Origin of the sequence: Lentzea waywayandensis (assembly GCF_900115955.1) — a bacterium.
In the GTDB taxonomy this organism is placed as follows: domain Bacteria; phylum Actinomycetota; class Actinomycetes; order Mycobacteriales; family Pseudonocardiaceae; genus Lentzea; species Lentzea waywayandensis.
In genome coordinates this window covers 17,726-75,396 of sequence record NZ_FOYL01000020.1, presented here as the reverse complement: position 1 = coordinate 75,396, position 57,671 = coordinate 17,726, and the positions used below count along the sequence as shown (strand labels likewise).

46 protein-coding genes and 1 riboswitch (1 of these 47 cut by a window edge) are annotated in these 57,671 nt (G+C 69.2%); of the genes, 29 read left to right on the top strand and 17 right to left on the bottom strand.

Annotated elements, in window-relative coordinates; all coding sequences use genetic code 11:
• The 7 genes from BM417_RS43580 to BM417_RS43550 form a co-directional block, all read left to right on the top strand.
• Positions 1 to 333, top strand: partial view of a phytanoyl-CoA dioxygenase family protein gene (locus tag BM417_RS43580; RefSeq protein WP_143139072.1) — the final stretch only. 345 nt of this gene lie to the left of the window's left edge; 333 of the gene's 678 nt are visible here — the last part of the coding sequence; its start codon lies off the left edge, out of view; its stop codon occupies positions 331 to 333.
• 123 nt (positions 334 to 456) lie between these two features.
• The gene (locus tag BM417_RS43575) at positions 457 to 1,278 is read left to right on the top strand and encodes an ABC transporter permease (protein ID WP_093605985.1); all 822 of its coding nucleotides are present in this window, start codon (positions 457 to 459) and stop codon (positions 1,276 to 1,278) included.
• On the top strand, positions 1,275 to 2,282 hold the full coding sequence (locus BM417_RS43570) for an ABC transporter substrate-binding protein (protein WP_093605984.1): 1,008 nt from the start codon (positions 1,275 to 1,277) through the stop codon (positions 2,280 to 2,282). The genes BM417_RS43575 and BM417_RS43570 overlap by 4 nt, the downstream gene beginning before the upstream one ends.
• 11 nt (positions 2,283 to 2,293) lie before the next feature.
• A complete protein-coding gene (locus BM417_RS43565; RefSeq protein ID WP_093605983.1) occupies positions 2,294 to 3,088 on the top strand; it encodes an ABC transporter ATP-binding protein in 795 nt (264 codons plus the stop codon).
• A gap of 69 nt (positions 3,089 to 3,157) precedes the next feature.
• The gene (locus tag BM417_RS43560; protein ID WP_093605982.1) at positions 3,158 to 6,064 is read left to right on the top strand and encodes a PQQ-dependent sugar dehydrogenase; all 2,907 of its coding nucleotides are present in this window, start codon (positions 3,158 to 3,160) and stop codon (positions 6,062 to 6,064) included.
• Between the two features lie 126 nt (positions 6,065 to 6,190).
• A complete protein-coding gene (locus tag BM417_RS43555) occupies positions 6,191 to 8,227 on the top strand; it encodes a PQQ-dependent sugar dehydrogenase (protein WP_245822775.1) in 2,037 nt (678 codons plus the stop codon).
• Positions 8,224 to 9,153, top strand: coding sequence for a LamG domain-containing protein (locus BM417_RS43550; protein ID WP_093605980.1), 930 nt, complete (start codon positions 8,224 to 8,226; stop codon positions 9,151 to 9,153). The genes BM417_RS43555 and BM417_RS43550 overlap by 4 nt, the downstream gene beginning before the upstream one ends.
• Here the strand turns inward: BM417_RS43550 and BM417_RS43545 are convergent.
• Together BM417_RS43545 and BM417_RS43540 are read right to left on the bottom strand one after the other, a co-directional pair.
• Positions 9,150 to 9,713 carry a DUF4232 domain-containing protein gene (locus BM417_RS43545; RefSeq protein WP_093605979.1) on the bottom strand — a complete coding sequence of 188 codons (564 nt, stop codon included), beginning with the start codon at positions 9,711 to 9,713 and terminating at the stop codon, positions 9,150 to 9,152. The two genes, BM417_RS43550 and BM417_RS43545, sit on opposite strands and share 4 nt — an antisense overlap.
• An 85-nt stretch (positions 9,714 to 9,798) precedes the next feature.
• Entirely contained in the window at positions 9,799 to 10,974 is a 1,176-nt protein-coding gene (locus BM417_RS43540) for an SGNH/GDSL hydrolase family protein (RefSeq protein WP_093605978.1), read from the bottom strand.
• 116 nt (positions 10,975 to 11,090) lie between these two features.
• On the opposite strand from BM417_RS43540, the gene BM417_RS43535 reads away from it, so the two are divergent.
• Both BM417_RS43535 and BM417_RS43530 read left to right on the top strand, forming a co-directional pair.
• The gene (locus BM417_RS43535; RefSeq protein WP_245822773.1) at positions 11,091 to 11,621 is read left to right on the top strand and encodes a class I SAM-dependent methyltransferase; all 531 of its coding nucleotides are present in this window, start codon (positions 11,091 to 11,093) and stop codon (positions 11,619 to 11,621) included.
• A gap of 69 nt (positions 11,622 to 11,690) precedes the next feature.
• Positions 11,691 to 13,388, top strand: a complete 1,698-nt coding sequence (locus BM417_RS43530) for a hypothetical protein (protein WP_177320944.1) — start codon at positions 11,691 to 11,693, stop codon at positions 13,386 to 13,388.
• Here BM417_RS43530 and BM417_RS43525 read toward each other — a convergent pair.
• A complete protein-coding gene (locus tag BM417_RS43525) occupies positions 13,373 to 14,194 on the bottom strand; it encodes a LysR family transcriptional regulator (protein WP_093605976.1) in 822 nt (273 codons plus the stop codon). The two genes, BM417_RS43530 and BM417_RS43525, sit on opposite strands and share 16 nt — an antisense overlap.
• An 82-nt stretch (positions 14,195 to 14,276) precedes the next feature.
• On the opposite strand from BM417_RS43525, the gene BM417_RS43520 reads away from it, so the two are divergent.
• Positions 14,277 to 15,146, top strand: coding sequence for an MBL fold metallo-hydrolase (locus tag BM417_RS43520; RefSeq protein ID WP_093605975.1), 870 nt, complete (start codon positions 14,277 to 14,279; stop codon positions 15,144 to 15,146).
• 151 nt (positions 15,147 to 15,297) lie between these two features.
• Here the strand turns inward: BM417_RS43520 and BM417_RS43515 are convergent, their stop codons facing one another.
• Positions 15,298 to 15,648 (bottom strand): MmcQ/YjbR family DNA-binding protein, encoded by a 351-nt coding sequence (locus tag BM417_RS43515; protein WP_093606064.1) that lies wholly within the window; start codon positions 15,646 to 15,648, stop codon positions 15,298 to 15,300.
• Between the two features lie 314 nt (positions 15,649 to 15,962).
• Between BM417_RS43515 and BM417_RS43510 the strand changes: the two genes are divergently transcribed.
• The 3 genes from BM417_RS43510 to BM417_RS43500 all read left to right on the top strand — a co-directional run bounded on the left by BM417_RS43510 (position 15,963) and on the right by BM417_RS43500 (position 19,311).
• Entirely contained in the window at positions 15,963 to 16,697 is a 735-nt protein-coding gene (locus BM417_RS43510; protein ID WP_093605974.1) for a carbonic anhydrase family protein, read from the top strand.
• Between the two features lie 146 nt (positions 16,698 to 16,843).
• Positions 16,844 to 18,055: an MFS transporter gene (locus BM417_RS43505; RefSeq protein WP_093605973.1), complete on the top strand. Its 1,212-nt coding sequence runs from the start codon at positions 16,844 to 16,846 to the stop codon at positions 18,053 to 18,055.
• 29 nt (positions 18,056 to 18,084) lie between these two features.
• Positions 18,085 to 19,311 (top strand): MFS transporter, encoded by a 1,227-nt coding sequence (locus BM417_RS43500; protein ID WP_245822771.1) that lies wholly within the window; start codon positions 18,085 to 18,087, stop codon positions 19,309 to 19,311.
• On the opposite strand, the gene BM417_RS43495 is transcribed toward BM417_RS43500, so the two are convergent.
• Entirely contained in the window at positions 19,218 to 19,811 is a 594-nt protein-coding gene (locus tag BM417_RS43495; protein ID WP_093605971.1) for a DedA family protein, read from the bottom strand. The genes BM417_RS43500 and BM417_RS43495 overlap by 94 nt on opposite strands.
• Positions 19,812 to 19,995: 184 nt before the next feature.
• Here BM417_RS43495 and BM417_RS43490 point away from each other — a divergent pair, with 184 nt between their 5' ends.
• The 3 genes from BM417_RS43490 to BM417_RS43480 all read left to right on the top strand — a co-directional run bounded on the left by BM417_RS43490 (position 19,996) and on the right by BM417_RS43480 (position 23,430).
• The gene (locus BM417_RS43490; protein ID WP_093605970.1) at positions 19,996 to 20,760 is read left to right on the top strand and encodes a hypothetical protein; all 765 of its coding nucleotides are present in this window, start codon (positions 19,996 to 19,998) and stop codon (positions 20,758 to 20,760) included.
• A gap of 71 nt (positions 20,761 to 20,831) precedes the next feature.
• Positions 20,832 to 22,184 carry a gamma-glutamyltransferase gene (locus tag BM417_RS43485; protein ID WP_218164752.1) on the top strand — a complete coding sequence of 451 codons (1,353 nt, stop codon included), beginning with the start codon at positions 20,832 to 20,834 and terminating at the stop codon, positions 22,182 to 22,184.
• 64 nt (positions 22,185 to 22,248) lie between these two features.
• The gene (locus BM417_RS43480) at positions 22,249 to 23,430 is read left to right on the top strand and encodes a sugar efflux transporter (RefSeq protein ID WP_245822769.1); all 1,182 of its coding nucleotides are present in this window, start codon (positions 22,249 to 22,251) and stop codon (positions 23,428 to 23,430) included.
• Here the strand turns inward: BM417_RS43480 and BM417_RS43475 are convergent.
• Entirely contained in the window at positions 23,408 to 24,520 is a 1,113-nt protein-coding gene (locus BM417_RS43475) for a hypothetical protein (RefSeq protein ID WP_093606061.1), read from the bottom strand. The genes BM417_RS43480 and BM417_RS43475 overlap by 23 nt on opposite strands.
• Positions 24,521 to 25,064: 544 nt before the next feature.
• On the opposite strand from BM417_RS43475, the gene BM417_RS43470 reads away from it, so the two are divergent.
• Both BM417_RS43470 and BM417_RS43465 read left to right on the top strand, forming a co-directional pair.
• Positions 25,065 to 25,979 carry a hypothetical protein gene (locus tag BM417_RS43470; RefSeq protein ID WP_093605969.1) on the top strand — a complete coding sequence of 305 codons (915 nt, stop codon included), beginning with the start codon at positions 25,065 to 25,067 and terminating at the stop codon, positions 25,977 to 25,979.
• Positions 25,976 to 26,506, top strand: a complete 531-nt coding sequence (locus BM417_RS43465) for a histidine phosphatase family protein (protein WP_218164751.1) — start codon at positions 25,976 to 25,978, stop codon at positions 26,504 to 26,506. Before BM417_RS43470 ends, BM417_RS43465 begins: the two co-directional genes overlap by 4 nt.
• Here the strand turns inward: BM417_RS43465 and BM417_RS43460 are convergent.
• On the bottom strand, positions 26,493 to 27,647 hold the full coding sequence (locus BM417_RS43460) for a metallophosphoesterase (protein ID WP_093605968.1): 1,155 nt from the start codon (positions 27,645 to 27,647) through the stop codon (positions 26,493 to 26,495). The genes BM417_RS43465 and BM417_RS43460 overlap by 14 nt on opposite strands.
• 189 nt (positions 27,648 to 27,836) lie before the next feature.
• Between BM417_RS43460 and BM417_RS43455 the strand changes: the two genes are divergently transcribed.
• The 3 genes from BM417_RS43455 (at position 27,837) to BM417_RS43445 (ending at position 32,250) form a co-directional block, all read left to right on the top strand.
• Positions 27,837 to 28,226, top strand: a complete 390-nt coding sequence (locus BM417_RS43455; RefSeq protein ID WP_093605967.1) for a hypothetical protein — start codon at positions 27,837 to 27,839, stop codon at positions 28,224 to 28,226.
• Positions 28,227 to 28,231: 5 nt separating this feature from the next.
• Positions 28,232 to 28,969, top strand: a complete 738-nt coding sequence (locus tag BM417_RS43450; RefSeq protein ID WP_218164750.1) for a DUF4253 domain-containing protein — start codon at positions 28,232 to 28,234, stop codon at positions 28,967 to 28,969.
• Between the two features lie 266 nt (positions 28,970 to 29,235).
• Positions 29,236 to 32,250, top strand: a complete 3,015-nt coding sequence (locus BM417_RS43445) for an amidohydrolase family protein (RefSeq protein WP_093605966.1) — start codon at positions 29,236 to 29,238, stop codon at positions 32,248 to 32,250.
• A gap of 159 nt (positions 32,251 to 32,409) precedes the next feature.
• Here the strand turns inward: BM417_RS43445 and BM417_RS43440 are convergent, their stop codons facing one another.
• From BM417_RS43440 to BM417_RS43420, 5 genes are all read right to left on the bottom strand, one after another.
• Complete coding sequence (locus BM417_RS43440) at positions 32,410 to 33,294, bottom strand: dioxygenase family protein (protein WP_093605965.1); 885 nt, start codon at positions 33,292 to 33,294, stop codon at positions 32,410 to 32,412.
• Complete coding sequence (locus BM417_RS43435) at positions 33,291 to 34,298, bottom strand: maleylacetate reductase (protein ID WP_093605964.1); 1,008 nt, start codon at positions 34,296 to 34,298, stop codon at positions 33,291 to 33,293. The genes BM417_RS43440 and BM417_RS43435 overlap by 4 nt, the downstream gene beginning before the upstream one ends.
• Positions 34,295 to 36,097: an FAD-dependent oxidoreductase gene (locus BM417_RS43430; protein WP_093605963.1), complete on the bottom strand. Its 1,803-nt coding sequence runs from the start codon at positions 36,095 to 36,097 to the stop codon at positions 34,295 to 34,297. Before BM417_RS43430 ends, BM417_RS43435 begins: the two co-directional genes overlap by 4 nt.
• Before the next feature lie 70 nt (positions 36,098 to 36,167).
• Positions 36,168 to 37,055: a helix-turn-helix transcriptional regulator gene (locus BM417_RS43425; protein WP_177320943.1), complete on the bottom strand. Its 888-nt coding sequence runs from the start codon at positions 37,053 to 37,055 to the stop codon at positions 36,168 to 36,170.
• A 20-nt stretch (positions 37,056 to 37,075) separates the two neighbouring features.
• A complete protein-coding gene (locus BM417_RS43420; RefSeq protein ID WP_093605962.1) occupies positions 37,076 to 38,017 on the bottom strand; it encodes a ketopantoate reductase family protein in 942 nt (313 codons plus the stop codon).
• Positions 38,018 to 38,107: 90 nt separating this feature from the next.
• Between BM417_RS43420 and BM417_RS43415 the strand changes: the two genes are divergently transcribed.
• Positions 38,108 to 38,671 (top strand): TetR/AcrR family transcriptional regulator, encoded by a 564-nt coding sequence (locus BM417_RS43415; RefSeq protein ID WP_093605961.1) that lies wholly within the window; start codon positions 38,108 to 38,110, stop codon positions 38,669 to 38,671.
• On the opposite strand, the gene BM417_RS43410 is transcribed toward BM417_RS43415, so the two are convergent.
• Positions 38,640 to 39,107: an NUDIX hydrolase gene (locus BM417_RS43410; protein ID WP_093605960.1), complete on the bottom strand. Its 468-nt coding sequence runs from the start codon at positions 39,105 to 39,107 to the stop codon at positions 38,640 to 38,642. The genes BM417_RS43415 and BM417_RS43410 overlap by 32 nt on opposite strands.
• A 54-nt stretch (positions 39,108 to 39,161) precedes the next feature.
• Here BM417_RS43410 and BM417_RS43405 point away from each other — a divergent pair, with 54 nt between their 5' ends.
• Entirely contained in the window at positions 39,162 to 40,097 is a 936-nt protein-coding gene (locus BM417_RS43405) for a phosphotransferase (protein ID WP_093605959.1), read from the top strand.
• Here the strand turns inward: BM417_RS43405 and BM417_RS43400 are convergent.
• The 3 genes from BM417_RS43400 to metH all read right to left on the bottom strand — a co-directional run bounded on the left by BM417_RS43400 (position 40,088) and on the right by metH (position 46,738).
• Positions 40,088 to 42,010 (bottom strand): putative bifunctional diguanylate cyclase/phosphodiesterase, encoded by a 1,923-nt coding sequence (locus BM417_RS43400; protein WP_093605958.1) that lies wholly within the window; start codon positions 42,008 to 42,010, stop codon positions 40,088 to 40,090. The genes BM417_RS43405 and BM417_RS43400 overlap by 10 nt on opposite strands.
• Positions 42,007 to 43,041, bottom strand: a complete 1,035-nt coding sequence (locus BM417_RS43395) for a sugar ABC transporter substrate-binding protein (protein ID WP_093605957.1) — start codon at positions 43,039 to 43,041, stop codon at positions 42,007 to 42,009. Before BM417_RS43395 ends, BM417_RS43400 begins: the two co-directional genes overlap by 4 nt.
• Positions 43,042 to 43,165: 124 nt before the next feature.
• Positions 43,166 to 46,738 (bottom strand): methionine synthase, encoded by a 3,573-nt coding sequence (metH, locus tag BM417_RS43390; protein WP_093605956.1) that lies wholly within the window; start codon positions 46,736 to 46,738, stop codon positions 43,166 to 43,168.
• A 14-nt stretch (positions 46,739 to 46,752) separates the two neighbouring features.
• Positions 46,753 to 46,832, bottom strand: a riboswitch (S-adenosyl-L-homocysteine riboswitch).
• A 64-nt stretch (positions 46,833 to 46,896) separates the two neighbouring features.
• Here metH and BM417_RS43385 point away from each other — a divergent pair.
• From BM417_RS43385 to BM417_RS43370, 4 genes are all read left to right on the top strand, one after another.
• A complete protein-coding gene (locus tag BM417_RS43385; RefSeq protein ID WP_245822767.1) occupies positions 46,897 to 47,727 on the top strand; it encodes a patatin-like phospholipase family protein in 831 nt (276 codons plus the stop codon).
• 169 nt (positions 47,728 to 47,896) lie between these two features.
• Positions 47,897 to 49,537: a glycosyl hydrolase family 8 gene (locus BM417_RS43380; RefSeq protein WP_218164749.1), complete on the top strand. Its 1,641-nt coding sequence runs from the start codon at positions 47,897 to 47,899 to the stop codon at positions 49,535 to 49,537.
• A gap of 117 nt (positions 49,538 to 49,654) precedes the next feature.
• On the top strand, positions 49,655 to 51,346 hold the full coding sequence (locus BM417_RS43375; protein WP_218164748.1) for a glycosyl hydrolase family 8: 1,692 nt from the start codon (positions 49,655 to 49,657) through the stop codon (positions 51,344 to 51,346).
• Between the two features lie 23 nt (positions 51,347 to 51,369).
• Positions 51,370 to 53,016: a HEAT repeat domain-containing protein gene (locus BM417_RS43370; RefSeq protein WP_093605953.1), complete on the top strand. Its 1,647-nt coding sequence runs from the start codon at positions 51,370 to 51,372 to the stop codon at positions 53,014 to 53,016.
• Between the two features lie 26 nt (positions 53,017 to 53,042).
• Here the strand turns inward: BM417_RS43370 and BM417_RS43365 are convergent, their stop codons facing one another.
• Positions 53,043 to 54,107, bottom strand: a complete 1,065-nt coding sequence (locus BM417_RS43365) for a methyltransferase domain-containing protein (RefSeq protein WP_093605952.1) — start codon at positions 54,105 to 54,107, stop codon at positions 53,043 to 53,045.
• An 83-nt stretch (positions 54,108 to 54,190) separates the two neighbouring features.
• Here BM417_RS43365 and BM417_RS43360 point away from each other — a divergent pair, with 83 nt between their 5' ends.
• On the top strand, positions 54,191 to 55,051 hold the full coding sequence (locus tag BM417_RS43360; protein WP_093606056.1) for a DUF5829 family protein: 861 nt from the start codon (positions 54,191 to 54,193) through the stop codon (positions 55,049 to 55,051).
• Positions 55,052 to 55,096: 45 nt separating this feature from the next.
• The gene (locus tag BM417_RS43355) at positions 55,097 to 57,643 is read left to right on the top strand and encodes a helix-turn-helix transcriptional regulator (protein WP_093605951.1); all 2,547 of its coding nucleotides are present in this window, start codon (positions 55,097 to 55,099) and stop codon (positions 57,641 to 57,643) included.
• Positions 57,644 to 57,671: the final 28 nt, after the last annotated feature.

Genomic DNA, 57,671 nt, shown 5'->3' with positions numbered 1-57,671 from the left:
GCGATCGACCCGTCGACCGTCGAGAACGGCTGCCTGCGCGTCATTCCGGGCAGTCATCTCACCGCTGCCGAGCACACCGGCACCGCCGACTCGTTCTTCAACCAGGAAACGGCGGTGGACGAGTCACGCGCCGTCGATGTGGAACTGGAGCGCGGGGCGTGCAGCGTGCACTCGGCCATGCTGGTGCACGGCAGTCCGCCGAACCGCAGCACGTTGCGCCGTTGCGGCTACACCATGAGATACATGCCGACGACCGTCCGGTTCTTGAAGCCGGACAGCCACAAGATCTACCTCGCGCGCGGCCGCGACCACGCGGGCAACACCTACAGCTAATGCCTAATAGCCGGGAAAATCGATTCAGTCGTCACCGCGGCCGCTTCGTCGCTCCTGCTTCTTGACCGTTCAGTGGGTCGGACATAGCGTACGGGAAAGCGCTTTCCGACCCGAGGGAGCTTTGTGAACACGGTTCAGGCGGACCGCTGGCGCGGCGTCGTGGAACGGACCTGGCGTCCGGCCGCGTTGCTCGCCGCCTGCCTCGCGATCTGGCACCTCGTCACCGTCACCGGCCTGGTCGAGGCCTACCTCGTGCCGTCCCCGGCCAAGACCTTCGGCCTGCTGGTCGACAAGTGGTCCTACCTCTCGGGTCACACCTGGGTGACCACCTACGAGACGATCCTCGGCTTCGTCATCGCGGGCATCCTCGGCGTGCTCATGGCCGTCGCGATGGTCTACTCCAGGACCGTCGAGAGCACCGCCTACCCGATCCTGCTGTTCGCGCAGGTCATCCCGAAGATCGCCATCGCGCCGCTGTTCGTGGTGTGGCTCGGCTTCGGCTTCGAGCCCAAGGTGATCGTGGCCGTGCTGATGGCGTTCTTCCCCGTCGTGATCTCCACGGTCACCGGTCTCAAATCGGTCGACACCGAGATGCTCGAACTCGCGGCCACGATGGGCGGCGGCCCGGTCAAGACGTTCGTGAAGATCCGCTTCCCAGCCGCGCTGCCGCACCTGTTCGCGGGCCTGAAGGTCGCGGTCACGCTCGCCGTGACCGGTGCCGTGGTCGGTGAGTTCGTCGGCTCCAACGAAGGCCTCGGGTACGTGATCCTGCAGGCCAACGGCAACATGGACACCCCGATGCTGTTCGCGGGCCTGATCGTCATCTCGCTGGTCGGTGTCCTGCTCTTCCTCCTGCTCGACCTCGCCGAAAAGCTGATGCTGCCGTGGCACGCCAGCCGGCGCGGCGCCGCCGTCACAACCCTTCTCGCGAAAGGTGGGTCATGAGGAAACTGCTCGCAGGTCTTCTCCCCGCGTTGCTGGTGGTTGCCGCCTGCGGTGGGGGCGGCGGCACGACGTCCGAATCCGGCGGTGAGGTCAAAGAGGTCACGCTGACCCTCAACTGGTACCCGTACGGCGAGCACGCGCCGTTCTACTACGGGGTCAAGCAAGGCATCTACGAGAAGCACGGCATCAAGCTGAAGATCCAGGCGGGCCAGGGCTCCGGCAAGACCGTCACGGCGACCGGCGCCGGCCAGACGGACTTCGGCTGGGCCGACACGTCGGCGCTCGCCACGGCCGTCGAGCAGGGCGTGCCGGCCAAGAGCATCGGGGTGTTCCTGCAGACCACTCCGGCGTCCGTGCAGTTCTTCACCGACAAGAACATCAAGAAGCCCGAGGACCTCAAGGGCAAGTCCGTCGCCACGACCGCGGGGGACGCGCTGACGAAGACGTTCCCGGCTTTCCTGAAGCAGAACGGCATGCAGGAGTCGGACGTCTCGATCCAGAACATCGACCCGGCGGGCAAGATGGCCGCGGTCATCTCCAACCGCACCGACGTGCTGCTCGGGTTCGCGTCCGACCAGGGGCCGACGATCAAGGAGAAGTCCGGCAAGGACGTCGGCTACCTGCGGTTCTCCGAGTTCGGGCTGAACTACTTCAGCAACGGGCTGCTGACCTCGAAGACCATGCTGCAGAAGGACCCCGGCCTGGTGAAGAAGATGGTCGCGGCGACGCAGGAGGCGTGGACGGCGGCCGAGAAGGCGCCGGAGGCCGCGGCCGAGTCGATGAAGGGCGCCGCCGAGCAGTTGCCGTCGCCGACGGTGGTGCTGGAGCAGTTCAAGACGACGCTGACGTTGCTGCACACCGATGCCACGAAGGGCAAGGCGCCGGGCGTCAACACCTTGGACGACTGGAAGAAGACCATCGAGACCTTCCAGAAGACCGGCATCATCAAGGAGGCTTCCGAGCCGTCGGCCTACTGGGAAGAAAGCGTTGCCCCGAAGGGATGAGCACCGCAGGGATGAGCACTGATGTGACTGTCTCCACCTCCGCCGTCGCGATCAACGACGTCTCCGTGCGCTTCCAGTCGAAGCGCGCGGAGGTGACGGCGATCCAGCAGGTCTCGCTCGACGTCGCGCCGGGCGAGTTCGTGTCCATCGTCGGGCCGTCCGGCTGCGGCAAGTCGACGTTGCTGAAGCTGGTGTCCGGTTTGCTGGCGCCGTCGTCGGGCACGGTGACGCTGCTCGGCGAGCAGGTGCGCGGGCCGCGGCACGACATCGGGTTCGTGTTCCAGCGGGCCGCGTTGCTGGAGTGGCGGTCGGCGCGCAGGAACATCCTGCTTCAGGCCGAGATGCGCGGGATGAACTCGGCCGAGGCGGGCAAGCGGGCGGACGAGCTCATCGAGATGACCGGGTTGTCCGGGTTCGAGAACGCTCTGCCGCACGAGTTGTCCGGTGGCATGCAGCAGCGTGTTGCGTTGTGCCGGGCGTTGTTGCACCAGCCGCGCGTGTTGCTGATGGACGAGCCGTTCGGCGCCCTGGACGCGTTGACCCGCGAGCAGATGAACGTCGAGCTGCACCGGGTGTGGCGGGAGACCGGCACGACGGTGCTGCTCGTGACGCACTCGATCGCGGAGTCGGTGTACCTGGCGAACCGGGTGATCGTGCTGACGCGACGCCCGGCGGTGGTCAACGAGATCATCGAGGTCGACCTGCCCGCTGACAGGGACTACTCCGCGACGATGGCCCGTCCGGAGTTCGCCTCGGCGACCGCGCACATCCGAGACCTGCTGGGAGCCGTGACAGGGCACGACTGAGCGCGTAGAGTCTGGCTCGCCGCCGCGTGGTAAGCGCTTTCCCAAGCCGATTCCACGAGGTGGTGCGCGATGTTCAGATCGCTCTCAATCGTTGCCGCGCTGGCTGTCGCGGCGGCCACCCTGGTGCCACAGGCGGCCGCCCAGGCAGGTCCGGTCGCGGACCCGCTTCCCGCGCCCGCGCCGTCGGGCGTGGGCGTGCGACTGCAGGAGATCGCAAGGCTTCCGCAGTCGTCGACCACGCCCGCCGCCGGGGACAGCAGGCTCAAGCAGTACAACCGGGTCAACTACCTCGGCGAAATTCCGGACGGCTCCGGCAGGTTCTACGTGCCGGACATGAACGGCAAGATGTACACCCTGAACCGCGACGGCAGCGGGCAGCGGACGTACCTGGACGTCCGTTCGGCCATCGGCGCGAACTTCCACAACCACCAGGGACTCGGCAGCGGGTTCGGGTTCGTCGCGTTCCACCCGCAGTTCGCGAGCAACGGCAAGTTCTACACCGCGCACACCGAGGCCAAGGACGCGCTGAAGAACCGCACACCCGACCTGCCCTCACCGAACTCGGTGGTGCACGGCGTGATCACCGAATGGACCGCGTCCAATCCGAAAGCCGCGGCGTTCTCGGGCACTCGCCGAGAGCTGCTGCGCATCGGGTTCGCCATGTACCTGCACGGTTTCCAGGAGATCGGCTTCGGTCCGGACAACCTGCTGTACCTGGCGGTCGGTGACGGTGGCATCGGTTATCGCTCGGACGTGCCGCAGGACGTGAAGGTGCCGCAGGGGAAGATCCTGCGCATCGACCCCGCGGGAACCAACAGCGGCAACAAGAAGTACGGCATCCCGCCGTCGAACCCGTTCCTGGGCAGGCCGGGCGCGCTGGCCGAGCTGTACGCGATCGGCATGCGCGACCCGTACCGGTTCAGCTGGGACTCCGGTGGCACGCGCAAGATGCTGCTCGGCCACATCGGCGAGAAGGTCGTGGAGTCGGTCTACGAGGTCAAACCCGGCGCCAATCTCGGCTGGGGACAACGGGAAGGCCACCTGACCTACCGCCGCGACGACCCCAAGTGCCAGCTCTACCCGTTGCCCGCCGACGACGCGAAGTTCGGCTACACCTATCCGGTCGCGGGCTTCGACCACAACCGGCCGGGCGGTGGCTGCGGGGACAGCGGCAACGCGTTGATCGGCGGTTTCGTCTACCGCGGCACGGCGATTCCCTCCCTTCAGGGCAAGTACGTCTACGGCGAGGGCGTGAAGGGCCTGCTGTACTACGCCGAGGAGAAGGACATGCGGGCCGGCGCGCCGATCGCGAAGACGTTCGAGCTCGCGGTGTACGACTCGGCGGGCAAGCGCACGACCATGCAGTCGCTGGCCGGCAAGTCCCGCGTCGACCTGCGGTTCGGCACGGACGCGGCCGGTGAGCTCTACGTGCTGGCCAAGGCGAACGGCAAGATCTGGAAGGTCACCGGCACCGTCGCGACCCAGCAGGCCTGCGACTCCGGCAGTGACGTGGTCAGCGGGGTCACCGGTGCCGGCGACTGGAAGCCCGTCTCGCCGTCGCGCTGGCGGTTCCCCGGCAACGAGGTGGTGCTGTCCAAGGCCGGCGCCGCGCGGCCTGGTCCGAAGCGTCCCAACGAGTACGCGGTCGTCACCAAGGGGCCCGCGTTCGGCAACGTGACGGTGGACGCGCAGGTGCGGCTCGACACGCCGGTCTCGCAGAAGGACCGCGACGTCGTGATCGTGTTCGGCTACCAGTCCGACACCCGCTTCTACTACGCGCACCTGTCGTCGGACAACAAGATCTACCCGCACAACGGGATCTTCCTGGTGGACAACGCGGATCGCGTGCGCATCGACGACCAGTGGAACGGCTCGGTGGGCGCCGCACCCGCCGTGACGGACATGAAGTGGCACCGCGTCCGCATCTCGCACTGCGCGGACACCGGAGCGATCGCGGTGTACGTGGACGGCTCGTCGCAGCCGTTGATGACGGCGACGAACACCGTGCTGAAGTCCGGCAGGGTCGGGTTCGGCTCGTTCGACAACGTCGGCCGTGTCGCCGACCTCCGGATCACCGGCAAAGCCGCGTCCGTGCGGGCAGAGGCGTCGCCCGAGGTGTCTCCGGGCATCGCGTCCGCGGTCGTGCACCACTACGACTTCGAGCATCCCGCCACCGACCCGAAGAAGGAGGACGACCTCGGCCGCGCCGACTCCAGGACGCCGATCTCGCTGATCAACGGCGGTGCGGCCATGCGGGTCCAGGACGGTGCGTTCCCGGGCTCCAGGACGTCGATGCAGCTCAAACAGGTGCGGCCGAACAACAAGAGCAACGACGACTGGAAAGCGGGCGTCTACAGCTCGTCCGGCGTCTCGTCGATGAAGGCGTTCGGCAAGGCACGCGGCATGTCGATCATGACCTGGGTGAAGATCACCGGGGAGGCGCCCGCGCGGAACTCCAACTCGTCGGGGACCTCGGACTTCTACGGCGCCATCGGCATCGCGGGCGTGCTCTCGGGTGACTCCGACGGCCACGCCGCGCGGGCGTTGCTGGAGACGGAGAACCACGACGGTGCGATGCGGCTGATCGCGCTCGGTCGTCGTGTGGACGGCGGTGACAAGCAGTTCTTCGTGGCCAACGCCGACTGGAAGACGCTGCTGCCGTTGAACAAGTGGGTGTTCCTCGCCGGGACGTTCGACTTCGACAACGGCACGATCGGCCTCTACGTGGACGGCAAGGCCGTGGAGGGCACCTATGCGGTCAAGGGAGATCCGTGGAAGATCAACGGAGCACCCGAACCGGACGTCACCTCGGCGACGAACCCGCGGGGGATCAAGATCGGCGGCAGTCATCCGCAGAACAACCGCGAGACCAACGCCTGCAACTGCCGCCTCGACGGCCTCATGTTCCTGGACCGCGCTGTCAGCGCCGACGAGGTGCGCGGACAGTACGAGTGGGTGACCACAGGCCGCCGCTGAGGGGTTGTAACCACCTTATTAGCTAGGTAGATTCCGGGTGCCGCTGCATTGGAAAGCGCTTTCCGCTGCCGTGCTGGCACGGCCTGGCCCACAGGGTGGTGGGGGATGTACAGACGCTTGTCTCGGTTGGCTGTCACAACATTCGTGCTCTCGGCGTTGTTCGTGCCCATCGCGTCGGCGCAGTCGGATGCGCCGATCGCCGACCCGTTGCCGACACCGGGTGCGTCCGGTGTCGGCCTGGAACTGACGGAGGTCGCGCAGCTGCCGAAGTCGCAGCCCGTGCCGCCGCCGACCGACACCAGACTGGTGCGCTACAACAGGATCAACTACCTGGGCGAGGTGCCCGACGGCTCCGGCCGGATGTTCGTGCCCGACATGAACGGCAAGCTCTACCTCCTGGACAAGGGTGTGCAGCACGCGTTCCTCGACCTGGGCGTGGCGGTCGGCCCCGACTTCCACACCCACCGCGGCCTGGGTAGCGGCTTCGGGTTCGCCGCGTTCCACCCGGACTTCAGGCGCAACGGCAAGTTCTACACCGTGCACACCGAAACCGGTTCCGCGCTCACCACCAAGAAGCCGGACCTGCCGTCGCCCGCCGGCACCCAGGTGCACGGGGTGATCACCGAGTGGACCGCCTCCGACCCGAGCGCGGACGTCTTCTCCGGCACACGCCGCGAACTGCTGCGAGTCGGCTTCGCCTCGTTCATCCACGGCTTCCAGGAGATCGGGTTCAACCCGACGGCGCGCTGGTGGGACGAGGACTACAAGCTGCTCTACATCGCCTCCGGTGACGGCGGCATCGGCGTCTCGACGACCGTGCCGCAGGATCTGGCGCTGCCGCAGGGCAAGATCCTGCGCATCGACCCGGCCGGGCACAACGGCGTCAACGGCCAGTACGGCATCCCACGCGCGAACCCGTTCGTGCGCAACGCAGGCGCGCTGGGCGAGATCTACGCGTACGGCATGCGCGACCCGTACCGCTTCAGCTGGGACCCCAGCACGCACAGGATGTACATGGGCCACATCGGCGAGAAGGCCGTCGACGCGGTCTACGAGGTCCGCAAGGGCGCCAACCTGGGCTGGAGCGAACGCGAGGGCATCTGGCAGTACCGGCGCGGCGACCCGTCGTGCGGCGTGTTCCCGCTGCCCGCCGACGACGCCAAGTACGGCTACACCTACCCGGTGACGGCGTTCGACCACAACCGCCTCTCCACCCAACGTCCGTGCGCGGACAGCGGCAACGCGTTGATGGGCGGCTTTGTCTACCGCGGCTCGAAGATCCCTTCGTTGCGTGGCAAGTACATCTACGGCGAGGGCGTGAAGGGCCTGATCTACTACGCCGACGAACGCGAGATGCGCGCCGGTAAACCCATGGCCGTCTCGCGCGAGATGATGGTCTACGTCAACGGCGCGCTGACGACGATGAAGGCCCTCGTCAACGACCCGAACCGCGTCGACCTGCGCTTCGGTCAGGACGCCGACGGTGAGCTCTACGTGCTGGCCAAGGCGAACGGCAAGATCTGGAAGGTGACGGGTGCGCGCACCTTCGCCTCCTGCCGCTCCGGCCACGACTTCGTCTCCGGTGCCACGTCGGCGCGTTCGTGGCAGCCGGTGACCCCTGACCTCTGGCAGTTCCCGGGCCGCGAGGTCGTGCTGGCGCAACCCGGTGCCGCCCGGCCGGGTCCGCGCCGTCCGTTCGAGTACGCGGTGCTCCAGAAGGGACCCGCGTTCGGCTCGGTGCGGGTCGACGCCTCGGTGCGGTTGGACACGCCGGTCGCCGAGTCCAACCGGGACGTGATCATCGTGTTCGGCTACCGCTCCGACACCGAGTTCTACTACGCGCATCTCTCGTCGGACAACAAGATCTACCCGCACAACGGCATCTTCGTCGTGAACAACGCCGACCGGCTGCGCCTCGACCACCAGTGGGACGCCGTGCGTTCGGTCGGCGCGCCTCCGGCCGTCAGCGACACGGCCTGGCATCGCGTGCGGGTCAAGCATTGTGCCGACTCGGGGGAGATAGCTGTGTACGTGGACGGTTCGCCCTATCCGTTGATGACCGCCGTGGACAAGACGTTCTCCTCGGGCCGAGTCGGTTTCGGCTCGTTCGACAACATCGGCAGGCTCCGCGACCTGCGCGTGCAGGGCAGGGGAGTCCGGTGAAGCGTCTTCTGGTTCTCGGCCTGGTCGCGGCGTTCAGCGTGGGCCTGGCCGCACCGGCTCACGCCACGTTCGGCACGGTGCTGCCCACGTTGTCGCGCAACCTGGTGTCGTACTACGACTTCGAACACCCGGCGCGCGGCAACAAGGCCCTTGAGCAGGACAGCGGCCGTTCAGGCACGTCGTTGCAGCTGATCAACGGCGGCGCCGACATGCGCGTGCGCGACGGAGCGTTCCGGCGCAGCCGCAACTCGGTGCAGCTCAAGCAGATCAACCCGACGGTCGCCGGCAACGACGACTGGAAGGCGGGCCTGTACAGCGACACCGGCGTGCCCACCCTGAAGGCGTTCAACGGCACGCGCCAGGCGTCGATCATGGGCTGGGTGAAGATGACGGGCCAGAACCCGGCCCCGAACTCGAACTCGGCCAACCCCGACGACCTCTACGGCGCGATCGGCCTGGCCGGCGTCCTCAGCGGCGACTCCAACGGCCACGCGGTGCGCGCACTGCTGGAACTGATCCAGGTCGACGGCGAACTGAAGCTGGTCGCCCTGGCCCGCAGGATCGACGGCGGTGAGTCACAGACGTTCGCCGCTTCCCAGGGCTGGCAGGAACTGTTGCCGCAGAACGAATGGGTGTTCCTCGCGGCCACGTTCGACTTCGACACCGGCGCCATGGCGTTGTACCGCAACGGAAATCCGGTAGCGGGCAAGTACGTCGTCGCCGGTGACCCGTGGAAGCTCGAAGGCGAACCGGAACCCGACCTCGCGTCGGCGACCGACCCGCGCGGCTACAAGATCGGCGGCAGCTACCCGCAGAACACCCGCGAGGGCAACGCCTGCAACTGCCGGATGGACAGCCTGATGTTCCTCGACCGCGCTGCCCATCCGTGGGAGGTGTACCTGCAGTACCGCTGGATGAAGGGCTAGTCGAACACCGTGACGCCCTGGGCGGCCGGCTGCATCGTCCCGACCTTGGCCTCGCTGACCTTCAGCCTGGTCAGGTCGGCGATCGGCCGGCCGTCCGTCCCGATGAACGTCACCTTCGCCGGCGTCATCCCGGGCAGTTCGGCGGTCATCTCGTTGATGGCGAACGAGTTGGCGTCGTCGTCGACGTCGAGCAGCACCCCGGCGAACGCGGTCTGCCCGGGCTGCAACGTGATCGACGGCCCCTCGCCGGGCACCAGCTTCTGCTCCACGGGGATCGCGGCGGGCTGGTTCGCGGGGTTGGTGAAGGCGAGCTTCGGCCAGCCCTGGAACGTGATCGGCGCGGTGCCCTGGTTCGTCGCGGTCAGCAGGCCCAGGCCGGGCTTGCCCTGCATGGTCAGCTCGGCCTTCACCGCGGGCTTCTGCTTGTCGCTCACCGGAGCCGACGCGGACGTGGGCGCGGTCGAGGTCGTGGAGGCCGTCTGACCCTGGGGCGCCGGGGCCGGCGACCCGCAGGCCGTGGCGCCGGCCGCGAGCACGGCGGCGAGGATCGTGAGACGCATGCGTGGACCCCTTACCGGTGTGTGTTGATCTCCATCGAACAACCGGAGCAAGGGTCCCAGCAAACCCGAACCGCCCGATCGGGTGTCAGAGTGTGGCGATCTTCACCGCCTTCGCCATCGCCTCGAACCCCTTGTCGCCGGGGTGCAGGTGGTCGCCCTGGTCGTAGTCCGGCTTGATCCGCTGCGGGTCGGCGGGGTCGCGAATCACGCGATCGAAGTCCACGACCGCGTCGAAGTCGGGGCTGGTGCGGATGAACGCGTTCACGGTCTGGCGGACCTGCTCCAGTTCCTCGGTGTAGCTGTTCCAGCCCTTGAACGGCGTGATCGTCGCGCCGATCACCCGCAGACCGCGGTCGTGCGAACGCTGCGCGATCTGCTTCAGCGCGGCGATGATCTTGGCGGGGTCGGTCTGGTGCGGGGTCTGCTGGATGTCGTTGATGCCCTCGAACACGATCACCGAGCGCACGCCGGACTGGGTCAGCACGTCGCGGTTCAGCCTGGCCAGGGCGTTGGGGCCGGCCGAGCCGCCGTCGAGCAGGAGGCGGTTGCCGCTGATGCCCGCGTTCAGCACGCCCAGGCGGGTGTTCACGCGGTCGGCGAGCTGGTCGGGCCAGCGCAGGTTCGCACCCCAGGTCGAGTTCGCGCCGTCGGTGATCGAGTCGCCGAGCGCCACGACGCTGCCCTGCACGGTGGAGGTGCGCACGTCGACGCCGGAGACGTAGTGCCAGCTCCTGGTGCGTTCGCGGTAGGCGGCGGCGGACTCGTCGGCCGTGTGGTTGCCGTCGCGGGTGAAGTACGAGTTCTGCATCGTGAGCTGGTGGTGCGTGACCGGGCCGCCTGGCTCGGGCGTGTAGACGCTCACCAGCAGGTCCGAGTCGGCGGGGACGTTCAGCGCCACGCCGTCGCTGATCACGTCGGCGCCGGGCGGGGCCGTGATCGACTGGGAGCCGCCGAACGTCAGCGTGCGCATGGTCCCGGCCAACGCCAAGGGCGTGTCCGGACCGGCCGCGCGGGCCACCGTGACCTGGCCGAACACGATCGGGGTGCGGCCGTAGGCGTTGGAGAGCCGGACGCGGATCTCCTTGCCTCCCGCGCTGACGTGCACGATGTTGCGCAGCGAGAAGTTCGGATAGCCGTTCTCGGTGCCGGAGACCGCGGAGGACGGCGCGGTCGCCCACGTGCCGACCCATCGGAGAGGTGCGGCCTGTGCGGGGGAGGCCGCGGCCACGAGCAACGCCACTGCCAGCAGAAAGCGCGTCATGCCTTCGACCTTGGCAGCGCTCTCATCGAGACGGTATCCGCCGATCTTCGGGTCCTGGGCCGCGCCTGACCGTTCTCGTCGAACGGAACGGCCAGGCGCCGCCTAGGCTGCGTCTCGTGTGGAACGGGGCTGAGTACCAGCGCAGGTTCGACTCGCTCGCCGAGTCGGGGATGGACGTGCACGGCGAGGCGACCTTCGTGCGCGCGTTCGGGCCGGCCTCCGTGCTGGACGCCGGCTGCGGCACGGGACGGGTCGCGATCGAGCTGGCCAGGCACGGCATCGACGTGGTCGGAGCGGACCTGGACGAGTCGATGCTGGCCCACGCGCGCGAACTGGCACCGGACATCACCTGGGTGCGGTCCGACCTGGCCGAACTCGACCTGGGACGCACGTTCGACGTGGTCGTGATGGCGGGCAACGTGCCGCTGTTCACCGCGCCCGGCACGCAGGACGCGCTCGTCGCGGGCGTGGCGCGGCACGTGGGCCGGTTCCTGGTGGCCGGGTTCGGCCTGAACCGGGGCTACACCGTCGAGCAGTACGACGAGCACTGCGCCCAGGCCGGGCTGACGCTGGTCGAGCGGTTCGCCACCTGGGACCGGGAGGAGTTCCGCGGCGGCGACTACGCGGTATCGGTGCACATGTCTTGATTGGGCCAGAACTCTTCACTTGCGTCCGTCTCACGGTGTAGGTCTGGTGATCTACTACCAGGGGGATGCATGCGTTTAGTGGGAGCGATCGCCGTCACCGCGCTGGTGCTGAGCGGGCAGACCGCAGTGGCCGCGCCGGCGGTGGTGCAGCCGGACCCGTTGCTGGCCTTCCTGGCGGATCCGGGCGCGGTCGACCTGGCCAAGGCGGCCAAGGCGCGTGAGGCGAAGACCAGGGCACGGATCCTCACGGCAACAGCACCGGGCTACACCTACGCCGAACGTGAGCCGGCATCGGCGCGTGGGCGCAACGACAGTCCGTGGACCGCCGAGTCCACGGACTTCCGCCGGCACCGCGGCGCGCTGTTCACGGGCTCGCTGGCCCCGGACCCGACCATGCCGGTCGTCGCCGAGTTCGCCGAACCCAACGACAGCCGGCAGACCGCGAGCGACTCGGGCGTCGGCACGACCCATCGCGCGATCCGGACGACGGGCAAGATCACCGGCGCGGACCAGGACTTCTACCTTTTGCGCGGCAACGGTCACACGACCGTCGACACCCGTACCGAGGGCAGCGACCTCGACACCGTGCTGACGGTGTTCGACGCGTCCGGCAAGGAGATCGCGGCCAACGACACGGTCGGCGTCAGCACCGACGCCCGCCTGGAGGTCGACCTGGCCGCGGGCGCGGACTTCTTCGTCCGCGTCACCGGCGCCCTGAACACGTCCGGCGCGTACGAACTGACGCTCGGGGCAGGCGAAGGCAAGGGGGACAAGGACTTCTTCGCCGTCGACCTCAAGGCGGGCGACGTGATCGGCGCGTCCGTCGCCGGTGCCGCGCGCAAGGTCGCCGTGCACGACAGCAGGGGCCGCGAGGCGATGGGCTCCCGGCAGGACTTCTCCGGCGTCTACCCGAAGGAGAACCCGTTGCCCGGCGGCGGCAACGCGGCCGCCGACTTCCTGGCCCCGCGCGACGGCCGCTACTACGTCGGCGTCGAGGACGGCACCGGCCGGTACCAGCTGACGGTGCGGGCGTTCCGGCCCGGCAGCGAGAAAGCCGGACCGCAGACGATCTTCGTCGACTTCGACGGTGCTCTCGTCGACACGACGGTGTGGGGCCCGCCGGGGGAGAAGCAGCTGTCGCCGTTGTCGAAGTTCCTCGCGAACTGGGGCCTGAGCGCGGCCGACGAGAAGCGCGTCGTGTCCGTCGCGGTCGACACGATCCGCGAGAACCTGGCGTTGCACGGCAACTTCGGCGTCAAGCTGCTCAACAGCCGCGACCACGCCGACCCCTGGGGCCAGAAGAACGTCAGCAGGCTCGTCATCGGCGGCTCGATCGCCGAGTCCGGGGTGGGGACGGTGGCGATCGCGCAGTCCATCGACCCCGGCAACTTCGGGCACGAGGAGACCGCGATGGTCCAGCTCGACCTGCTGAGCGCTCCCGCGGGCCCGCCCGTCTCGCTCAACACCTACATCACGCCGCAGAGCGACAAGGCCCTGTTCGTCGGCCGCGTGCTGGGCAACATCGCGGCGCACGAGCTGGGCCACCTCTCCGGTTCGTGGCACCAGCACCAGTTCAACGAGCACGACACGCTCATGGACCAGGGCGGCAACCCGAAGGGGATGTTCGCCGTCGGCGCCGACGCGATCGGTGGCAACGCCGACGACACGGACATCGACTTTGGCGAGGACGTGTTCGTGCCGAACGAGGGCTTCACCGGCGTCGAGGACGCGGCGACGCGCACGAAGTGGGGCTACAGCCGGGGGTAGGCCTGAGATGCCGCCTCGACGAAGTCGAGCGTGAGCGGGTCGTCCTTGATCCACGCGATCACGACCGGGCTGGGCGGCATGTCGGTCAACGGCACCACGACGAGCTCGCCGAGGTCGTGGCCGAGCGGCGCCAGCCCCACGGAACCGTTCCACAGCACGGATTGCACGCACTCCTGGACGGCGCGGACCGTCGGGCCGCCGCGCGGTTCGCCGCCGTTCCAGTAGTTCCGCCAGATCTCGTCGGTGCCGTCCGGGAACTGGAACCAGTCCCGGTCCGCGAGGTCCGCGGTGGTGATCCGCTCGCGAGCAGCGAGCGGATCATCGGACCGCAGCACCGCGCCGACCGGATCCTGGCGCAGCACCAGGGTTTTCAGGCCGCTCTCGTCGAACGGGCCGCGCGTCAGGGCGACGTCGACCTGGCCGGTGCGCAGGCCGCAGGTCGGGTCGGTGAGGTCGGTCTCGCGCACGCGGATCTCGACGTTCGGGTGCTTGCGCCGGAACGCCTCGGCCATGCGGGTTCCGTGGTCGCCGAGCATGCCGACGGTGATCGTGGTCCGCGCGAGCTTGGCGCGGATGCGGCCGGCGTGGTCGAGCAGGACTCTCGCCTCGGCCAGCAGGATCTGGCCCGCGTCGGTCAGCGTCACGCCCGCGGGGGAGCGGTCCAGCAACGTGACGCCGAGGTCGTGCTCCAGGTGCTTGATCGCCCGGCTCAGCGGTGGCTGGCTCAGGTGGAGTCGCTGCGCGGCACGGCCGAAGTGCAGCTCCTCGGCGACCGCGACGAAGTACCGCAGGGTCCGCAGCTCCATGATCAGGCACGATACTCGCGCGGTATCGGGTGTGCGCAGATGGTCTTGGACGCGCGCCGCATCCCGCGGGTGGAGTGGAGGCATGAACCTTCCTGACCCCGCCGTCCACGTCTCCGGTGCCGCCGAGGTGGCCGCCGACGTGCTGGTGATCCCCAACGAGCACGTCGCACTGGTGCCCAACATCGGGATCATCGGCGGCACCGAGGCGATTCTCGTCGTGGACACCGGACTCGGCCTCGCCAACGCCACCGAGGTGCTCACGTTCGCGGACAAGGTCGCGAACGGACGGCGGATCCACCTGACGACGACGCACTTCCACCCGGAGCACGCGTTCGGCGCGTCCGTGTTCGAAAGCTCCTACCTGGTGAACCGGGCGCAGGCGGATGACCTGCGGCACAAGGGATCCGGCTACCTGGAGATGTTCCGCGGCTTCGGCGGGGCGATCGCGCGACGGCTGGCCGGCGTCGAGGTGCCGGTGCCGGACGAGGTGTTCGACGGCGTCCGCGCGCTCGACCTCGGCGGCCGGACGGTGCTGCTCAGGCCCACCGGCCGCGGACACACGCTGGGGGACCAGGTGATCGAGGTGCCGGACGCGGGCGTGCTGTTCACCGGCGACCTGGCCGAGACCGGGCAGTTCGCGATCTTCCCGTGGTTCCCGCCGCACGACACCGACGTCTCCGGCCTCGCGTGGATCGACGTGATGGACGGGCTGATCGCCGGTCAGCCGCGGATCGTCGTGCCTGGACACGGATCGGTGGGTGATGTTCAGGTGCTGCAAGGAGTTCGGGACTACCTGGGCGAGCTGCGGGACGAGACCTGGCGGCGCCGTGACTCTGCGATGACGCTCGACGAGATCGTCGCGGAGGTGCGCGCGCTGCTGATCGAGCGGCATCCGGAGTGGACGGGGCAGGAGTGGATCGAACGCGGGGTGGGCTGCCTCTGCGCTGAGTAGCCGCGGGCTGCTGTACGTCGCCGGCGCGGACGGCCTGGGACCCCGAGCGTGGCGCGCGAATCGGCCTGGTGCAAGGGTTCCGGCCCACCGCGCACCGTGACGGCACGTTCGCCTCCCTCAAAAATGGTGCGCGCGATAGCTTCAGTGTTGACTAAAGGAAGTCCTCGCCGAGGCGCGCGCGGATGACCTTCTTCGGCACGCACATCGTCCAAGCGCCGATGACGAGCTCCGTCATCTCCTCGACGTCCAGCTGGGCCATCGAGGCGTGCACCCACTGGAAGCGCATGTCGGACTGGCTCGGGAACGCGAACTTCACGGGGTCGCTCGCGACGAGCGCCTCCCGTTCCTCGCGTGGATAGCCGAAGCCCAGCACCGTCTCGTCGCGGGAGAGGGCCGCGTAGACGATCTGGCCCACGCGGAACTTCACGCGGTCGCGGATGAGGTGTTCGGTGGTGCGCGGCAGCGTCAGTGCCACGGCACGAATGTCGGCGACGGTGACCATCAGGTAATTCTGCCGCACACGGTCCGTTAATGGTGTCACTTCCGGCAAATTTGGCAAATCGGCGTAAATCGGACAATGGTGATCAAGAACGTGCTGGTTCTTCAATTCTTGCGACCGATTCGGCGCTGTCTCAATTCGAGGTTGCGACGTCAACGAAAAACGTGCCCTTGAGCCCGCTGACCAGCATATACGCACGTCCTGGCGCTGAATCAGTTCAGTCTGGTCCCGGGTGGAACGCCGGGAATTAATTCCGCCGCTGAGAGCGCGACCACACTCCCCTCCCCATTTCACCCGATCGGGTGAAAGGTGGCGTTATGAACCTGAAGCGGTCCCTTCCGGCTCTTCTTCCGCTCGTGCTCACCGCGACGTTCTTCGCGAGTGGCGCGGCAGAGTCGGCGACACCGAAGCAAAGCCCGGTGAACGTCACGCCCAACGCGATCCGGTTCGACCCGCACGCGCCCAAGCTCGACGTGTCCTACGGGCACTCCGCGCTGGAGCTGAAGTACATCCGCAAGGACGCGGCCAACCCTGCCGGTTGTACGACCCGCGACCACGAGGAGACAGAGGAGGCGGAGGTCGAGCCAGGGGCGGGCCACGTCACCGTCGCCGGCACCAGATACGACCTGGTGCAGTTCCACTTCCACACGCCGTCCGAGCACCAGTTCGCCGGCCGCAACACCCCGCTCGAGATGCACCTCGTGCACCGCAGCGCTGAAGGCAAGCTGCTCGTGGTCGGCGTTCCGCTGGTCGTCGGCTCGCACTCCGTCGTGGACGACGTGCTGGCCAAGCTCTCGCCCGAGTGCGGTGCGCCGGTCGACATCGAGTCCATCGACCTGAACCGGCTGCTGCCCTCGGGTCACCACACGCTGCACTACACCGGGTCGCTCACCACGGCGCCGTTCACCGAGGGTGTCGAGTGGTACCTGACCGGCGAGCAGCACGTGTCGGCCGCGACCATCGCGCGCTTCAAGGGCCTGTTCACGGCCGGCAACGCCCGTGCGCCGCAGCCGCTCAACGGCCGGACGTTCGTGGGTGTCCCGCGCATCTGAGCCGGATCTGAACGCGGAGGCCGGTCCCTGCTGGGGCCGGCCTTCTTTCGCGTGACGAGCTTCACCGATACAGGAGTCGCCTGCAATTGCCCGCGTATGCAACTATTGCTCGCGCGGACAACCTACGACTTCAAGGACTGTGTGACATGCCTGTCGCCCTGCTCGCCCTCGCGATCAGCGCCTTCGCCATCGGCACGACCGAGTTCGTGATCATGGGACTGCTGCCCGAGGTGGCCACTGACCTCGGCGTTTCCATTCCGAGCGCGGGGCTGCTGATCTCCGGTTACGCACTCGGTGTCGTGATCGGCGCGCCGTTGCTGACCGTTCTCGGCGGACGCCTGCCGCGCAAGAAGATGCTGCTCGGGCTGATGGTGCTGTTCATCGCGGGCAACCTGGTTTCCGCGCTCGCGGACACCTATGGCGTGCTGATGAGCGGGCGCGTGATCGCGGCGCTGGCGCACGGCGCGTTCTTCGGCGTCGGCTCGGTCGTCGCCGCTGACCTCGTCGCGCCGCAACGCCGGGCGAGCGCCATCGCGTTGATGTTCACCGGTCTGACCGTGGCGAACGTTCTGGGCGTGCCGATGGGCACGGCGCTCGGCCAGGAGCTGGGCTGGCGTTCGACGTTCTGGGCGGTGACCGTGCTCGGCGTGATCGGGTTGCTCGGCATCGTGTTCCTCGTGCCGCGGCAACAGGCCCAGGGCGGCAACCTCCGCAGCGAACTCGCCGTGTTCCGCAACCCGCAGGTGTGGCTCGCACTGCTGATGACCGCGTTCGGCTTCGCGGGTGTCTTCGCGTCGTTCACCTACATCGCGCCGATGATGACCGAGGTCGCGGGCTTCTCGTCAGGTGCCGTGACGTGGCTGCTGGTGCTGTTCGGTGTCGGTCTGTTCGCGGGCAACCTGCTGGGCGGCAAGGCGGCGGACCGGTCGGTCATGAAGAGCACCATCATCATCTTGATCGCGCTGGCCGCGATCCTCACCGCGTTCGTGTTCACCGCGCACTCGCCCGTCCTCGCCGCGATCACCATCGTGCTGTTCGGTGCGGCCGGGTTCGCCACGGTGCCGCCGTTGCAGATGCGGGTCATGCAGACCGCGGAAGGCGCGCCGGCCCTCGCCAGTGCGGCGAACATCGCGGCGTTCAACCTCGGCAACGCCGGTGGAGCGTGGCTCGGCGGTCTCGCGATCGAGCGCGGCCTCGGCTACACCGCGCCGAACTGGATCGGAGCCCTGCTCGCGGTCGGCGGTCTCGCGGTCGCGATCGTCTCGGTACTCCTCGATCGACGTGTGAGGAGCGGCACCGGTCCGGAGTCTTTTGAAGCGCTTCAGAAGACCCGTAAAATCGATGCGGTAGCTAACTAAGTCCGCTGCTCACGAGCCATGGGGAAGCCTTGAACACCACCCGCGCCATGACCGCTCTCGCGCTCGGCGGGTTCGGCATCGGTACGACCGAGTTCGCGACCATGGGACTGCTGCCGCAGATCGCGGAGACGTTCGGCATCCCCGACTACGAGGCCGGCCACGCGATCAGCCTCTACGCCGCCGGAGTCGTCGTCGGCGCGCCGCTGATCGCGGTGCTCGGCGCCAAGCTCCCGCGCAAGGGCATGCTGATCGGCCTGATGCTCGCGGTCGCCCTGGGCAACGGGTTGTCGGCCGCCGCGCAGGACAAGACGCTTCTGCTCGTCGCGCGGTTCGTCGCCGGACTGCCGCACGGCGCGTTCTTCGGCATCGCGGCCGTTGTCGCCGCCACGCTCGTTGCTCCTGAACGGCGCGGCACGGCCGTAGCGCGCGTGATGGTCGGACTGACCGTGGCGAACCTCGTGGGCGTACCGCTCGCAACGGCGGCGGGGCAGCAGATCGGCTGGCGCACCGCCTACCTGGCGGTCTCGGTGATCGCGCTGATCACGGCGGCGGCGATCGCGACGTGGGTGCCGCTGGTGCCCAAGGTCGAGGGCGCGTCGATGAAGGGCGAGGTCCGGGCGTTCGGCCGCCCGACGGTGTGGTTCGCGATCTTCACCGGCATGATCGGCTTCGGTGGCATGTTCGCCGTCTACTCCTACGTCGCCCCGCTGACGACCGAGGTCGCCGGGCTGCCGGGCGGTGCCGTTCCGTGGATCCTCGCGCTGTTCGGGCTCGGCATGACGCTCGGTGCGACGTTCGGCGGCCGGTTCGTCGACCGGTCGGTGACGGGGTCGGTGTTCGGCGGGCTGGTCGCGGTCTGCGTGATCCTGGTGTTGTTCGGGCTCACGGCGAGCATCCCGGTGTTCCTGTTCTTCTTCCTGTTCCTGCTGGGCTTCGTCGTGCAGATCCTGGCGGCCGCCCTCCAGATCAGGCTGATGGACGCCTCGCCGGACGCTCCGTCGCTCGCGGCCTCGTCCAACCACTCCTCGCTCAACGTCGCGAACGGCGCGGGCGCGTGGCTCGGTGGCCTGGCCATCGCGGCGGGCTGGGGCTACACCTCGACGGCGTGGGTCGGCGTGGCGCTGTCGGTGGCGGGCCTGGCGATCGCGGTGGCGTCGGTGCTCTACGAACGGCGTGCCTTCGAGCGCGAGACCACGAACCAGACGATGGCGATGGCCAGCGCGGCCAGCACCACCGTCGAGCCCCAGCCCAGGTAGCGGTCGACGAGCTCGTAGTTGTCGCCGAGCGCGTACCCGGCGAGGATCAGCGCGGTGTTCCACACCAGGCTGCCGGCCGCGGTGTAGAGCGTGAACTTCACGATCGGCATCCCGGACACGCCGGCGGGGATGGAGATCAGGCTCCGCACGACCGGCACCATCCGGCCGAAGAACACAGCCTTGTTGCCGTGCTCGTCGAACCACGCGTCGGCCTTGTCCACATCGGACGCCGTGACGAACGGGATCTTGTCCGCGACCCTGCGCAGCCGATCGAGTCCGAGCCACGCGCCCAGGCCGTACAGCACGAGAGCACCGACGACCGATCCCGCCGTCGTCCACAGGATCGCGGCGACCAGCGAGATCCTGCCCTGGCCGGCGGTGAACCCGGCCAGCGGCAGGATCACCTCGCTCGGCACCGGCGGGAAGACGTTCTCCAGCGCGACCGCGATGCCCGCGCCGGGCGAGCCCAACGCCTCCATCAACCGGGTGATCCACTCCATGCTTGTCGAACTACCCGCTTTGCCCGGCTGTTCAACCTGTTCGTCAAGACCGCCCGCACTCGCGCGCCGACGCCGCCCCAAGCTCCGATGAATCTTGTCATCCAGAGGCAATTCTAGTCATATTCGTTGACAACGCAGGTCGAGACCTCCTACCTTCGGTGCTGCCGCCAGGAAGGAAAGCTCGATGAAAATCGCACTGACGGCCGCCGCACTGATGCTGGTCACCGTCTCTCCCGCCCACGCGGCACCCGCGTGGAGCCCGAACCCCGCGACCGACGGTCTCAAGGCGTTCGAGGGCATCGAGGTCGACCGGGGCAACAAGTTCCCGGAGCGCAAAGGCAAGTACATCGTCGTCCAGGGCGACGCCTACCGGTTCAACATCTGGAAGAACGACCGCGACACCACCGGTGGCGGCGACCGTCAACGCACCGAGTCCAAGGGCATGGTGTCGGGCGGCAACGCGCTCAAGATGAAGAACGGCGAGACGTGGGTCATCTCGTACGAGATGTACATGCCGTCATCGCTGCACGGCACAAGCAAGTTCACGCACATCTTCCAAACCAAGACGCCCAGCACCAACGGCGGCCCGTGGACGACGCTGTCCCTGAGCCGAAGCGGTAGCACCGAGACGATCCGGGCACGCGCGTTCAGCACGTCCGGCGCCCCGGACATCGCCGCCACGAACCTGGCCCCGCTGCGCGACAAGTGGGTCACGGTCGAGTGGACGATCACGCCCGGTTCCAGCGGCACGGTCGGTTTCGTGCTGCGCAACGGCACGGGGGCGAACGCGCCGATCGCGGTGCAGGGCAAGCGTTCCGGCGTGAAGATCCCGGACGAGGGCGACTACGTGCGGCCGAAGTGGGGCATCTACCGCTCGGTCGAGAGCGCGTCGTCGGACATCCTCGACACCTACATCAACTTCCGGAACTACTCGGCGACCAAGAAGTAGGACGTAGTCCGGGTGGCCCGCCGCTCGCGCACAGGTCTACCGTTGATTGCCTTCACTTCTGGAGGTCGACGGTGCGAGGCGCGATCGCGGCGGGCCACCCGCTCACCGCACAGGCGGGCGCGGCGATGCTGCGCGCCGGTGGGAACGCCGTGGACGCGGCCGTCGCGGCGATGCTCACGTCGTGCGTCACCGAGCCGTTGCTGACCGGGCTCGGTTCCGCCGGGTACATGATGATCGCCCCGGCCGGGGAAACCCCTGTGCTGCTGGACTTCTCGGCCGTGGCGCCGGGACGTGGACGGACCGGCGAACGCGCTCCGCTCACTCCCATCACCGTCCACTTCGGTGACGCGCAGCAGGAATTCCACGTGGGACCGTCCTCGGTCGCCGCCTACGGGATGCCCGCCGGTGCCGCGAAAGCCGCCACCTACGGCCGCGCGCCGTTGCACGAACTCGTGGCCACGGCGGCGATGCACGCCCGTGAAGGTCACCGGGTCAACCGGTACCAGGCGTACGTGACGTCGTTGCTGCTGCCGCTCGCTCACAGCGCGGGCCTCAACGCGTTCGAGGAAGGCGAGCTCCTCGTCCAGCCCGAACTCGCCGAAGCCCTCGACCGGCTCGGCAGCGACGGCGCGGCGCCGTTCTACACCGGCGACATCGCGGGCGCGGTCGCCGACTGGATCACCTCGCACGGCGGTGACCTCGGCAAGGCGGACCTCAAGGCGTACGAAGCCGTACGGCGCGAGCCGTTGCACGTAGAGCATCGCGGCCGTGACATCCACACGAACCCACCACCCGCCGCGGGCGGTGCGTTGCTCACGCAGATGCTGGAAGCGTTGCCGGACAACCCGTCGCAGCAGGACCTCATCCGCGCGCTGGCCACCCCGAAGACGCACCTGAACCGCCTCGGCTCCACCACGCACATCTCCGTGCTCGACGCGGACGGCACGGCCTGCTCGGTCACGACGACGAACGGCGCGGGCTCCGGCATCTCGATCGCCGGCGTGCACCTGAACAACATGATGGGGGAGGAGGACCTGTCGCCGGACGGGTTCTTCAGCCACGCGCCCGGCGACCGGCTGCCGTCGATGATGGCGCCGACCGTGGTCACCCGGCACGGCCAGGCCGAGCTCGTGCTCGGCAGCGCGGGCTCGAGCCGGATCTGCGGCGCGATCCTCCAGGTGCTCGTCAACGTCCTGGACCGCGGCATGCCCGCCCAGGACGCGGTCGACGCGCCCCGGATGCACCTGAGCGGAGACCACCTCCACGTCGAGCCGGGAATTCGACCGGAAAGTGAGCTCCCGGTCACCCGGTTCCGCGCTCCGAACATGTTCTTCGGCGGTTGTCAGGTGGTCGAAATGACCGGATCCGGCCTGCTCAGGGGTGGTGCAGATCACCGCAGGGACGGCGCGATCGTCGTTGTGTGAGACATTGCCCGCATCATGGGATATCTAGTTTCCTGATTGACCGCTCAACGAGCACGATTACGGGGTGACGGCACTACGCGAGAGAACATCCTCGCCGCTCCTGTCCCGTACGTTCCTCCAACTCTCCGTCATCAGCGTCGTGTCGGGCGTGTCGATGGCGTTCGCGCTGCCGTTCGGCTCGCTGTTCCTGACGAGCGAGATCAAGGTCTCGCCGTTCCAGCTCGGCTTCTTCCTGATCGTGAGCCCGCTCGCGTCGGTGGTCGCCAGCACGATCATGGGCAGGCTGTCCGACGGCCGGGTGCAGCGCCGGTACATGCTCGCCGTGGGCGGCATCGCCGGTGCGGTCGGCTACGGCCTGTTCGCCGTGTTGCGCGACTACTGGTTCCTGCTCGGCACGTCCGTGGTGTTCATCGCGATCACATCGTCGTTGCTGCCACAGCTCTTCGCGTACGGCCGTCAGGTCTCACAGGGACCGTCGATGGTCGTCAGCGTGCTGCGCACGTTGCTCTCGGTCGCGTGGGTCGCCGGACCGCCGGTGGCCGCGCTGCTCGTCGCGAAGACCGGGTGGATCGGTCTGTTCGCCTCCACCGCCGTGCTGCAACTCGGCGTCGCGGTGCTCGCGCTCACGCTTCCGGTGCCGCCCGCTCAGACCGAGGAGCAGGCCGAGGAAGAAGAGGCGGCAGGCCCGGCGCGCGGCAACATGATGGTCGTGTCCGCCGCTTTCCTGTTCCTGCAGGGAGCCGTGGCGCTCGCGGTGAGCGGCCTGCCGTTGTTCGTCACGACCGAGCTCGGGGGAACGGCCGGTGACGCCGGGCTCGCGATGGGGCTGTGCGCGGCGCTGGAGATCCCGATGATGCTGTGGTTCGGCTCACTGGCGAACCGCATGTCGCAGCACAGGCTCGTGCTCATCGGCGCGGTGATCGCGTTGAGCTATCACGGCCTGATGGTGTTCACCGACTCGATCTGGCAGGTGATGGCCGCGCAGCTGCTGCACGCCACCGTCATCTCGTTGATCATGGGCGTCGGCATCACGTACTTCCAGAGCCTCGACCCAGGCCGCCCCGGTCACGCCACGACGATGTTCAGCAACACCCAGATCGTCGGCGGCATGGTCGCGGGCGCGTTGCTCGGTGTCTCCCAGCAGCTGGGTTTCCGCTGGGTCTACGGCTTCAGCCTCGCGATGTCCGTCCTCGGCCTCGCGCTGCTGCTGGCCGCGGGCAGGCTCACTGCACCGTCGAGGCGGTGACCTTCGGCTTCTCCCCGACGCCGAGGTAGAAGATGCCCTTGACGGTCTCGAAACCGAGGCTCGGGTTGCGGCGCAACGTGGAGCCCTCGACCGACATCGAGCCCGACTTGTCGTTGCTGACGAAGAACACCGCGCCACCGCCCTCGTTGGCCTGGTTGTCCTCGATCAGCGTGCCGGCGAGGCGCAGCGTGAACGTGTTGCCGTCGTTGTAGATCGCGCCACCGCTGCCGCCACCCGGCGTGCCACCGCGGGCCGGGTTGGCGCCGCGGCCGATGGCCTTGTTGTTCTTCATGAGGCTGTTGAGCACCACGAACGACGCGCCGATGCTGCTCAGCGCACCACCGTTGGAGCACACACCGCCCTCGAACGTGCTGTTCACGACGTAGACCGGCACCTTCTGGGCCCAGTCGGTCACGCGGATCGCGGCACCGCCGAGGTCGGGACCGTTGGCGTCGCACTTGTTGTTCGCGAAGCGGGAGTTCACGACCTTGAGCTGACCGCCGAGCACCATGATCGCGCCGCCGCCACCGCCCTCGGTCTTGTCGCCGGTCGAGTTGCCGTCGGCGAGGGTGATGTTCTGGACCACCAGCCTCGGCCCGTTCTGGTCGAGCAGCCGGCGCTGTCCCTGGCCGCTCAACGTGATCCTGCCGCCGCCGTCGAGCACGGTCTTCGCCCGGACCTTCGCGGTCGCGGCCATCGGGATGACGTGCGGCTGCGGGCCGCAGTCGAAGGTGACGACCCCGCCGGCGGCGACCGCGTCGACCACGGCCTGCGACGTGCAGGAGGCGGGCGTGCCGGTGCCGATCACGCGGGTGGGCTTCGAGGTGTCCTCGGCGGCGGCTTCGGCCGGTACGGCGGCGGTGCCGGCCGGGTTGCCGAACTTCGCGACGGGAGGAGGCGGAGGCGGAGGAGCAGGCGGGGGAACGGCGCTGCTGCTGCTCGAAGGTGGCGTCGTCGTCACGACGGTGACGGTCTGCGACGTCGATGTCTGAGGTAACTGCGGTCCTGCGACGGGGGAACCGGGGATCGCCGTGCCGCAACCCGCCACGAGGGCGGCAAGCAGCACGACGGCCTGTCTACCTGAGGGCATGGCGGGCACCCTAAACGGGCTGGGGAAGCTTGGCTACTACCGCTTTCGCCGGCAAGATCGCTCCGGGGCACAGCGTGGCGGAACCCTTGTCCGCCAATGCGACCAACACGACCTCGAACCGCTTTCCTGAACCGGCCGCGGTCAGGGCCGGCTGTCACGCGAGCGAGTGCCGGGACCGGTCCGCGAGCCGGCCGGGAACGCGTTGATCGACGCCCTGTCCTGAACCTGGCCGCCTTGACCGGTTCCGTTGCCCTGAAACGCGACGAGATCAAGGCGTTCTTCAGGTGTTTCCGTTCCGTGACACGAAAACCGGGACAAGATCCGGTTTTTCGGGGGCGGCGCGGCGGTTGTGCGCAGGTGCGGGACGGTGCTTAGCCTGACTCACGAGTCAGGAATGAGGGTCCGCTTGGACCAGTGTTCGTGACGGTGTGTAGACGAAACGGGCTAACGGTCGACACAGCGTGCGGTCTATTGAGCTCAAACAACCTGTTCGTGAAACAACCACACGTTCAGGTGGCCCTGTGTCCCTGGCACACTGCGCTCCGTGCCGACCCAGTTCCCCGACGAACCACCGACCGAGCGTCATCTGGCGCCCGACCCTGCGTTGATGGAGGCCGCGCGCGCCAGGGGAGCCGCCCGCTGGGCCGCGGCCGGTGACTTTCCGGAGCAGGAGCAGAAGCCGCCGGGCCGTCCGCTCAAGCCACGCGCCGCCGCGATCGCCGCCATCGCCGCGCTCCTCGTTCTGGGCGGGATCGCGATCGTGACGTTCAACGGTGGCTCCGGCGGCGGCGCCACGGACATCGCGCAGCCCTCGCACAGCTACATCCCCGGCCTGATCACCCCGCCGGAGGAACTGCCGGAGGAGTCGACGTCGAACGGCATGAACCCGACGCTGGCCTCGTCCGCGCTGGGCCTGATCCCGACGACCACGCAGAACGTCGCCCCGCCGCCCGCCGGGGACACGGGCCGGGCTCCCAGTGGCGCCAAGTCGTTCACGACCGGCCCCGGTTGCGGCGGCTACAGCAACGTCGGCTCGTACCGCGACGGCCGCAAGGGCTGGGTCGACCACGGCGACGGCAAGTGCGGCTCGGCGTTCGTGTCGATCCCGATGTCCGGTGACGCCCGCCGGGACGACAGCTCCGCGTACGGGCAGTGGACGTTCGCGGTGACCGGCACGTGCGACGTCTCCGTGCACGTCCCGAACGGCAGCCTGGAGGAGGTCGGGGGTAACCCGACCGTGTACTACGTCTTCGACCGGGCGGGCGTCGGCGGCACTCCGCTGGCCTCGTTCGCGATCAAGCAGGTCGACAAGCGCGGCCAGTGGGTCGGCGTCGGGAAGTTCAAGGCCAGCGGAAACCTGACCGTGCAGCTGCTCACCCGAGGTCAGGACTGGAACAGCTCCGGACCGACCTACGCCCATCACGCCGCCAGTGCCATCAAGGCAGACTGCACGGCGTGACGAGAGATCTGCACCTGGTCCGGCACGGCGAGGCGACGAAGGACGAGTCCCGGCTGACGGCACGGGGCCGCAAGCAGGCCGAGGCACTCGCGGAACGGTTGCGGGGCACGGGTTTCGCGGCCGTGCACCACGGTCCGTTGCCTCGTGCCACCGAGACCGCGTCGATCATTGCCGAAGTGCTGCGCGTGCCGTGCCGCGTCGAAGCGGCGGCGGACGACTACGTGCCGCACTTCGTTCCCGACCACGACGAGTTCTTCGACCAGTTCCCCGAGTCGGAACGCACGCGAGGGCCTGCTTTGGCGCACGAGGCCGAGACGCGGTTCGCCCGGCCCGGCGACGGCCCGGTGCTGGTCGTGACGCACTCGTTCCTGATCAGCTGGCTCGTGCGGGACGCGCTCGACGCCCCGCCCGAGCGGTGGCTGACGCTGAACCACGACAACGCGGCTCTGACGGTCATCCGCTACACGACCGGCGAGTCACCCCGTCTGATCAGGTTCAACGACAGCGGGCACCTCAGCTCGCTTTGAGCGTGAGCAGCGTGATCTCGCTGGGCGCGAACACGCGCATCGGCGGGCCCCAGAAACCGGCGCCACGGCTGGTGTAGAGCTGCGTGCGGTCGCTGTGCCTGCTCAGGCCGGCGACCACCGGCTGCTGCAACCGCACCAGGTAGTGGAACGGCCAGATCTGCCCGCCGTGCGTGTGCCCGGACAACTGGAGGTCCACGCCCGCGTCCACGGCCTTCTTGATCTCCGACGGCTGGTGCGCGAGCAGCACGACCGGCGCGGTGGAGTCGGCGTCGCGCAACGCGCGCGTCAGGTCGGCGGCGTGGCCGGGTTCGCCGGAGTGGTCGGCTGTGACGTCGTCGATGCCCGCGAACACCAGCTTGGCGTCGCCGCGCTCGAGCGCCACGTGCTCGTTGCGCAGCGCCTTCCAGCCCAGCCTGGTCATGAGGTCGATCCAGCCCTGCGCGTTCGAGTAGTACTCGTGGTTGCCGGTGATGTAGAAGCGGTGCCGCGTGTTCACGTCGCCGAGCGGGGTGGCCTGCTCCAGGCGCTGGTCGGCGGTGCCGTCCGCGATGTCGCCGACGTGCACCGCGACGTCCGCGTCGAGCCTGTTGACCGCGTCGACCATGCCCCGCGACCACTTCGCGCGGTTGATGGCGCCGTAGTGGGTGTCGGTGATGACGGCGACCGTCAGCCCGTCGAACGCGGGGTCGAGCCGGGGAATCGTCACGTCTTGCCGCTTGATCCGAGGCACGCGCATCGCCTCATACACGCCGTACACCGTCACGGTGACGATGAGGACCGCGAGCAGCACGGCGATGAAACGGGAGCGGAACGGGTTCTCGACGCCGGCCATCGCCATGCCGAGCCTGACGACGTCGGAGATCAGCGTCCACACGAACGCGATCCACACGAAGCCGAGCAGGAACTGGGAGATCCGCGCGGCGCGGTCACTGTTTCGCTGGGTGAACAGCACGATCATCGCGACGGCACTCGCGATGAACACGATGGCGGCGATCGGCCGGACCGGATCGGGCCACTCGGCGCTGGCCGCGAACAGCCCCTCGAACGGCACCCAGAACAGCAGCGTCGTCACGGTGAAGAGGACGAGCGTGAACACCACCCGCCGAACCGTGATGCGGGGCCGGGCAGCGGTGGTCGTCATGCGCGAGTCCTCCTGGGGTGAGCTTTCTCAAACCATGTCAACGCGCGGACCGGTCAGTTTGTTCGCGTCGCGGCCGATAGACGTCCGTCACAGGCGTTTTCGCAGCTCGGAAGCAACCGCCAGGCCGGCCGAGCATCCTCATATCAGGACCGGAACAGCCGCCTGACCCGACGACCTAGAGTGGGCCACATGATCTTCTACACCGACGAGGAGAGCCGCACGCTGCGCACCGCCGTGTACGGCGCGATGCTGCTGGTTTCCCACGCCGACCCCGGCCCCGTGCTGGAGGAGCGCTTCGCCGGCCTGCGCGCGCTCGCGAACCTGTCGCCCGACCTGCGCGGCGTCCTGGGCGCAGCCCGCCCGTCCGTGCCCGCCGGCACCGACGAGGAGATCGAGCCGGTCATCCTGGAGGCCCTGCGTTCCTCGATGAAGACCCTCACGGCGAAGTCGCCCGAGGACGCCGCGGACTTCCCGCGCGCCGTGCTGGCGATCTGCCGCGAGGTCGCCGAGGCCGACGGCGTGGTCGTCGACGCCGAGGACGCGATGGTGGCCCGCATCGAGGGCGCGCTCGCTCTCTGAGTCCGTTGAGTCTCGAAGATCGTCTGGCCGGGCTGGCTCTGCCGCCCGGCCACGTCGTGCACGGGGACGGCGCGTCGGCGTTGTGGGTGAGCCACGGCCCGGCGACGCCCGGCCTGTGGTCGTCGATCGCCGGGCAGAAGCCGGGCCTGTGGCCGTTGGTGCTGGGGCAGGACGGCCCGTGGGACAGCGGCGAGCTCATCTCGGCGGCGTCGGGGGAGCACGATCCCGCGATCCTGCTGCCGAAGTGGTGGTACGAGTACGTCGACGAGGACGAGGACGACGACGTCACCGCGCCGTTCGGGCGGGACTGGCCGGGGTTCGCGCCCGCGTTGCCCGACGGCGGTGATCCGGGCGGGGCCGCGTTCGGGCTCGTGGCGAGTCTGCTGGGCGGGGATCCGCGGATGCGGCTCGGGCTCGTGGCGGCGGATCGGGGTGCGGACGCTCTGGGGGAGATGGGGTGGTCCGGGCCCGCGAACTACGTCGGCGACATGGGTGAGGTCGTCGCCGTCATCCGGGACTGGGAGGAACGGTTCGGGGCGCGCGTGGTCGGGTTGCGCGGGCACGACACGGTGCATCTGAGCGTGGCCTCGCCGCCGCGCACCAAACAAGACGCTCTGCTGGTGGCAGCCGAGCACTTCGCCTTGTGCCCGGACAACATCTGGTCGCGTTCGGACGCACCGACTCTGGACTCCTACGCGTCTCGCCTGGTGGGGCTGGACTCGTGGGAGTTCTGGTGGGACTAGGCCGTGTGCTGTAGGTCCGTTCGATGAGAGTCACGGGCGAGAGACCCGGAGGCGGTGCCGCCGGAACGCCCTCATACCGGGCGTATTCGGGCGTTTCGGCGGTGCCGTCTCCGGGGCCCTCGGCCGCGACTATCGCGGACGAGACCTACAGGACACGGACTAGCGTTCCAGCTGGTGGACGCTGGGCCGAATGGCCGATGGCGCAAGGCTTTCGCGGTGCCAGGGTGGATCTCCTAGGGGATCGACACTGGGGAGTGTGTGCCGCCATGGAACTGTCCCGCCGCGAACTGCTGACCCGCACCGGCCAGGCCGCCGCCGTCGCCACCGCCGCGTCCACGCTCACGATCGGGACCGCGCGGGCGGAACCGGGCGAACGCGTGAAACTGACGCAGGGCACCAACATCTCGGTGTCGCGGTCGCGTGACGGCAAGTGGCTCGCCATCGACCTCGTCACCGCCATCTGGGTTCTGCCTTCTGGCGGCGGAGAAGCGCGCAAGCTGACCGACGAGTTGCAGGACGCCACGCTGCCGTCGTTCGGGCCGGGCAACCAGATCGCCTTTCAGTCCTATCGGGACGGGAACTTCCACCTCTACCTGATCGGCCTCGACGGGCGTGGCCTGAAGCAGCTCACACAGGGCCGCTACGACCACCGGGAGCCCGCGTTCTCGCCGGACGGCAAGCACCTCGCGTTCGTCAGCGACCGGGCCGGAAGCTATGGCGTGCACGTGCTCGACCTGGCCACGAACGCCATCACGCAGCTGACCGGCGTGCCGGACGAAGCCGCGGCACCGCAGTGGTCCGCGGACGGCAAGCGGATCATCTTCACCGTCGGCAACGCGGCCGTGGACACGGTGACCTTGGACGGCAAGCGCGAGCGGCTCGTCACGGCGCCGGCGGGCACGCAGTTGTTCGGTGCCGCGTTCGGGCCCGGTGACCAGCCCAGCTACACGCGGATGCGGCCCGGCCAGGCCGATCTGATCCTCGGTACGACGGCGATCACGTCCAAGGAGGACGTGTTCGGGTTCGCGCCGATCTGGAACGGCGACGGCGTCCTGTACACCTCGGACGGCAAGCTCAGGTCGCGCAGCGGCGATGCTGTCAAGGACATTCCTTTCGAGGCAACGGTTCCGGTGCGCACGAACCGGCGTCAGCACCGCACCAAGAACCTCACCGGCGGTGCCGTGAAGGGCATCGCGAGCCCTGTCGTGTCGCCGGACGGCACGAAGATCGCGTTCCGCGCACTCAACGCCCTGTACGTGCTGAGCGGCGGAAAAGCGACGAAGCTGACCGACAACAGGTACTTCGACTCCGACCCGGACTTCTCGCCGGACGGCACGAAACTGCTCTACACCAGCGACCGCGACGGCATCCCGCAGTTGCGGGTCCGCGACCTGAAAACCGGTGACGACAAGGCGTTCGCGCCCGCCCCGCACGCGCAGATGACGCCGAGGTTCTCGCCGGACGGCACGAAGGTCGCCTACCTGGACCACGACGGCCAGGTCTGGATCGCCGAACCCGCCGGGCTTCGCCAGGTCACGCCGACGTTGTTCCAGCCGGGCCGGCCGACCTGGTCGAAGGACGGCAACACGGTCGCACTCGCCGCTGTGAAGCCGTTCTCGCGCCGGTTCCGTGAAGGCACCAGCCAGTTGCTGTTCGTCGACCTCGTCGGCGGCACGCTCACCTACACCGAGCCGCTGCCGTTCCGGTCGATCGCGACGCGCGGCGACGACGGCCCGGTGTGGTCGCCGGACGGCAGGAACATCACGTTCGTCGTGGAGAGCGTCGCCTGGGTCGTCCCGGTCGACGTCCAGGGCAGGTTCCTCGCCGAACCGCGTCAGGTCACCCGCGAGGTCACCGACTCGCTGGCCTGGAGCGGCACCGACTCGCTGGTGTACCTGAACAACGGCCGCCTCCGGAGGTCCACACTGGACGGCAGGGTCACGACGATCCGGCACGACCTCACGTGGCGCAGGCCGAAGGCCCCCGAGCGCAAGGTGATCCGCGTCGGCGCCTACTGGGACGGCGAAGCGCACGCGCTCAAGCGGAACGTCGACATCGTCGTCGAAGACGGCAAGGTCAAGGAGATCCGGCCACAGCACGGCAAGGCAGACGTCGACGCCGGCACCCTGACCGCCATCCCCGGCCTGATCGACGCGCACAACCACTGGCACCTGCGTGGCCGCCAGTGGGGCGCGAGGCAGGGCCTGACGTGGCTCGCGTACGGCATCACGACGGTTCGCTCGCCCGGTGACCCGGTCTACCAGATGGTCGAGACCCGCGAGGCGCTGGCCGCCGGAACCCTGGTCGGGCCACGGTTCTACGCGACCGGCGAGGCGGTGGACGGCTCGCGCGTCTACTACAACTTCATGCGCCCGACCCTGAGCAGGGCCCAGCTCGACCTGGAGCTCCGCCGCGCCCACGAGCTCGGCTACGACCTGATCAAGACCTACGTCCGTCTGCCCGTCGAGCTGCAACGCGCCGCCGTGCAACGATCCCGGGTCCCGCTCTCCAGCCACTACCTCTACCCGGCCGCCAACCTCGGCATGGACGGCATGGAGCACGTCGGCGCCACCAACCGCCTCGGCTACTCCCACACCGTCACCCGCCAGGGCCGGGCCTACCAGGATGTGATCGCGCTCTTCACGGCGTCCGGCATGTCGATCACGCCCACGCTCTTCCAGTCACGCGCGTTGTACGCCAAGGACAAGTCGATCGTCACCGACGAACGCACCCGCGTGCTGTACCCGCCGTGGGAGTACGAGCGGTTCGTCGCCGACGCCAACAACCAGGGCACCCCGGCGGGCACGTCGTCGCTGAACGTCCTGCGCGGCTGGGTCGAGTTCGCCCTGAAGGTCCACCGGGGCGGCGGCTTCGTCATCACCGGCACCGACGCGCCGCTCGACAGCCCCGCCACCGCAACCCACACGAACCTCCGCGCGCTGGTCGAGTTCGGCTTCACACCACGGGAAGCGCTCATCACCGCGACCCGCAACCCGGCGAGGTGGCTCGGCCTGCCGCTCGGCGCGATCAAGCCGGGAGCGCCGGCCGACATCGCGTTCGTGGAGGGCGACCCGCTGGCCGACATCAAGGCGGCCGCGAACGTCAAGCTGGTCGCGGTCGGCGGGCAGGTCCACGACATCCCGGAACTGCTCGCGCCTTACCGGAACCAGCAGACGCTCGCCGCCCACACCGCCGAGCTGCCGGCGTTGCCGTCAGCGGAGAACAAGCACTGGTGGCACGAACCGGAGTGGGCCGAGCGGGTCTGCTGCGATCACAGCTAGTGGCGTGGCCCAGAACGTCGCCGGGCGAGTTCGCGGTCAGACGGGTGCATCGTCGTACCGCCCCCACGTCCTCGTACTGGTTGTACGTGGGCGTGGGGGCGGTACGACGAGGTGCCCTGCTGAGCGTGAATTACCCAGTCAACGTTCTGGGTCGCGCCACTAGGCCTTGTTCTGGCCAGGGGCCAGCACGATGTCGAACCGGGAGCGCGCCCAGGGCTTGTCGCCCAGCGCCCTCCCGTCCGGCGTCGGCGCACCGGCCGGCTGCTCGTCGAACCGCTTGATCAGCGACTCCTTGACCCCGAACACCGAGTCGCCGATCTCCAGCTGCGGATCGCCCTCGACGAAGATGTGCGTGACGAGCGTGCGGAAGTCCTGCGCCGACACCATGAAGTGCAGGTGGGCGGCGCGCACGGGGGAGCGGTCCACGGCGTCCAGCAGGGCGCCCACCGGGCCGTCGTGCGGGATCGGATACGGGGTCGGCGTCGTGCACCAGAACGCGAAACCGCCGTCCTCGCCGGAGAACAGGTGGCCTCGGCCCGCCACCCGTGAGTCGGTGTACTGCACGTCGTAGAAGCCGTCCTCGTCGGCCTCCCACACTTCGATCCGCGCGCCCGGCACCGGGTTGCCCAAGGCGTCGCGCACGGTTCCCTCGACCCAGCACGGAGTTCCGGCGGCGCCCCCTGCGATGTCCCCTCCGACGCCGACCAGCGGCGACTCCTCCACGAAGAACGGGCCGAAGACCGTTGCCTCCGTGGCGTTCTCGTAGGCCTCGTTGTTCACCGCGATGGTCTGCATCGAGGCACCCAGCACGTCGGACAGCAGGATGAACTCCTGCCGCTTGTCGTCGGTGATGTGCCCGGCGGCGGTCAGGAACTCGATGCCCCGCGTCCATTCCTCTTCGGTGAGGCGGGTTTCGCGGATGAACGCGTGCAGGTGCCGGGTGAGCGCCTCCATCAGCACCTTGAGTCGCGGGTCCGGTGTGCGCGCGAACGACGCGATGACCTCGTCGGTGAGCTGTTCCTCGATGCGGTGCTGGGCGGTCATGCGTCGAGCCCCTTCTGGGCAGCGGCGAGCAGGGAGATCAGGTCGTCCTCGGTGACGGGGCGAGGGTTCGACTCGGGCACGGACGGCAACACGAGACGCGCGGCCTCGCGAACGTCAGGCACGCCATGAAGCTCATGTGAGGCACCGATTTCGTCGTACAGGTCGAGGAGCCCGCCACCGAGTGCCTCCGTGATCCTGGCGGCTGCCTCGGGGACCGCGGGGGCGTTGAAAGCCAGCACGTGCGGCAGGATCGCCGTGTGCGTCTGGGCGTGCGGGAGGTTGTAGGCGCCGCCGAGCACGTGGCAGATCTTGTGGTGCAGGCCGGAACCCGCCGACGCGAACGCCACGGCGGCCAGGTAGGCGCCGTGGAGCATCAACTCGCGACCCTCGGCGTCGCTGACCAGGCGAAGCCCGCGGCTCAACGCCCGAACGCCTTCCAGCGCCAGCGCCTGGTTGATCGGATCGGCGCGCGGGGCCCACATCGAGTCCACGCAGTGCGCCAGCGCGTTGCACCCGGAGGCGATCGACAGGTCCAGCGGCAGCGACGCCGTGAGGGCCGCGTCGTAGACGACGGTCACCGGCAGGACCCGGTCGTCGACCCCGGTGGTCTTGCGCGCGGCCTCGGTGAGGCCCCACACGTTGGTCGCCTCCGAGCCCGCGTAGGTGGTCGGCACGGCGACGATCGGCAGGCCGGTAGTTAGCGCGACCGCCTTGGCGAGGCCGGTCGTGGAGCCGCCGCCGACGCTCACCAGCAGGTCCGCCCCGGACTCCAAGGCCAGCGCGCGGGCGCGTTCGGCGTTCTCCACCGGGACGTGTGGCGCCACGTCCGTGCAATGTGCGGCCACGTCGATCTTCGCCGTCACCTCGGGAACAGGCTTGGAGGAGATCAGCAGCACCCGCCGGGAGCCAAGGCGGGCGACCTCCGCGGCGACGTCGTCCGCCGCCGTGCCGGTGCCGAACCGCACCCGCTGGCCGAGCGTGACGTGCTCGAACTGCCAGGTCACGCGCTCTCCTCCCGGCTCAGGATCGTGGTCAGGACGGACATCAGCTCCGCTTCCGGGTCCGCGGGCAACGACGTGCCGCGCCACGCGACGTGCTTGTCCGGCCGCACCAGCACCGCGCCGTCTTCGTCCACACCGGACAGTCGCGACCAGTCGAAGTAGAGGTCCGTGACCGCGCGTCCTGGACCGATGACCACGGTCCGCAGCGGCACGCCGAGCCGGTCGGCCGCCTTCTGCGCCGCGTCGGCCCACGCCTCGCCGGTGATCCCCGTCAGCAGCGTGAACTGCCCGTACGGCACCAGGTCGTGGGTGGAGAGCTTGCTCCTGCTGTCGCCGACCCAGGCGTGCGGCAGCCGCGCTCCGGGCCAGGTCGACGGTTCGTAGTACAGCTCCGGATCCCGTGACGGTTCGGGCCGCTCACCGCCGTCGGCCACAACCGCGCTGGAGACGTACGACTGACCCATCTCCACGCCGTGCGCGTTGAACTCGTAGTTCTTCAGCTCCATGGCCTCCCGGACGGCGGCACGCTTGGCGGCACCCGCGAGGCTGCTGTCCTTGCGCTCCTCGATGCGCGCGTCCATCTCGTCGGCGGACTGAGAAGCGTCGAGCCCGAGGGCGTCGAAGAGCGCACCGAACTCGCGAGCGGACTTGTTGGCCCGCGTCACGATCTGCCGCGCCACGGGAGCACGTTCGGCGGAGTAGGTCTCCAGCAACGAAGAGCCGGCCTGGCCGTTGAGGACCAGAGCGAGCTTCCACGCCAGGTTGTAGGAGTCCTGGATCGAGGTGTTGGAACCGAGCCCGTTGCTCGGCGGATGCTTGTGCACGGCGTCCCCGGCGCAGAACACCCGGCCGCGCTGCAACCGCGTGGCGTACTGCTCGTTGTTGCCCCACAACGAGATCCCGGTGATCTCCGCGTCGAGCGCCGGATCGCCGACGAGGTTGCGCACGATCTGCAACGCGTCGTCGTCGGTCACCTCGGGCACGCCCTGCGCGAGGTCGAAGCCCCAGACGATCAGCCACTCGTTCCACGGCCGGACCATCCGCACGAGCCCGGCGCCGATCCCGCCGACGTTCGCGCCGGGCTGGATCACCCAGTACAGCACCGAAGGCCGGTGCCGGCAGAGTTCGGAGAGGTCGGCCTTGAAGGTGATGTTCATGGACCCGGCGACGTCCATCTGGCCCTCGTAGGGCAGGTCCAGGTCGGCGGCCACGGCGGACCGAGCGCCGTCCGCGCCGATCAGGTACTTGGCCCGGATCGAGTACTCGGTTCCGGTCAGCCGGTTGAGCACCCGCACGGTCACGCCGTCGGAGTCCTGCGTGTGCCCCAGGTATTCGGTGCTGAACTGGGTCTGCGTGCCGCGTGCCGTGGCGTTGCGGACGAGGATCGGCTCCAGGTAGGTCTGCGGGATGTCGCAGTTGAGCGACGGCGAGGCGAGCACGTGGTCGGCGTGCCGGGCGGGGTGGTTGCCCCACGTGAGGATGCGGCCGATCTCCTCGCCGGTGATCGCGGTGCAGAACACCGTGTCGCCGATCAGGTGGTGCGGTGTGGCGTCGGCGAGCACCTGGTCCTCGATGCCGACGTCGCGGAAGATCTCCATCGTGCGCTGGTTGGTGATGTGCGCGCGAGGGGTGTTCGCGGTCCACCGGTACTTCGTGATCATGATGTTCGGAACGCCCAGAGTGGACAGGAACAGCGCTGCGGAGGCCCCGGCCGGACCCGATCCCACGATCAGCACATCGGTCTCGACCACTGTGCTCGCCGGCGGGGACGTGTCGGTGAGACCGTCGTGGAAAGTCACCATGACGGAACGGTGACAGTCGTGTGTCGCCACGAGGGCCGTGCGCCCGCACGTGGCGGAAACAGGCAAAAACTCAGGACCGCAGCGCCGCCCGGTCCTGCCGGGGCGTCACCCCGAACCGCGCCCGGTAGGTGCGGGAGAAGTGCGCCTGTGACACGAAACCGTGCCGCGCGGCGACCTCGGCCAGCGAGATCGGCTCGGCCAGCACCAGCCGGGCCGCGTCGAGCCGCGCGTTCAGGATCGCCTGCGGCACGCTCTGGCCGGACTTCGCGAACAACCGCGAGAGATGACGTTCGGAGTATCCGATCGCGGCGGCGATCCGGAGCGCGCACAACTCCGGCTCGTGCAGATGAGCGGCGATGAAAGCGTGGGCGGCGGCCAGGTCCGCGGTCGGGGTGCGGGCGCCGAGCAGCGTGTCGAGCAGGTCTGTGGCTGTGTGCTCCAGCCCGTCCCAGTCGGCGGGGCCGCGCAACGCACCCGACAGCGCGCTCACCAACGCGTGCGCGTGCGCGTTGTCCCGGAAGCTGAACACCTGAGGCCGCACGGGTCCACGACGCGGCGCCTTCAGCACGAGTTCGGTGAGGCCGTCCGAGAACTCGCGCCGGAACGGCTGGTCGCCGTCCAGCACGAGTGCCTGACCGGGGACGACCAGTTCACGGCCGCCCCGGTGCTCGAAGCGACTTTCCCCGGCAATCGAGAAGTAGACGACCACACCGTCGGCCGGGTGCTCGGCGATCTGCCGGACGTCCCGTTCGACGGCGTGCGGCGACCCGCTCACCCGCGCCACCTGCAGCCGGGGCAGCGTCAGGTTCACCTCGGTGCCGTTGAACGGGCGGTCGGTCGTGACGCGCAGCCCCACCAGGGCACGGGCGTTGTGCTCCTCCCACCCGGTCAGCCTGCGCGAGCCGGGCAGGTCGTGCGTCCGGAACCTCGTCAGGCCGGGCGGGTGCACGAGTGCCATCCGTCCACGGTAACCCGAGTTCAGGCCTGGGCCGCGAAGTACGGTTCCGCCGCGGCCAGCCGGGGTGCGGGGACGCCCAGCCGGCGCGCTTCCGCCAGGGTGTCCCGGCAGATCTCCCGGGGCTCCACGGCATGGGGGTCGGAGTGCGCCGTGAAGCTCAAGCGGGCCGGTGGGAAACGAGCGGTCAGCAAGGCGAACACGGACGCCGTCAGCCAGGCCGGCGCGCGGAGGAACAGTGTGCCGCGGCGCAGGTCGACACCGCGTGCCTCCAAGAGAGGCAGAAGTTCGCGGCCGGCCAGAATCGCCTCGCGCAGGTCGTGCCGGCGTCCCGCCAGGTCGGCCAGCGAGCCCAGCCTCAGGCCCTGCGAGTGAATGCCCGCGTCCGACACGAAGTGGATCAGCAGCCAGTCGCGGAGACGGGGCACCTCCTTGATCCGGAACCCGGCCTCGCGAAACACCTGACGCACGGCCTGTTCCCGGTCCGTCAGCCCGCCGATCGTGCCGAAGACGATCAGCGGCATCAGCATTCCGCGCAGCACGCCGTCCTCGCCGAAACCGCCGCCTGCCATCGGAAAGCCCCAGGCGACCTGGGCGAGCGGGAGGGCGCCGACCGCGTCCGCCGGTTCGGTCCAGACGTTGCCGGAGACCAGCACCGTCGCCTTGCCGACGCGCGGTGCCAGGAAGGCCGCTGCCTCCGCCAGACGGTGGTGCCCCACGCTCAGCACGATCAGGTCGAAGTCGTGGTCCGGCGCCAGTTCCTCGCGGAAGCGCACCGGCCACTCCTCGCGGACAGGCCGTCCCCGCAACCGCCGCCGCAGGTCGATCAGGTCGAGGTCGACCGTCGGCCCGTACTCCGCCGCGCGACCGGGCCGGACGTAGAACTCGACGTCGTGCCCGGCCCGTTCCAGAGCCCATCCGTACACGGTGGCGATCACGCCTCGGCCGAACATCAGGATCTTCACACGGCACCTCGTGGGCTACGATGAAACGGAGGCTGTCTCCACTTCCGAAAATATGGAGATGGTCTCCGTTTGTCAACCACGAGGGAGCGCATGAACGCCGCCAAGCCGCTACGCGCCGACGCCCTGCGCAACCGGGAGGCCCTGCTGGCCAAGGCACGGGAGGTCTTCGACGCCGGGGAGTTCTTCGACCTGCGCTTCGACGACTTCGCCCGCCTGGCGGGCGTGGGCACCGGCACGCTGTACCGCCACTTCCCCACGAGGGAGGCACTCGCCGAGGCGGTCTACCACGACCAGGTCGCCGCGCTGTGCGAGCGCGCCCGCCGGTTGCAGGCCACGTTGCCCGCGGGGGAGGCACTGGCAGCCTTTCTCCGTGCGATGGTCGACTACCTGCACACCCACCGGGGCCTCGCCCGGACGCTGGCCACGCTCATGGGGGCGGGTTCGGACACGCTCGCCGAGGGCAGCCGGGCGCTGGAACAGGCCGTCACCGACCTCGTGGCCACCGCCGTGCAGGCCGGTGCCGTCCGCGACGACGTGGGGGCCGGTGCCGTCATGATGGCGCTGCACGGCATCGGTGCGGCCCACGACCGGCCTGACTGGAGGGCCGAGGCCGACGGTGTCATCACCCTCGTCCTGGACGGGTTGCGCCGGTGAGGTCCCACCCGAGCACGCTGAACGCCTCGCCCGCGAGATAGCCGGCGATGCCGGCGGCGGGATACGCGATGATGTCGCCGGGCAGCGCGTCGAGCCCGAACCACCGCACCTCCGAACACTTCTCGGGCTCGCGGTTCTCCGGCTCGCCGCTCCAGCGCCGGACCTCGAAGTACAGGCCGAGCCGCGGTTCCACACCGAACCCGTTGGCGTGCGACGTGTGCACGTGCCGCAGGTCGCCGGGATCGATCCGCACCCCGACCTCCTCCGAAGCCTCGCGCACGGCGGCGGCGAGCACGGACTCGCCCGCGTCGAGCTTGCCGGACGGCAGGTGCCAGAGGCCGTCGAAACGAGGGTCGGGGTCGCGGCGCCGGGTGAGCAGCACCTCGCCGTCGCGGACGAGCAGGACGTGGGCGTCGATCAGGTGGCGGTCGACCATGAGCCCACCGTAAATGATCTGCGTTCGGCCCAGGGGTCGTGGCACGATCGTGCCATGACAGCCTTCGCGACCCCCGAGGACATCGCCAATCGCACTGCCGCGGCCACCGAAGCCGCCGTCGCCGCCGGTCGCGAACTCGGCCTGGAGATCACCGAGGGCAAGGTCCTCTACGAACTGTTCTCCGTAGTCGTGCACCTCGCGCCGTCGCCGGTCGTGGCCCGCATCCCGACCGTCCTGCCGCACACCACGACGCTCGAAAGCCTGGCCAGGCGCCAGCAACAGGAGCTCGACGTGGCCCAGTGGCTGCACGAGCAGGGCACCCCGGTCATCCCGCCGAGCCCACTCGTCGAGCGCAAACCCGTGCAGCGCGACGGTTTCTCCATCACGTTCTGGCCGTTCACCGACGAGGACAAGTCCCAGGAACCGGACTACGTCAAGAACTCCGAGCTCACCGCCGACCTGCACAAGGCCCTCGAGGACTATCCCGGCGAGCTCGGCTTCCTGTCGTCAGCGGAACCGCAGTTCGTCCGGGAAGGCCTGGAAAGGCTTGAGGGCCTGGACATCGTCACCGCGGAGGACCTGCGGAGGGCACGGGCCGAATGGGAGGTACTGGAGCCGCTCGTCAGCTCCCAGGACGCGTTCCAAGCGAAGTTCCCCGGCATCGAACTTCAGCCCATCCACGGCGACTCGCCGCCCGCGAACATCTTCGCGAGCACCGGCGGCCCGTTGTTCTCCGACTTCGAGCTGATCACGTACGGCCCGGTCGAATGGGACCTGGGCGGCCTCGGCCTGGAGCTCGAAGCCGCCTACGACCGGGGCGCCACCAAGAACGGCCTGCGCCCGCTCGACAAGGAGGTGCTCAGGTTCGTCAACGCCGTCGGCGCGATCCGGGTCATCGCCTACCTGTCGGTCGCGGACCAGTTGCCCGCCATGGTCGACTTCATGCAGCCGTTCATCAACCAATGGCGGGACACCGATTTTTACGCGTGAGCGGCCGCCCGATCTCCTAGCCAGGCAACGATTTCCTCGGCGGGCAACGGCTCGCTGAGGAAATACCCCTGCACCACGTCACATCCGGCCGCGGCCAAAGCCGTCCAGGTGTCCTGGTCCTCCACGCCCTCCGCGACGGCCTGCAGCCCGAAGTTGCGGGCCAGCGCCACCAGGGCGTGCACGATCGCGCTGTCACCGGCGTCGGTGCACATGTGCGTGACGAACGACCGGTCGAGCTTCATCTCGTGCACCCGCATGCTGCGCAGGTAGGAGATGGACGAGTAGCCGGTGCCGAAGTCGTCGATGGACAGCCGCACGCCCAGCTCGGTCAGGCCGCGCAACACCTCCACCGCGCGGTCCGGGTCCGAGATGATCGCGGACTCGGTGATCTCCAGCGTCAGCAACCGGGCCGGCAAGCCGTGGCGCTTGATCAGGTCGGCCACGTCGCCGGGGAACTCGGTGTGGTGCAGGCAGGCCGCGCCCACGTTCACCGAGACCGGCACCTCCCAGCCCGCGTCCTGCCACGTGCGGCACTGGCGCAGCGCCGCGTCGATCACGTAGCGGGTCAACGGCTCGATGAGGCCGTTCTCCTCGGCGATCGGGATGAACTCGTCGGGACGCACGAGCCCGCGCGTCGGGTGCTGCCAGCGGGCCAGGGCCTCGACGCCGCACACCGCGCCCGTGTCGGCCAGCGCCTTGGGCTGGTAGTGCAGGAACAGTTCGCCGCGGTCGATCGCGTGCCGAAGCTCCGTCACCGCGGTGAGGTGCGCGGCGCCGCGTTCGTGCAGGCGGGCGTCGTACACGGCCACACCGGACTTCTCGCGCTTCGCCGCGTACATCGCGATGTCCGCGTGCCGCAGCAGTTCGTGGCCGTCGCCCGAGTCCGACGGGCACAGCGCCACACCGACGCTGCCCGCTATCTCGAGCTCCAGGCCCTCCAGCGTCACCGGCATCGCCAGTGCCTGGAGGATCTTCTCCGCGACCATGCCCGCGTTCTCCGCCGAGCCGACGCCGGGCAGCAGCACGGCGAACTCGTCGCCGCCCAGCCGCGCCACCAGGTCCGTGTCGCGCACCGCCCACGACAGGCGGTTCGCCACCTGGCGCAGCAGCAGGTCGCCGGTGTGGTGCCCGAGCGAGTCGTTGACCTCCTTGAACCTGTCCAGGTCCACGATCAGCAACGCCAGCGGCTCGTCCTTCTTGCGCGCCTTGTCCACGGCCACGTCCATCCGCCGCGCGAGCAGCGTGCGGTTGGCCAGCCCGGTCAGGGCGTCGTGGTGGGCCTCGTGCTCGTTCTTGGCGGCCTGGCGCAGTATCTTGCGGCGGTAGCCCAGCAGCACCCCGCCGAACAGCGCCACCAGGACCGCGTCCAGCCCGAACGCCACGATCTGGGCGACCCGCAGCCGCGCGTTCTTCTCGTCGGCCTCGCGCAGGTACTCGGTGGTGTCGAGCCGCTTGGCGCCGATCTCCGCGGAGATCTGGCGCCGCAACGACGAGTGCGCGAGCGAGGCCTGGTCGGCCTGCAGCGGGTCGGTGCCGGCGACGACCTTGCGCAGGATGTCCGTGGTCTGGTCGTAGAACGGCAGCAGCCTCGACGCCACCGCGGCGTCGGACGGCATGCCGCTGGTGCGCAACCACTCCAGCTCGCCGCGCGCGGAGCCGGCGGAGTTCTCCAGCGGCTCGACGGTCTGCTCGGTGCGCGCGACCTGAAGGTCCCGCAACGCGTTGTCGGCGACGTTGATGTGTTCCAGCACGCGGGCCCACCGCTCACTGGTCTCGTTGAGCTGCCGCACGTGCGCGGTGGTGTCCTGCGCGCTGACACTGCTCCACAGCGCCAGTCCCGCGAGGACCAGCAGCCCGAACGTCAGCCCCACCGTCGCCACCTTCGCGGTGGCGCGGCCTTCCCAAAAGCTCACCGTGCCTGCTCCAACGGTCGCACCCAGCTCGCCGGATCCTCGACGAAGCTGTCGATCTGAGGCTGGAAGAAGTCCTTGCGCGCCTTCTCCGACTCCTGCCGGTGCAGGATCTGGTCCAGGTTCCCGGTGGTCACCGTCAGCCCTGGCGTCTCGATCCAGCCCTCCGGCAGTGCCGCCCCGCCCTTCGCGTGCCGGGCGAGCAGCCAGCCGGCGACGGCGCCCTTGAGGTAGTGCTCCGGCGAGATCGTCGCGACCATCGCGCCGTCCCGCACCGCCTGCAACGTTCTCGGGTCGACCCCGAAACCGCCCACCAGCCACCTCGCCGACTTCTCCGTCTTCAGCGCCGCGAGGTTGATTCCGTCGCAGTCGCCCGTACCAACGAACGCGAGTGCGTCCGGGTTCGCCGCCACGAGACGTTTCCACGCGTCGCGATTCGCGGCGTCGTCACGTTGCGTGTCGAACGGCCCCAGCACCACTACCCCCGGTAGCTTTTCGGCGAACCGGCCCCGGATTCCCTCGGCCCGGTCGTCGAACCCGGCGAGTCCCGGTGCCGTGTTTCCCAGCACCACTGTTCCGGTCGCGTCCGGGGGCAATCGGCGCATCAACTCGTCAGCCAGCTTTTCGCCGAGTTCGTAGTCGTCGTTACCGATGTGGAGTTTCACGCCGGAACTCGCGGTGAGTCGCATGTCCACACCGACCACGGCCACGCGCTGAGTGAGCGCCTCACCGATGGACGGCGCCATCAGCGCGGGCTCGGACGTCGCCACGGCGATTCCGCCTTTCGCGGCCATCGTCAAATCCCGGAACAACTCGACTTCCTTGTGCCCGTCCTGTCCGGGAGGTCCCGTCACCGTCGCGCTGACCCCGCCGATGCGGCCGACGCCCTCGTGAAAGCCGCTGGTCATCTCCTGAGCGAAGGAGCCACCCGTGCGCTTGACCACGAAGCCGATGTGAGGCAGCGCCTCGGACTCCGCGGCGGCACCGCAGCCCGCTAACAGCACCAGACCCAGCACCAGCGCCGCAGCTCGCATGGATGACCTCGGGCTCGCTCGACCTACGGGTGATTGATCTCCAGAGCGGCCGATGCTACATCTCTTGGTGCCAAACCGGATAACGCCTGCCAGTACCGGGAAGCGCTTTCACGTTGAGGAACGGTCAGGCGGGTTCGTAACCGAGGTTCGGGCGCAGCCACTGCTCGACTTCCGCGAGCGGCTTGCCGTACCGCGTCGCGTAGTCCTGCACCTGGTCGCGGCCCAGTCGCCCGACCGTGAAGTACTTCGCGCCGGGGTGCTGGAAGATCAGGCCGCTCACGCTCGCCGCCGGGTTCATCGCGAACGATTCAGTGAGCGAGATCCCGATTTCCTCCGCGGCCAGCAGGTCGAACAGTTCGCGTTTCACGGTGTGGTCGGGGCAGGCCGGGTAGCCCAGCGCGGGCCGGATGCCGCGGAACTTCTCCGCGTGCAGGTCAGCGAGTTCCGGCTGGGCGTCCGGCTCGAACCAGTCGCGCCGGGCCCGCAGGTGGATCCACTCGGCGAACGCCTCGGCGAGCCGGTCTGCCAGCGCCTTCACCATGATGGCGCGGTAGTCGTCGTTCTGGGCCTCGTACTTCGCGGCCAGCTTCCCGGCGCCCAGGATGGTCACGGCGAACCCGCCGATGTGGTCGCCCTCGGGAGCCACGTAGTCGGACAGGCAGCGGTTGGGGCGCGACAACGGTTTCTTGGTCTGCTGGCGCAGCATCGGGATCCGCACGCCGTTGTCGAGCAGGATGTCGTCACCGTCGGAATGCGCGGGCCAGTACCCGTACACGCCCTTTGCCTCGAACAATTCCCCGGCGACGATTTCGTCGAGCAACTCGGTCGCGTCGTCGTACAGTTCGCGCGCCACCGGCTGTTCGAGGATCGCCGGGAACTTGCCTTTCAGCTCCCAGGCGAGGAACAGGAACGTCCAGTCGATGAACTCGCGCAGTTCGGCGAGAGAAGGCGTCATCAGGCGAGTACCGGTGAACTGCGGAGTCGGCAGATCGGAGAAATCGACCTCCTCCCGATTCGCCCGCGCCTCGTCGAGCTTGAGCAACGGCACGGACTTGCGGTTTTCGTGCTGCTCGCGCAACCGGGCCTGTTCCGCGCGGTTCGCGATGTTCAGGTCGTGCGCGCGACGGTCGTCCAGCAGGTCGGAGACGACGCCGACGACCCGGGACGCGTCGAGGACGTGGATGACCGGCTCGTCGTAGACCGGGGCGATCTTCACGGCGTTGTGCTGCTTCGAGGTCGTCGCCCCGCCGATCAGCAACGGCAGCTTCATGCCGCGCCGCTGCATCTCCTCGGCGACCGAGACCATCTCGTCCAGTGACGGCGTGATCAGCCCGGACAGGCCGATGACGTCGGCGTGCTCCTTGATCGCCGTGTCGAGGATCTTCGCGGCCGGCACCATCACGCCGAGGTCGATCACCTCGTAGTTGTTGCAGCCCAGCACGACGCCGACGATGTTCTTGCCGATGTCGTGGACGTCGCCCTTGACCGTGGCGAGCACGACCTTGCCGTTGCCGCCGGCCGTCGCCTTGGGCTCGGCGTCCATGAACGGCTCCAGGTACGCGACGGCGCGCTTCATCACGCGGGCGCTCTTCACGACCTGCGGCAGGAACATCTTGCCCGCGCCGAACAGGTCGCCGACGATCTTCATGCCGTCCATCAGCGGGCCCTCGATGACGTCCAGCGGACGCGGCAGCGCGGCGCGGGCCTCCTCGGTGTCCTCCTCGATGAAGTCGACGACGCCGTGCAGGATCGCGTGCTCCAGCCGCTTGCCGACCGGGGCCTCGCGCCACGACAGGTCGACGACCCGCTTCTGGCCGGGGCCCTTGACGGTCTCGGCGTGCGTGACGAGCCGGTCCGTCGCGTCCTCGCGGCGGTTGAAGATGACGTCCTCGACCAGTTCCAGCAGGTCGGCCTTGATGTCCTGGTAGACGACGAGCTGTCCGGCGTTGACGATGCCCATGTCCAGGCCGGCCTGCACGGCGTGGAACAGGAACGCCGAGTGCATGGCCTCCCGGACGACGTCGTTGCCGCGGAAGGAGAACGACAGGTTCGAGATGCCGCCGCTGATGCGGACACCGGGACATCGCTCCTTGATCCGCGGCAGCGCGTCGATGAACGCCCTGGCGTAGCCGTTGTGCTCCTCGATGCCGGTCGCGACGGCGAGCACGTTCGGGTCGAAGATGATGTCCTCGGCCGGGAAGCCGACCTTCTGCGTCAGCAGGTCGTAGGCGCGGCCGCAGATCTCGACCTTGCGGTCGGTCGTGTCGGCCTGGCCCTGCTCGTCGAACGCCATCACGACGACACCGGCGCCGTAGTCGCGGATCGTGCGGGCCTGCCGCAGGAACGGCTCCTCGCCCTCCTTGAGGCTGATCGAGTTGACCACGCCCTTGCCCTGCACGCACCGCAGCCCGGCCTCCAGCACGGTCCAGCGGGAGCTGTCGATCATCACCGGGATGCGGGCGATCTCCGGCTCGGTCGCGATCAGGTTCAGGAACGTCGTCATCGCCTGCTCGCCGTCGAGCAGGTCGGCGTCCATGTTGACGTCCAGCAGGTTCGCGCCGCCGCGCACCTGGTCCAGCGCCACGGTGAGCGCGGCGTTGTGGTCGTCGGACTCGATCAGCCTGCGGAACTTCGCCGAGCCGGTGACGTTGGTGCGCTCACCGATCATCACGAACCCGGTGTCGGGGCCGATCTCGAACGTCTCCAGGCCGCTGTAGCGGGTGGTGTGGCGGGGCTTGACCACCTCGCGGGCGTCGGTCCCGCGCACGGCGTCGGCGATGGCCTTGATGTGCGCGGGGGAGGTGCCGCAGCAGCCGCCGACGACGTTGACGATGCCCTTGTCCGCGAAGTCCTTCAGCAGAGCGGCCGTCTCGTCCGGCGTCTCGTCGTAGCCGCCGAACGCGTTGGGCAGACCGGCGTTGGGGTGGCAGGCCACGTAGGTGTTCGCGAGTCGCGCCAGGTCGGCGACGTGCGGGCGCATCTCCTCGGCGCCCAGCGAGCAGTTCACGCCGACGACCAGCGGCTCGGCGTGCGCGATCGAGTCCCAGAACGCCTCGACGGTCTGGCCCGACAGCGTGCGGCCGGACAGGTCGACGATCGTCACCGAGATCCACAGCGGCAGGTCGGGCGCGACCTCGCGGGCGGCGGCGATGGCGGCCTTGCAGTTGAGGGTGTCGAAGATCGTCTCGATCAGCAGCAGGTCGACGCCGCCCTCGTGCAGCGCCGAGATCTGCTCCGCGTAGGAGGCCTTGACCTGCTCGAACGTGACGGCGCGGTACGCGGGGTCCTCGACCTTGGGCGACAGCGACAGCGTGACGTTGAGCGGGCCGACCGATCCGGCGACGAACCGGCCGCCGAACTCGTCCGCGGCCTGGCGGGCGATCCGCGCGCCGGCGATGTTCATCTCGCGGACGCGGCTCTCCAGCCCGTAGTCGGCCTGGCCGATCGAGGTGGCGGTGAACGTGTTGGTGGTCGTGATGTCCGCGCCCGCCGCGAGGTACTGGCGGTGCACGTCGAGCACCAGGTCCGGGCGCGTGAGGTTGAGCAGGTCCGGGTCGCCGGCGACGTCGGGGACGTGGCCTTCGTACTCATCGCCGTAGTAGTCCTGTGGCGAGAGCTTGGCCTGCTGGAACATCGTGCCCCAGGCGCCGTCCAGCACCGCGATTCGCTGGTCCAGCAGGGATTTGAGTCCACTCACGCGCGCTCCCGAAAAGTCCGGAAGCGCCCTTGTTCGTGGTGGAACGAAGCCGAGCGTGGCAGGCGCACGGCCCGTTGCAGCGCTTCTCGGTTTCACTTTAAAGGCTACCAACCTAGCTCATGCACCAGGAACTCGTCCCACTCCATAGGATGACCACTGTGACCGGAGAACGCGCGTTGGTGCTGGGTGGCGGTGGTGTCACCGGAATCGCCTGGGAGACCGGGATTTTGCACGGACTCGCCGAACAGGGCGTCGATCTGACGGACGCCGACCTGTTCGTGGGGACGTCCGCCGGATCGGTGGTGGCCACCGAACTGGCGGGCGGTGGTGTGCTCGCTGACCTCTACGCGGGTCAGTTGTCGCCGCCCGACGGGGAGATCCCGGCCCGGTTGACCTCGTGGATGGTCGTCAGGTACGCGCTTTCCTACGTGATGCCGGGGTCGCCCGCGCAGAAGCGGGCCCGGCTCGGACGGGCCGCGCTGAAGGCCCGTACGCCGTCGGAGGAGTTGCGGCTGGCGGTGTTCGACAGTCGACTGTCCACTAAGGACTGGCCGGAGCGTGCGCTCAAGGTCACCGCCGTCGACGTGGCGAACGGGAAGTTCGTGGCGTTCGACCGGGACAGCGGGGTGCCGCTGGTGAACGCGGTGGCGTCGAGTTGTGCGGTGCCGCTGGTGTGGCCGCCGGTCAGCATCAACGGCAGCCGGTACATGGACGGCGGCATGCGGTCCGTGGCGAACGTCGACCTCGCCGCCGGGTACTCGCGGGTCGTGGTCATCGCGCCGATCACGCGGGCGGCCAGTCCGGCCGCGACGCCCGGCGCGCAGGCCGCGAAGCTCGGGGTGCCGTCGATCGTGGTGAGTCCCGACAGTGCCGCCCTGGCCGCCATCGGCACGAACCTGCTGGACCCGGCCAAGCGCAAACCCGCTGCTGAGGCCGGGTACGCGCAGGCCGTCTCGATCGCGGAGGCCGTCCGGAAGGTCTGGGGGTAGTTTCCGCAACCGATTTCGGTCGAGATGACCGGTCCACACCTCTTGTCCAAAGTCGACCGGCCCGCCTAAGGTCGCCGCCATTGCCCCTTTAGGCAGGTTTGTTAACCAATTGGCTGAGGTGGTTGTGGACAGACGAGCGGTGTTGGCGGCGGTCAGTGCGGTCGGGCTCGTGATTGGTCTCCTGGTGGCGGGGACGACCAGTGCGACGGCGGCGGACCCACTGGTCTCGCAGGGCAAGGCGGTCACGGCGTCCTCGGTCGAGGGCGCCGGGCTGGAGGCGGCGAAGGCCGTGGACGGCAGCACGACGACCAGGTGGGCGTCGGCGGAGGGCAGCGACTCCGAGTGGCTGCGGGTCGACCTCGGCGCGGCGCACACGGTCAGCCGGGTGAAGCTGAACTGGGAGGCCGCGTACGCCAGGGGTTACCGCGTGCAGACCTCTCCGGAGGGTTCGGCGTGGACGGACGTGTTCTCGACCAGCTCCGGTGACGGTGGCGTCGACGACCTGACCGTGTCCGGTGCCGGTCGGTACGTGCGGGTTCTCGGCACGGCGCGCGGTACGGCGTGGGGTTACTCGCTGTGGGAGGTCGAGGTCTACGGCGTGGCCGGCGGCAACCCGCCGACGACGACCACGACCACGACCACGACGCCGCCCTCGAACGGTCTCGGCTACGCGTTCGGCAGCCGGCAGACCCCATACGCGGCGGGCACGTTGCGTCCGTCCGGCTCGACGTCCACTTTGGACGCCGCGGTGGTGGACTACTACCAGCGCTGGAAGTCCGCGTTCGTGCGGCAGAACTGCGGCAACGGCTGGTACCAGGTGATCTCGCCTGATGCCGACCACCCGTACGTCGCCGAGGCGCAGGGCTACGGCATGGTCGTCGTCGCCACGATGGCGGGCGCCGACCCGGACGCGAAGAAGATCTTCGACGGCATGGTGAAGTGGAAGATCGACCACCCGTCCTCGATCAACCGGGATCTGCTCGCGGCCGAGCAGGACGTGAACTGCCGCAGCGTCAACGGCGGCGACGGCGCCACGGACGGCGACATGGACGTGGCCTACGGGCTGCTGCTCGCCGACCGGCAGTGGGGCAGCGCCGGCACGTACAACTACAAGCAGCTGGCGATCCGGCACGTCAACGCGATCAAGGCCAGCGAGGTCAACCCGTCGACGAACCTGCTCAAGCTCGGCGACTGGACCAGCTCGGGCGACCAGTACTACTACCTCTCGCGGTCGTCGGACTGGATGGTCGACCACTTCCGGGCGTTCCGGAAGGCGACGGGTGACGCGGCGTGGGACACGATCCGTTCCGCTCACCAGAACCTCATCGGGCAGTTGCAGCAGAACTTCGCACCGGGCACCGGCCTGCTGCCGGACTTCGTGGAGAACACGAACTCCTCGCCGCGCCCGCCGGCCGGTCAGGTGCTGGAGGACGTCAACGACGGCAAGTACTGGTGGAACGCCTGCCGCGTGCCGTGGCGGATCGGCGCGGACGCGGTGACCAGCGGCGACTCCCAGTCCCTTGCGGCGGCCCGCAAGCTCAACACGTGGGTGAAGTCCAAGGCCGGCAACAACCCGAACAACATCGGCATGGGCTACCAGCTCAACGGCACGCAGATCTCCGGTGGCAGCGCCGCGGCGTTCTTCGCGCCGTTCGCGGTCGTGGCCGCAACCGATCCGGGCAGCCAGGCGTGGCTCGACGCGCTGTGGACCAAGATGGTCCAGACGCCGATCGACGCCAGCAGCTACTTCTCCGCGAGCATCCAGCTCCAGGTGATGATCACGGTGACCGGCAACCACTGGGTGCCCTGACCAGCACTGTTCGATCGCGCAACAAAGGTCTGCACCTCTTGTTCAGGGGGTCTGACCTGCATACCGTCGCCAACCACTCGCATTGACAGCTTTGTTAACTAATTGCTGGAGGCGGTCGTGGGCGGCAGAACGATGGCGTTGGGGGCGGCCGGGCTCGTGCTCGGCCTCCTCGTCGCGGGAACGACGATGGCATCGGCGGCGGACCCACTGGTCTCCCGCGGCAAGGCGGTGACGGCCTCCTCCATCGAGGGGTCGGGATTCGAGGCGGCCAAGGCGGTCGACGGCAGCACGTCGACCCGCTGGGCCTCGGTGGAGGGGCACGACCCGGAGTGGCTGCGGGTCGACCTGGGTTCGGCGCACACGATCAGCCGGGTGAAGCTGAGCTGGGAGGCCGCGTACGCCAGGTCGTACCGCGTGCAGACGTCCTCCGACGGCTCGGCGTGGACCGACGTGTACTCGACCAGCGCCGGTGACGGCGGCACCGACGACCTGACGCTGTCCGGCTCCGGTCGGTACGTGCGGGTCTACGGCACGGCACGCGGCACCGCGTACGGCTACTCGTTGTGGGAGTTCGAGGTGTTCGGCGTGGGCGGTGGCACCCCACCGACGACGACCACTCCGCCGACGACCACGACGTCTCCGCCCCCGAGCGGTCTCGGCTATCCGTTCGGCAGCAGGCAGACCCCGTACGCGGCGGGGATCCTGCGGCCGTCGGGCAGCGCGTCCACTTTGGACGCCAAGATCGTCGACTACTACCAGCGCTGGAAGGCCGCGTTCGTCAAGCAGAACTGCGGCAACGGCTGGTACCAGGTCATCTCGCCGGACGCGAAGTTCCCGTACGTGGCCGAGGCGCAGGGCTACGGCATGGTGATCACCGCGCAGATGGCGGGCGCCGACCCGGACGCGAAGAAGATCTTCGACGGCCTGCTGAAGTACAAGCTGGCCCACCCGTCGGTCAACAACCCCGACCTGCTGGCCGCCGAGCAGGACACCGCCTGCAGGAGCGTCAACGGCAGCGACAGCGCCACCGACGGCGACATGGACACGGCCTACGGCCTGCTGCTGGCCGACAAGCAGTGGGGCAGCGCGGGCACCTACAATTACAAGCAGATCGCGGTGAAGAACGTCAACGCGATCAAGAAGAGCCTGATCAACCCCAGCACCGGCCTGCTGCTGATGGGCGACTGGTCAGGCCCGGACGACAGCCTGACGTACTACGGCTCCAGGTCGTCGGACTGGATGGCCGACCACTTCAGGGCGTTCCGCAACGCGACCGGTGACGGGGCCTGGGACACGATCCGCGCCAAGCACCAGGACCTGATCGCGTCGCTGCAGTCCAAGTACGCGGCGAGCACCGGCCTGCTGCCGGACTTCGTGCAGGACACCAACTCCACGGTGAGGCCCGCCGTCGGCAAGGTGCTCGAGGAGGCCGCGACCGACGGCAAGTACTGGTACAACGCGTGCCGCGACCCGTGGCGCATCGGCGCGGACGCCGCCCTCACCGGCGACGGCAAGTCACTGGCCGCCGCGCGCAAGATGAACTCGTGGATCAAGGGCAAGACCGGCGGCGACCCGAGCAAGATCGCGGTCGGCTACCAGCTCAACGGCACGCAGATCAACAGCGGCGGTGACGCGGCCTTCGTGGCGCCGTTCGCGGTGGCGGCGACGACGGATCCGGGCAGCCAGGCCTGGCTGGACGCGTTGTGGAACAAGATGGTGAACACGCCGATCGCCACGGACACGTACTTCGGCGCGAGCATCCAGCTCCAGGTGATGATCACGGTCTCCGGAAACCACTGGATTCCGTAGATCTTCGGGGTTTCAATGGCGCGATGGGGATCGCGAAAGCGCGTCGCATCGCGAGGCGGGCACACCAGGGGCAGCTCACGGACGACGGTGGGCTGTTCCTGGACCATCTGGAACGGGTCGCCCGCGCCGTCGAGGAACGGGGCGGCGGGTGGGCGGCCCAGCAGGCGGCCTGGTTGTACGCCGTTCCCGCTACCGGGGTCGACCTCGTGCGCGAGGGCGTCCCCTGGCGGGTCGTGCGGGTGGTGGAAGCGCTGCGGTGTGCGCCAGGCTGGTCGCCCCCGGCCTCAGCCCGAGTGCGGCACGACGAGGAACTGGTGCGCGAGGTGCTGGACGCGGACAAGCGTCGCGCTTGGCCGAAGAGCTCACCGGGACCCGTGGAGCCGTTGGACGCGAGCATGCTGCCGAAGTTGCTCGCCGACTACCGGCGCGAGGCCGGCCCCGACACGCACCGGATGATCTACGGCGTGCTCAGCACGCCCACCGGCCTGACCACCCCGGCGGTGGCCGAGATCGCCGAACAGTGGTGGGACTCGGAGAACGACTGGGAGGCCGCCGTCGCCGTGCTGGCCGCGCGCGGCGCCGGCCTGCTGGACCGGGAGCGGCTGCTGCACAAAGCGGCCGAAGGCGGTCCTCACGCGGCCAAGCTCGCGATCGAGAACCTGCGAGGTGAGGGCACCCCGGACGAGGTCGAGGTGCTGGGGTCGATCGTGCGCAGGCCGGAGCCTCAGTGGCGCTGGCTTCGTGCCGACGCGGCGGCCAGGCTCACCGCGATCGGCGGGGCGGCCGCGGAAGCCGCGTTGCGGGAACGCGCGTTCACCCCGTTGGACCCGCCTTGGCGCAACGACAGGTCCTGGTTGCACCGCAACGCAGCGAGCGTGACTCCCAGGCTGATCGAGGCTCTGTCCGATCCGGAGTGGAAGCACGAGGCTCCTCTCGCGCTGGGCCTGCTTCGCGCAGTGGAGGCCGTGGGGCCGTTGTGTGAGAGTGCGCGGACCGATGAGCTGCCCGTCCAGCAGATCCAGGCCCTGGGCAGGATCGGTTCTCCTGAGGCCGGGCCGACGCTCGTGGAACTGCTCGCACACGCCAGCGCGTGGGTGCGTGAAGAGGCGTTGCAGGCCCTGAGCCGGACCGGGGGCGCTGATGTGGTCGAAGTGGCGATGATGGCGTGCGACGACCCGGACGTGCGAGTGCGGGATCGGGCTGCGAAGGTGCTCGCCAAGCACGCCGGCGGTCGTGCGGTGACAACGCTGATCCGTCTCTGCGACACCCGGCACGCCGCCGTGGCGGCCGACGCGCTGGCCCGCATCGGTGATCCTCGCGCGTTGCCCACGTTGTGGCACCTGTTCTTCCGGCATCCGGACAAGGCGGCTCGCCACGCGGCGGGACGAGGTCTGGCCCGCATCGAAGGCCCTCCGCAGTCGGGCTCCCTGCACGATCCCCGAGTCAAGCGGGCGTACATGTGGTTGATCGGCCACAAGCCGGACTGGAACCGCACCGGCCTGATCGCCGAGGTCACGGCGACTGACGCGCTGGTGCGAGCCCGTGTCGCGGAGGCGCTCGGCCGCCTGCGTGATCCCTCAGGCGCCATGTACGTCAGGCTGCTGGTCGCCGACCCCGATCCGCGGGTGAGGTCGGTTGCGAGGGCCGCGCTGAGGCGACTCGCGGACTGAGGGGGTGCCGGCGCGGCTCTGCTCGCCTAGGCCAGGGTGCGCAGGAACGCGGGCCCGCCCTCCTCGGCGTTCAGTCCTTTCTCGACGAACGCGATGTTGTGGTGGAACGAGATCCCGCTGATGTTGCGCTCCAGATAGGAACCCTCGCCGCGAGGGGCGCGCACCTCGGCCTGGTTCAGGCCGTCCACAAAGGACTTGAGCATCCCCATCGACGTGCCCGCGGTCGCCTCGGGATGGCCGCCCCAGCTCGGCCAGTACGCGGTCTGCAGATCCTCCACGACGTAGAGCCCGCCCGCCCGGACGTGCGGGAACAGCGCGTGGAACGAGGTCCGCACGTGCTCGTTGAGGTGGCTGCCGTCGTCGATGATCACGTCGAACGGGCCGAGGTCGCGGCCCAGCCGATCGAGGAACTCCGCGTCGGACTGGTCGCCCAGCACGGTCATGATCCGCGGGCCGGTGACGTTCTTGGGCGCGATGTCCAGGCCGTGGACGAGGCCGCGCCGGAAGTACCGCTGCCACATCCGCAACGAGCCACCGCCGCGGTCCGGGTCGTCGTAGCCGCCGATGCCGATCTCCAGCACCCGCACGGGTTCGGTGCGCAGGCGAGCGAAGTGACGTTCGTAGTGCTGCGTGTACCAGTGCAGGTCGCCCCACTTGTCCGAGCCGTGCTCCACGGCCAGCTCGCCCAGGTCCCGGTGGGCGGGCCTGAGCGCGGACAGCAGTTCCTGAACCGACTCCGCGAGGCCCTTGCGGTCCTGGAACCACCCGCCGATCCCGCGCTCGTCGAGATCGGGGTCCGGGGTCGTGACGGCGAGGCTCGGCCACGGGCGTTCGTCGGTGCCGTAGAGGCCGCGCACGGCATCGCCGAGGTCGAGCGTGATCACGACCTCGGCGTCCGCGCACAGGTGGCTGGTGGTGCGACGGTCGAAGCGCAGGTCGAGCCGGACGTCGTGGTCGCCGATCTCCCGCAGGACCTCCCCGGCGACGGCCTCGGGGGTGAGCCTGCGGATCGTGTCGTCGAGCAGGTCACGGCCGGCGGTGGCGGCCTGCAGCAGTGGGGCGAGAACCGTCCACCGGGCGGTGTCCAACACAAAGTCCCCTTCGTCTGACTCGAGTCTGGCTTGAGCGTGTCCCTCTTACGATTGAATCTATGGGGATCCGACGGGTGTTGAGCATGATCTTGGCCGTAGTTCTGGTCGTGTCGGGAGCGGGTCCGGCACTGGCAGGAGAGCGGCAGTTGTTGTACTACAACCACGCTTGGGGAACGTTTGACCGCGTCACCGCGGACGCGGTCGAGCACTCGCGTTACCTCAAGGACTTCGCGAGCGTCGAGGTCCGCACCACGACCGGCGCGGACGGCAGGGTCTGGACGGGCCGTTACCTGCGCGGCCGCGAGACCTACCTGGAGATCTTCGGCATCGGTGACGTGCCGGGCCAGGACGGTGAACTGGGCTCCGCCGGCCTCGGGCTCTCGACCGAGCACGACGGTGACATCGAGAAGCTCAAGACCAGGCTGCGCGCCGCGGGCGCGAAGCCGATCGACTTCCTGCAGACCCGCGACTTCGGCGACGGCAAGCCCGTGCCGTGGTTCGACTCGGTGTTCCTGATCGAGCGGTACGACAGGTTCGGCGCCTGGGCCATGGAGTACCGCGACGAGTACCTGGCCGACCCGCGCAGCAAGGTGGGTCCCGCGAAGTTCCCCGGCGACGTCACGCGTGAGCGGTACCTGCCGGACGCGTACAAGGACAAGGTGATGCGCGACATCACGCTCATCCGCGTCGCCGTCACGGCCTCGGACCTGGCCGCGACCGTGCCGTTGCTGCGGGCGGGCGGGTTCACGCTGCGGACCGGACCGGGCTCCGTCGTGGCCTCGCGCGGGGGCACCACGATGCGCTTCGACGAGGCGCCGATGGGACAGACCGGGCTCAAGCGCGTCGAGTTCGACCTGAACCGCCCGGTCGCGCGGCACGTCGAGAAGCTGGGCACGTCCACGCTGGTCGTGGGTCCGGGCAAGCGCGCGGTCTGGACGTTCTGACACTCTGGTCTGGTCCGGACGGATCAACGAACGGGGTGTCGGGCGGTGTCGCTGGTCGGGCGGGATCGGGAACGGCAGCGGCTGGCCGCGCTGGCCGAGGGCGGCGGGTCGCTGCTGATCGTCGGCGAGCTCGGCGTCGGCAAGTCGGCACTGCTGTCCTGCCTCGACGGCCACCTGGTCGCGGGCGTCGAGGCCGAGCAGGACCTGCCCTACGCCGGACTGCACCAGGTCCTGCACCCGTTCCTCGCACTGTCCACTTTGCCCGGTGCACGGCGCGGCGCGCTGGAAGTCGTACTGGGACTCTCCGACGGCCCCGCGCCACCCGTGCACCTCGTCGGGCTCGCCGCGCTGGAGTTGCTGAGCGCGGCACGGCCCGTCGTCCTGGTCGACGACGCGCACTGGCTGGACCAGGCGAGCCAGGACGTCCTCGGGTTCGTGGCGCGCCGCCTCACCGGTGCCGCACTGGTTCTCGCCGCCCGGACGCCCTTGTTCGCCGGCGTGCCCACGCTCTCCTTGGCACCGCTGGAATCGCCGGAGTCCCTCGCGGTGCTCGACGCGGTCGCGCCCGGCCTGGATCCCGGACGCCGCTCGTGGGTGCTCGCCCAGGCGGCCGGGAACCCGTTGGCGCTCACCGAACTCCCGTTCGGCGGCAACTCCCTGGAGGAGAGCTTCGCCACCCGCGCCTCGGCCCTGCCCGCGGACGTGCGGTCGTCGCTGCTCGCCTTGGCACTCGGCGGCGTGGCCTCCGCAGATCTCGCCCCTGCCGTCGAGGCCAGGCTGCTCGACCGGGACGGCGCGTTCCGGCATCCGTTGATCAGGTCGGCGATCGTCGGCGCCGCAAGCGTTTCCGAACGCCGGGAGGTCCATCGCCGGCTCGCCTGGGCGACCGACGAGCCCGACCGGCGGGCGTGGCACCTGGCCGGCGCCGCGACCGGTGCCGACGAGAACGTGGCCTGCCTGCTGGAGAAGACGGCCGACCGGGCGCTCCGGCGTGGCGGCGCGGTGGCCGCCGTTCATGCTCTGGAACGCGCTGCCGCTCTGGGCGAGGCCGGTGAACGTGCCCGGCGGTTGTTGCGGGCGGCCGAGCTGGCGGCGGAGGCCGGACGGCGCGACGACGTCGAGCGAATCCTGCTGGACGTGCGCGGCCTGGACCTCACGACACGGGAGCGCGCGCTCGTGACGTGGTTGCCCACGGCGTTCGACGACGGCGTGAGCGAGGGTGTGGCGGGACCCGGCGAACTGGTCGGGCTGGCCGAGTCCGTGGTGGCCGACGGTGACGTCGAACTGGGCCTGCGGATCTTCTGGAGCGTCGCGATGCGCTGCTTCTGGGTCGAGCCCGGCGCGGCTGTGCGGGAGCGGATCGCCGCGGTGGCGCGCAGGTTGCCGATCGACCCGTGCGACCCGCGGATGCTGGCGATGACGGCGTACGTGTGCCCGGTGCGGCAGGGAGACGCGGTGGTGGCCGGGCTGCGCGTGGCCCGGGGTGGTCTGGAGCCCGCAGGCGAGCGGCTGGGCTCGATCGCCGACGACCCCGCCACCCTCCGGCTGCTCGGCAGCGCCGCCCTCCAGGTCGGCGCGTTCGCCGACTCCGTCCGGTTCTCCCTTGCCGCCCAACGGGATTTCCGTGCGCAAGGCCAGTTCGGACTTCTCGCCCGAGCCCTCGCCGTCGAGGCCTGGAGCCGGACCCGCCTGGGCGACATCGCCGCCGCCGAACCCGCAGCCGAGGAAGCCGCCCGCCTCGCCGAGGAGACCGGCCAGCCGTACATGCGCGGCCTGGCCGTCGCCGTCCAAGCCGAGATCGCCGCCCTGCGCGGCGAGTACGAGCGGTCGGCCGAACTGGCGGCCGTCGCCGAACGCATCGGGCTCGCGGCGGGCGCGCGACCCGTCCTCGCCACCGTGCAGCTGGCCAGAAGCCTGGCCGCGCTCGGTGAGGGCCGCTACGCCGACGCGTTCGCCGCCGTCCGCCGCGTCCACGACCCGTCCGATCCGGCCTACCAGCTGGCGTTGCGCCGGTACGTGCTGCCCGAACTGGTCGAGGCCGCGACTCGCAGCGGCAACGCCGACGAGGCCGGCAAGATCGTGGAGGAGCTCGACACCGCCACCAGTTCGCCCGCGCTGGCGGCCGGTCTGAGGTACGCGCGGGCCCTCCTGGCGGCGGACGACCAGGCCGAGGCGTTGTTCGAGGCGGCGCTCGACACCGGCAGCTCGCCGTGGGACCGGGCGCGCGTACAACTCGCGTTCGGCGTGTGGTTGCGCAGGCAGCGCCGGGCGACTCAGGCCCGGCCGCACCTCAAGGCGGCCGCGGAGGCGTTCGAGGCGTTCGGCACCAGGGACTGGGCGGAACGCGCCCGCGAGGAGCTGCGGGCGTCCGGCGAGTCGCGCGGCGGCAACGGAGAGCTGACCGAGCACGAGCTGACCATCGCGCGGATGGCGGCGGACGGGCTGACCAACAAGGAGATCGGCGAGCGGCTGCACCTGTCGCACCGGACGGTCAGCACGCACCTGCACCGGATCTTCCCGAAGCTCGGGGTCACAGCACGCGCCGAACTGAGGCAGGCCCTGGCGACGGACTCCGGCACCGCGCCTGGCTGACTGCGAGCCCCGGCAGGCCCTGGCGACG

Bases quoted from the DNA above. Each gene is read 5' to 3' on its own strand.
- BM417_RS43370 (WP_093605953.1), top strand. From the start codon at position 51,370: ATGGGGATCGCGAAAGCGCGTCGCATCGCGAGGCGGGCACACCAGGGG.
- BM417_RS43430 (WP_093605963.1), bottom strand. From the start codon at position 36,097: ATGGTGACTTTCCACGACGGTCTCACCGACACGTCCCCGCCGGCGAGC.
- BM417_RS43565 (WP_093605983.1), top strand. From the start codon at position 2,294: ATGAGCACTGATGTGACTGTCTCCACCTCCGCCGTCGCGATCAACGAC.
- BM417_RS43460 (WP_093605968.1), bottom strand. From the start codon at position 27,647: ATGACGACCACCGCTGCCCGGCCCCGCATCACGGTTCGGCGGGTGGTG.
- BM417_RS43405 (WP_093605959.1), top strand. From the start codon at position 39,162: ATGACAGCCTTCGCGACCCCCGAGGACATCGCCAATCGCACTGCCGCG.
- BM417_RS43545 (WP_093605979.1), bottom strand. From the start codon at position 9,713: ATGCGTCTCACGATCCTCGCCGCCGTGCTCGCGGCCGGCGCCACGGCC.
- BM417_RS43415 (WP_093605961.1), top strand. From the start codon at position 38,108: ATGAACGCCGCCAAGCCGCTACGCGCCGACGCCCTGCGCAACCGGGAG.
- BM417_RS43360 (WP_093606056.1), top strand. From the start codon at position 54,191: ATGATCTTGGCCGTAGTTCTGGTCGTGTCGGGAGCGGGTCCGGCACTG.
- BM417_RS43395 (WP_093605957.1), bottom strand. From the start codon at position 43,041: ATGCGAGCTGCGGCGCTGGTGCTGGGTCTGGTGCTGTTAGCGGGCTGC.
- BM417_RS43570 (WP_093605984.1), top strand. From the start codon at position 1,275: ATGAGGAAACTGCTCGCAGGTCTTCTCCCCGCGTTGCTGGTGGTTGCC.
- BM417_RS43530 (WP_177320944.1), top strand. From the start codon at position 11,691: ATGCGTTTAGTGGGAGCGATCGCCGTCACCGCGCTGGTGCTGAGCGGG.
- BM417_RS43505 (WP_093605973.1), top strand. From the start codon at position 16,844: ATGCCTGTCGCCCTGCTCGCCCTCGCGATCAGCGCCTTCGCCATCGGC.
- BM417_RS43425 (WP_177320943.1), bottom strand. From the start codon at position 37,055: ATGGCACTCGTGCACCCGCCCGGCCTGACGAGGTTCCGGACGCACGAC.
- BM417_RS43520 (WP_093605975.1), top strand. From the start codon at position 14,277: ATGAACCTTCCTGACCCCGCCGTCCACGTCTCCGGTGCCGCCGAGGTG.
- BM417_RS43525 (WP_093605976.1), bottom strand. From the start codon at position 14,194: ATGGAGCTGCGGACCCTGCGGTACTTCGTCGCGGTCGCCGAGGAGCTG.
- BM417_RS43515 (WP_093606064.1), bottom strand. From the start codon at position 15,648: ATGGTCACCGTCGCCGACATTCGTGCCGTGGCACTGACGCTGCCGCGC.
- BM417_RS43475 (WP_093606061.1), bottom strand. From the start codon at position 24,520: ATGCCCTCAGGTAGACAGGCCGTCGTGCTGCTTGCCGCCCTCGTGGCG.
- BM417_RS43560 (WP_093605982.1), top strand. From the start codon at position 3,158: ATGTTCAGATCGCTCTCAATCGTTGCCGCGCTGGCTGTCGCGGCGGCC.
- BM417_RS43445 (WP_093605966.1), top strand. From the start codon at position 29,236: ATGGAACTGTCCCGCCGCGAACTGCTGACCCGCACCGGCCAGGCCGCC.
- BM417_RS43440 (WP_093605965.1), bottom strand. From the start codon at position 33,294: ATGACCGCCCAGCACCGCATCGAGGAACAGCTCACCGACGAGGTCATC.
- BM417_RS43410 (WP_093605960.1), bottom strand. From the start codon at position 39,107: ATGGTCGACCGCCACCTGATCGACGCCCACGTCCTGCTCGTCCGCGAC.
- BM417_RS43540 (WP_093605978.1), bottom strand. From the start codon at position 10,974: ATGACGCGCTTTCTGCTGGCAGTGGCGTTGCTCGTGGCCGCGGCCTCC.
- BM417_RS43455 (WP_093605967.1), top strand. From the start codon at position 27,837: ATGATCTTCTACACCGACGAGGAGAGCCGCACGCTGCGCACCGCCGTG.
- BM417_RS43495 (WP_093605971.1), bottom strand. From the start codon at position 19,811: ATGGAGTGGATCACCCGGTTGATGGAGGCGTTGGGCTCGCCCGGCGCG.
- BM417_RS43490 (WP_093605970.1), top strand. From the start codon at position 19,996: ATGAAAATCGCACTGACGGCCGCCGCACTGATGCTGGTCACCGTCTCT.
- BM417_RS43510 (WP_093605974.1), top strand. From the start codon at position 15,963: ATGAACCTGAAGCGGTCCCTTCCGGCTCTTCTTCCGCTCGTGCTCACC.